Genomic DNA, 56,832 nt, shown 5'->3' with positions numbered 1-56,832 from the left:
AAGAACAAACCGGCCGCGCCCGAGTGCGGGGCGGACATGATCGTGCGCAACCTGGTCGCACATGGCACGACCCACGTATTCGGCATTCCGGGTGCGAAGGTGGACCGCCTGTTTGACGCGCTGGTGGACAGCCCGATCGAGACGGTGGTGACCCGGCACGAACAGAACGCCGCCTTCATCGCCGGTGGCATCGGCCGCCTGACCGGCAAGGCGGGCGTTGCCATCGCAACCTCCGGCCCCGGCGCGTCCAACTTCGTGACCGGCCTTGCAACCGCCAATTCCGAAGGCGACCCGGTGCTGGCCATTGGCGGCGCGGTGAAGCTGGCCGACCGGCTGAAGCTTACGCACCAGAGCATGGATACCGTCGCCCTGTTCCAGCCGATCACGAAATACAGCGCGGAAATCACATCCCCCGCCGCCGTGTCGGAATGCATTTCCAACGCCCTGCGCTTTGCCGAAAGCGGGCGTCCGGGTGCCGCCTTTGTCAGCACGCCCATGGATATCCTGTCCATGCCGGCCGAAGGCAAGGTGCTGTCGGGCCGCAAGGTGCCCGCCGCCGGGGCCGCCCCGGCCGAAGCGGTGAGCGAGGCGCTGGCGCTGGTGCGCAAGGCGCAGCGTCCCGTCATCCTGCTGGGCCTGCTGGCCAGCCGTCCCGATGTGGCCGACGCCGTGCGGGCGCTGGTCGCGACCACGGGCGTGCCGGTCATCGGCACCTACCAGGCGGCGGGCGCGGTGTCGGAAGACCTGTCGGACCGTTTTGGCGGTCGCGTCGGCCTGTTCCGCAACCAGCCGGGCGACCAGCTGCTGCATGAGGCGGACCTGGTGATCTCGATCGGCTACAACCCGATCGAATATGACCCGTGGCTGTGGAATGTCGATAACGGCCGCAAGATCGTCCATATCGACGTCGTCCCCGCCGAACTGGACACGCATTACGACCCGGCGGTGGAACTGGTCGGTGACATTGCCGCCTCCGTGCGCGCCCTTGCGGCACAGGCGGGCAGGCTGCCGCGCGCGCCGCAGCTGGAGGAAATCCTGTCGCAGTACCACGCGACCCGCCTGGCCGCGCTGTCGGGCGCGCGCAGCACCTCCAACACGGCGGTGCATCCGTTGCAGATCGTGCGGGAGCTTGAGCCGTTCGTGACCCCCGATGTCACGATGTGCCTGGACATGGGCACCTTCCACATCTGGCTGGCGCGTTACCTGCTGTCCTTCCGTGCGCGCCAGATGCTGATCAGCAACGGCCAGCAGACCATGGGCGTCGGCCTGCCCTGGGGCATCGCCGCAAGCCTGGTCAACCCGGCGCAGAAGGTGATCTCCATTTCCGGTGACGGCGGCTTCATGATGTCGTGCATGGAACTGGAAACGGCGGTGCGGCTGAAGTGCAACCTGATCCACATGGTCTGGGTCGATCAGGCCTACAACATGGTCGAGATGCAGGAAAAGAAGAAGTACGGCCGTGGTTCGGGCGTGGAATTCGGGCCGATCGACTTCGCCATGTTCGCGCGTTCGTGCGGGGCGCACGGCATTTCGGTGCGGTCCGCCGACGGGATCGCCAGCGCAATGCGCGAAGCCATGGACATCGAAGGCCCGGTCGTGATTTCGGTGCCGGTTGACTATTCCCAGAATCACCTGCTGATGAAGCCGCTGGCGACACTGGGTGAGACATCGGCCGCCGCATAAACCGGCCGCATGCGTGATGCGAACGGCCCGCCACGCCCTGACCGGCGGGCGGGCCGTTCTGTTTGGACATGTGACATCGGCATTTTATGCGCACGTCGTCCGATGCGGAACATGCCAGACTGTGAAACGCCATTTTGGAAATGCGGCATGGCCCGGCCATGGGCTGCCGGCAGGTTCCGGAATGGGATTGAGGAACGAATAAAATGCTGAAAGCGGCACAGGACATGTCATCTACTGCGGGCGCGCAACTGGTTACGGAACTCCAGCAGGTCGTGGGACACCACCATGTGCTGACCGAGGACGGGGCAACCCTGCCGTACCGCCGCGGGTTCCGTTTTGGCGAGGGCCGCGCGCTGGCTGTGGTCATGCCCGGTTCGCTGGTGGAACAGTGGCGTGTGCTTCAGGCCTGCGTGAAGGCGGGTGTGATCGTGATCATGCAGGCGGCCAATACCGGGCTGACCGGCGGCTCCACGCCCGATGGCGATACCTATGACCGCGACGTGGTGATCGTGCACAGCATGCGCATGCGCGCGATCCACCTGATTGGTGGAGGAAAGCAGGTCGTGTGCCTGCCCGGCGCCACGCTGGACCAGCTTGAAAACATGCTCAGGCCCATCGGGCGTGAACCGCATTCGGTCATCGGCTCGTCGTGCATCGGCGCGTCGGTGTTTGGCGGTGTCAGCAACAATTCCGGTGGCGCGCTGGTGCGCCGTGGCCCGGCCTATACCGACATGGCGCTGTTCGCGCAGGTGTCGGACAAGGGCGAACTGCAACTGGTCAACCATCTTGGCATCGAGCTGGGCCGCGACCCGGAGGAAATCCTGAAGCGCGCGGAAGAAGGCAACTTCCCCGAAGCCAGCATCAACTGGAACGCAGGTCGCGGGCATGATGACGATTACGCCACCCATGTGCGTGACGTGAACGCCGACACCCCGGCCCGCTACAATGCCGACCTGCGCCGCCTGCACGAAGGGGCTGGCTGTGCCGGCAAGCTGGGGCTGTTCGCCGTCCGCCTTGATACGTTCGAGGCGGAAAAGGACCCCGTCGTCTTCTATATCGGCACCAACCAGACCGATGTGCTGGAAGACGTGCGCCGCCACATCCTGTCGTCCTTTGCCGAACTGCCGATCGCGGGCGAATACCTGCATCGTGATGCGTTCAATATCGCCGAAAAATACGGCAAGGACACCTTTGTCATCATCCGCATGATCGGCACGAAGCGCCTGCCGGCCCTGTTTGCGATGAAGAACGCGTTTGACCGCCTGGCGGACAGGATCGGGTTCCTGCCCAAGCATTTCAGCGACCGCTTCATGCAGTTCATGAGCCATTTCTTCCCCCAGCACCTGCCCGCGCGCATGCGTGACTACCGTGACCGCTTCGAGCACCACTTGATGCTCAAGGTCAGCGCGTCGGGCGCGCAGGAAGCGCGGGATTTCCTGAAAAGCCATTTCGCGACGCATGAGGGCGATTTCTTCGAATGTACGCCCGATGAGGGATCGAAGGCGTTCCTGCACCGCTTTGCCGCGGCGGGTGCCGCCGTGCGCTACCGCAACGTCCATACCGACACGACCGAGAACATCGTGGCGCTGGACGTGGCCCTGCGCCGCAACGACCGCGACTGGTTCGAGGTGCTGCCCAAGGACATCAATGACGAGATCATCGTCAAGCTGTACTACGGCCATTTCCTGTGCCACGTGATGCATCAGGATTATGTGGTCCACAAAGGCTATGACTGCATGGCGCTGGAACACCGCATGCTGCCGCTGCTGGACAAACGTGGCGCGCGGTACCCGGCGGAACATAATTTCGGGCACCTGTATGCGGCGCCCGATGACGTGCTGGCGCATTACCGCCAGCTCGATCCATGCAACTGTTTCAATCCGGGCATTGGTCAGGCCACCAAGCGCCGGAACTGGGTTGCCGAAAGTGTAGGGTGAGAAGCAGGCCGCGCACGCGGCCGCCCTTGCTGTCCTTTCGGCATGATGGCCCGGTTGCGGGCCATCCATGTGGTTCCCCCATGATGGGGAAAGGGCGCGGCCTGCCGCGCCCCCACACAAGGGAAGGAAAGTCTGAATAATGACGTATACAGTTGGCCATTACCTTGGTGAACGCCTGGCGCAGATCGGGCTCAAGGATCATTTCGCGGTTGCGGGCGACTACAATCTTGTCCTGCTTGACCAGCTTCTTGAAATTGACGGCCTGCGACAGGTTTATTGCTGCAATGAACTGAACTGCGGTTTCAGCGCGGAAGGCTATGCCCGCGCGAACGGGGCGGCGGCCGCCGTCGTCACCTTCAGCGTGGGCGCGCTGTCGGCGCTGAACGCCATTGGCGGCGCGTATGCCGAAAACCTGCCGGTCATCCTGATTTCGGGTGCGCCCAACTCCAACGATCATGGCAGCGGGCATGTCCTGCACCATACCATTGGCACGCCGGATTACGGCTACCAGCTTGAAATCGCCAGGCGGCTGACCTGTGCCGCGGTCTCGATCACCTCGGCCGGGGATGCGCCGGTGCTGATCGACCATGCCATCCGCACCGCACTGCGTGAAAAGAAGCCGGCCTATATCGAAATTGCGTGCAACATCTCATCCCAGCCATGCCCGCGCCCCGGTCCGGTGGGCGCGATCCTGACGGATGCGCCGTCCGACCCGGAAACGCTGAAACTGGCGATTGATGAACTGGCCGACTTCATTGCCGCGCGCAAGAAGCCGGTCATGCTGGTGGGCAGCCGCCTGCGTGCCGCAGGCTGCGAGGACGCGGCCATCCGCCTGGCTGATGCGCTGGGCTGCGTCGTGACCACCATGGCCGCCGCCAAGAGCTTCTTCCCCGAAGACCACCCGGCCTATGCCGGGACGTACTGGGGGGATGTCAGCAGCCCCGGCGCGCAGCAGATCTTTGACTGGGCGGATGGCGTGCTGTGCCTGACCCCGGTATTCAACGATTATTCCACCGTTGGCTGGACCGCGTGGCCCAGGGGCGACAACGTGGCGCTGATGGATACGCGGCATATCGCGGCCGGAGGCAAGGCGTTTGACGGCGTGCACCTGCGTGACGTGATCGAAGGCCTGATCGGGCGGCTGAAAGGCCAGCCGAAAAAGGATGCGACGCTGGTTGAATACCGCCGCATCAAATCTCTCGACGCGCCGGTGGTGGCCGCCGACCCCAAGGCACCGCTGGTACGCGCTGAAATGGCCCGCCAGATCCAGGGGCTGCTGACGTCCGATACGTCTGTCATCGCCGAGACCGGGGATTCCTGGTTCAACGTCATGCAGATGAAGCTGCCGCGCGGCGCGCGCGTGGAACTGGAAATGCAGTGGGGCCATATCGGCTGGTCCGTGCCCGCTACCTTCGGTTATGCCGTGGGGGCGCCGGAACGCCGGATCATCGCCATGATCGGCGACGGGTCGTTCCAGCTTACGGCGCAGGAAGTGGCCCAGATGGTGCGTCTGAAGCTGCCCGTGATCATTTTCCTGGTCAATAACCGTGGCTACACCATCGAAGTCGAGATTCACGATGGCCCGTACAACAACATCAAGAACTGGGATTATGCGGGTCTCATGAGCGTGTTCAACGCGGAAGACGGCCACGGCAAGGGTTTCCGCGCGACAACCGGCGCTGAAATGGAAAAGGCCATTGCCGCCGCCGTCGCGAACAGGGAAGGCCCGACCCTGATCGAATGCGTGATCGACCGCGACGATTGCACCAGCGACCTGATTTCGTGGGGCCGCCGTGTTGCAACCGCCAACGCCCGGCCGCCCGCCGCGCGCTGATCACAAACGGCCGTACTGCTGTAACGGGATCATATGGGGGGTGCCTTCGGGTGCCCCCTTGTCGTATGGGGTGCGTTTTTCAGCGGCCGTTTTAAGGGCCTGCGAATGACAAAAGACTGCATAAAAAATGATAAAAGTTTTTGGGTACTGCCTTTTTTAAAAAGCTTCACCAAAAATTTCTTTATGATTTCAAGGACATCTCATAGGCAGATTTTTGGAACAGTCACCTGAAGGGGAAAAGGTAGGAATATGACAACCATGACCGGCCCGCGCGTGGGATGTGGTGCAGCCATTGTGGATGAAGGGGGCCGTATCCTGCTGCTGCGACGCCTGAAACAGCCGGAGGCCGGATGCTGGGGCCTGCCCGGTGGCAAGGTAGACCCCTATGAGACCACGGCCCAGGCGGCGGAACGTGAAATTGCGGAGGAACTGGGCATCACCATCCAGGCGCGCGACCTGCTATGCCTTGTGGAGCAGATGGATGCCGGTGCCGGGTATCACTGGATTTCGCCCGTCTATCTGGTCACGTCATGGCAGGGCGTGCCGGCGCTTATGGAACCGGACAAGCATGAAGGCCCGTGCTGGTACGCGCCTGATGCATTGCCCATGGATCTGACCGAACCAACCCGCCACGCCCTGGCGGCCCTGAGGATGCGATCAGGAAAATAATGTCAAAGTTTGACTTTTATCGTGGTCGGTCTACGGCCCATGCGGTCAACTGGCCCCATGGCGCAGGCAGGTCAGGCATTGTCGGTGTTGGTCGCCAGCGTGCGGGCGTAATCGCGCAGGGCGCGACGGTGGCGGGAATAGATCATCCGCGTGGTCTGGGACCGGGTCGGGACTTCATCGGGTGCCACGGACAGGCCAGCGACGACGGGGGGAACTGCCGGGGCCGAGGCGATCGTGTCAACTGCAGGGGTCATTGCTGTTTTTCCGTTATGTGCCAAGGACGGGACGGGCTCCGGTGAATCGGGTTGTTAACCGAACGACACATTACCTAACGTCCATACATGTCAGGAATGAGGCATAAAAGACATACCACGTGGGAAATGCGATTCTGTAAGTCACATTTAATTGATCTCATGCAACCAGATGGCATTCTGTCCCGCGCATTACAAAAGTTTCCAAAAAGTAATGTGGCCGCTTTTATCGTATGGATGAATTAAAAAAATATCTAATTATCCCGCTTTCAGCCGATATCGCGCAGCAGTTGCCCCCGTGCCCACGCATGGCATAACCCCAGCGTGCGGTCGAACCAGTCGGGGCCAAGGCTGTGGACCTGCCGTGTATCGCGATGCGTGCCGGTCCATGCCAGAAGCTGGATGCGGCGCTGGATAACAAGGGCGGGCAGGATGTCCAGGTCCGCCTGCGTGATGGCGCCCGCCGTGCTGTAGCCGCGCAGCCAGTGGTCGACCCAGCGCGGGGCATGCGGGTGGTCTTCATGGAAACTCAGCGCCGCCGCAAGGTCCTGCATGAACCAGCTTATGCCGCAGTCATCAAAATCGATCAGGCGTGTATGCGTGCCGCTGACCAGCAGGTTGGCCAGCCGCAGGTCGGCATGGATCAGCCCGAATCGGTGGGATTGCGTGCCATAACCGGCCAGTTGCGCATCAACCTGCCGCACGCACCGCGCAATCAGGCCGCATGCGGGTGCGGTCATGCCCGGCGCCCTGTCCCATCGTCCCCACAGGGCGCGGGGGCCGGTCATGGTGTCGGGTGTCCAGGCCTTGCGGATGAACCCCACAGGGCGCACCCAGTGGCGGCTATGACCATGCAGGCGTGCGGTAATGCGGCCCAGCCGGTCAAAGGCCGCGGGATCAATGTCCGGCGTGGGTTCGGTGCCATCCATCCATGCAAACAGGACCGCATGGCGCGTTACCCCGTCATCACACCGCACGCTACGCAGGGTCAGGCCGTCATCGGCGGGGATGGGGAGGGGAACTTCCAGCCCCGCCGCGTGCAGGGCGTCAAGCCATGCCAGTTCGCTGCGGATTTCGGGCGCGCTGTGATAGCCGGGTCGGTGCAGGCGCAGCGCATAACGTCGCCCATCGCCCGCGTCGATCCGGAAAATGACATTTTCCGAAATGGAGAGCAGCGTCGCCCGCGCACGCGGCAGGTGGTAATCGACCAGCGCCGCACGGGCCTGTCGGTAAAGGAGGGCTGGATCGGTCATGATCCGCCCCCCATACCGTGGGAAGCCCCGTTGATGAAGGGTGCGTTACAGGATGCAGTTGAACTGCAGCCCCATCACCGCCGCGTCATGATAGGTCGTGGTGCCGCCGGGGCGGTTGATGTACTGGAAGTCCGGCTGGAAGCTCATGCCGCGCGCGGTGTGGATGTTGTAGAACACTTCGTACACATCCTCATGCGTCTGGATGCCCCATGCCTTGCCCCACTGGTTGGTCAGGAACGGCGTGCCCGCCAGGACCGAGGATTCCTGCTGCAGGACGGATGCGCGGCTCATTTCGAAATAATGGAACATCGCCCCCACCGTATCGAGTGGTCGGCCCCATCGTGCGCCGGTTTCCACGATGCCGGCCCATGCGTGGTACTTCATCGCCGAGACCTTGCCCGACGTATACATGATGCCCGTCAGCGCAATCAGGCCGTTGGTCGGGCCTGCGCCGTTGCGCATGAACATCTGGTCCGCCTGGAACCATGCGGTGCTGACGCCCGACTGCTTGCGGAACGGCAGGTGCGTCAGCACGGCGGAATTGCCGTTGATGTCCTGGTACAGGTCGCTGTACTGCGAATTGTCGTAGCCGTAGCCCGCCTTGTAGTGACCGGCCAGATGATGACGACCGAATTCCGGCAGCCAGCCGAATTCCACCGGGGTGGAGAATTTGCCAAGGCCGCTCTGCGCCCAGGCCCAGCCCGAAATGCCACCGTTATAGGAATGCGGCGATACCGCGAACATGCTGGCCATGATGTAGGTATCGACCGTCGGCATGACGCGGGCCACCACCCCTAGGTTGCCCGAAGGCCAGTCACGGCCACCCGGCACGTATTTGCCCGGCGCGGGGTTGCCGCATATCGACACGTTCATGAAGTCACAGAACAGTGGGGACGCGGCGAAGAAGCTGCCCACAGGAATCCAGCCCGCGCTGATATCCAGCCGGTTATGGAACAGCGACTGTTCGGCATACATGTACACCAGATGGGCGACCACGTTGCCACGCGCGCCGTAGATCTGCTGCACGCCGCCGAGGGAATCGTGGATGTTGTCCGTGCTCTCGTTACGGCCATGGCCGTTCACGATCATGGTATGTGTCCAGAAATTCTTCGGCGCGCCGGCCAGCTTGTGCCAGTCGATATCGATTTCCACGCCGACCTGCCCCGCATCGGTCACGCCCTGCTGGGCGCCGCCGCGGAAGTTGCCTGCCAGTTCCTCATGCACGTCGGCCTCGATATGCACGCCATGTTTCAGCAGGAACGGCTGTATCCCGGCCCAGTCCCCGAAAAAATGCTGGTTTCCGTAGGGCGCGCTGAAAAACGATCCCGGATCGTTCACATGGACATTACGTCGCGAATTGACATTAAGGCTGGGCTGTGAGCCGATCACGCCCTGTCCTTCGCCGGGTATGGCCTGTGCCGATGCGGTTTCACCCTGGGCAAAAAACGCAAGAAGAACCAGGGACAGCGGTGCAAAAAATCGGGAGAATGTTCTGATCATCCGCGTATCGATAGCATATTTCATGCCGAATATAAACCTTGGCAGGGGAATTATGTAAAAACTAATGTTTTGTAAAATAACGGTAAAGGATTTTTTTTTGTTATATCAATAGATTTATATAAAATGTTATTATTCATATGTATGTTTTTTTGTGCAATGCACAAATACATCAGATTTTTGTGTTTGTTCTCACATATTACTCATTATTTCCCTGTCGGAATGACGGCGCATGCCCCTGCCGCGATGCCCGTTGACGGCATGGCGCGGGAATGGTGAACATGGTCCCATGTCGCGACTTGATATGAAAAAACCCTTCCTGCCCGTCCGCATCGCGGTGCTGACGGTATCCGACACCCGCACGCCGGAAACGGACAGATCCGGCGATATACTGGCCGCGCGCGTCACCGCCGCGGGCCATGTGGTGGCCGCGCGCGCCATCGTGCCCGATGATGCCGGCCGCCTTGCCGCCACCCTGTCGGGATGGATCGCGGACAGCCAGGTGGATGTCGTCATCTCGACCGGCGGCACGGGGGTGACGGGCCGCGATGTCACGCCGGAAGCTTTCGATAAAGTGATCGAAAAACGGATCGAGGGATTCGGTGAACTGTTCCGCATGCTGTCCTACCAGAAAATCGGCACGTCCACGATCCAGTCACGCGCGCTGGCGGGGGTCGCGAACGGGACCTACCTGTTCGCGCTGCCCGGGTCATCGGGCGCGGTGAAGGACGGGTGGGACGACATACTGGTCTGGCAGCTCGACAGCCGCCATGTGCCCTGCAACTTTGTCGAACTCATGCCCCGGCTGCGTGAACACCTGTCCCCGGACGGCCATCACGACTGACCGGATAACGGGAAGGAAACGGATAATGAGCGCACCAAGGCTTCTGCTGCTGGCTGGCGATTATGTCGAGGATTATGAGGTCATGGTGCCCTATCAGGCCCTGACCATGCTGGGCTACCGGGTTGATGCGGTCTGCCCCGGCCGCAGGAAGGGCGAGCATGTCCTGACCGCCATCCATGATTTTGAGGGCGCGCAGACCTACAGCGAAAAGCCGGGCCACCGCTTTGCGCTGAACGCGACCTTTGATGACATCCGTCACGCCGACTATGCCGGCCTTGTCCTGCCCGGTGGGCGCGCGCCGGAATACCTGCGGCTGGACCCGCGGGTGATCGAACTGGTCCGCGCCTTCGCCGACCGGCCCATTGCCGCGATCTGCCACGCGGGCCAGCTTCTGGCCGCCGCCCGTATCATTGCCGGGCGCAAGGTTTCAGCCTATCCCGCCTGCCGTCCGGAAGTGGAACTGGCGGATGGCATCTATGCCGATATCGCGCTGGATGCGGCCGTGACCGATGGCAGGCTGGTCACGGCCCCGGCATGGCCCGCCCACCCGGCATGGCTGGCGCAGTTCATCGCCGTGCTGGGGGCGAAAGTCAGTCTTGAATAAAGAGGTTTTTGGTGAAGCTTTTTTAAGAAGCCTCAAAAGAACGCCGCCTTTTTGAAAAAAGGCGGCACCCAGAAACGTCTGTTTCTTATCAATCAGATACCGCTGCTGTTCATGGCCGGGCGGTTGAGGATGGACAGGAATTCGCGCCGCGTGTCCGAATTGGTGCGGAAGGTGCCCAGCATGCGGCTGGTGACCATCGATACACCGGGGCGATGCACGCCGCGCGTGGTCATGCACTGGTGTGACGCCTCGATCACCACGCCCACGCCATAGGGCTGGAGTTCCTCGTTGATGGTGTTGGCGATCTGGGCCGTCAGCCGTTCCTGGATCTGGAAACGCCTTGCATAGGCGTCCACCACGCGGGCCAGCTTGGAAATCCCCACCACCCGCTTGCGCGGCAGGTAGGCCACGTGGGCCACGCCAATGATGGGCACCATGTGGTGTTCGCAATGGCTCTCCACGCGGATATCGCGCAGCAGCACCATCTCGTCGTAATCGTCGACTTCGGAAAAGGTGCGGCGCAGCAGGTCGACCGGGTCTTCGGCATAGCCGCAGAAGAATTCGTCATAGGATTTGATGACGCGCTGGGGCGTGTCACGCAGTCCCTCGCGGTCGGGATCTTCACCCGCCCAGCGCAGCAGGGTGCGGACGGCCTCCTCTGCTTCCGTGCGGGAGGGGCGGGAATCGATGGAAGTCATGCTGTCGGTTCTTGTTGCATGGGCGTATCCGGCACGGACACGCCGCAGAGGGAAAATTCAGTGAAGGACAGTGGGGTGATGCGGGCTGTCCAGGCTGAATACGGGAATGCTGACATCGAAATGCTGCCGGCTGGCGGGGCGGATCATGTGGTACATGCCCCCCATGAAGCCGGTTGGCGTTTCAAGGGCGGCCCCGGACATGTATTCGAAACTGGCGGCGGCGTCGATAAGGGGTTGTTCCCCCACCACGCCGTCGCCTTCCACGTGGTCGATCCGCCCCTTCCCGTCCACGATGCGCCAGCTGCGGCGTAGCAGCTGGATCGGGTCCGTGCCGTGGTTTTCGATACGGACCCGGTATGCCCATACATAACGGTGTTCATCCGGTTCCGACTGGTCATCCAGCCAGAAGGTCTGGACAACCACGCGCACATTGTCGGTCGTCGCCTCGAAACAGGGGGTGTTGTCCAGTGTCTCGCCCAGCGGGGAGTCCGCTCCTTCCCCGCCGGGGGGAGGGAAAGGCCTGTCCTTGCTCATGGAGGGAAGCTCCTTGCTTACCGGTTGCCCAGCGCCGCGATGCCGCGCTTGAGGTCATCAATCAGGTCGTCGGCATCTTCCAGCCCGACGGAAAAGCGGATCGCCCCGTCGGTAATGCCAAGGCGGGCGCGTTCCTCGGGGGCGAGCTTCATGTGCGTGGTCGTGGCCGGATGCGTGACAAGCGAGCGCGCGTCACCCAGGTTGTTGGAAATCGAGATCAGGCGCAGCGCGTTCATGAAGGCGAATGCCCCTTCCTTGCCGCCCTCGACCTCGAACGCCACCAGCGTGGAGCCGGCTGACATCTGCTTTTTCGCCAGTTCATACTGCGGGTGGTCCTTGCGGCCGGGATAGAAGACGCGGGCAATGCCGGGCGCTTCCGCCAGGAAATCCGCCACCTTCGCCGCATTCTGCGTCATGGCGTTCACGCGCAGGGCCAGTGTCTCGATGCTTTTCAGCATGACCCATGCATTGAAGGGGGAAAGGCTGTTGCCGGTATTGCGGGTGAAGGGGCGCAGCACCTCGTCAATCCACTTGGCATTGCCCAGCACCGCGCCCCCCAGCACGCGGCCCTGCCCGTCGATATGCTTGGTGCATGAATACACCACCACGTCAGCGCCCAGTTCCAGCGGTTTCTGGTACAGCGGGGTGGCGAACACGTTATCGACCACCACCGTCGCCCCGGCCTTGTGCGCCAGGTCGCAGATCATGCGGATGTCCAGCACATCCAGCATCGGGTTGGACGGGCTTTCCAGCAGCACGGCGCGCGTGGGCTTGCCCAGCGCGTCCTTCCACGCGGCCATGTCGCCGCCATCAACGAATATGGTTTCCACGCCGTAGCGCGGCAGCAGCTCGGCCACGATCCAGTGGCATGACCCGAACAGCGCGCGCGACGCCACCACCCGGTCGCCCGCGCGCACCTGCGCCAGCAGGGCGGAGGAGACGGCGCCCATGCCCGTGGCGGTCAGCACGCAGGCTTCCGCGCCCTCAAGGTCGCACAGGCGGCGTTCAAGGTTGGATGTCGTCGGGTTGCCAAAGCGTGAATACTGGTAATGCGAGACATCGCCCGTAAACGTACCCTCGGCCTGTTCCGCGCTGTCATAGACAAAGCCGGAGGTCAGGAACATCGCCTCGCTGGTTTCGCCATAGGGGGTACGTTCAAGGCCCGCGTTGATCAGGCGGGTGGCGGGGCGGAAAGATTTGGGATCAGGCTGGTCAGTCATGGCGGATGGTAATTCCTGTGAACGGGGATGGGCGTGAAGACGGGCAGGGGCCTGCGCCGGTCCGATCCGGCAGCCCATTTCCCCAAAGGGCGGTTCACGACCGTGGAAACCATGATGCCCGCGCCCTTGCGGGCGGGATCAGGCCTCTTTAGCGCGTATGTTTTACCTCGCCGCAAGCCGGCCGCATCAAATCACGAGGGCCTGGCGGGCACGCCCGCCAGACATCAATGCTTATTGCGGATCAGGGCAGGGCACGTCAACTGCCGCCCATATGGCGGGGTGATTGCATCCGTCGGGCTTGTGCAGTATAGAGGGGCGAAGATGCGGGTGTAGTTCAATGGTAGAACGGCAGCTTCCCAAGCTGCATACGAGGGTTCGATTCCCTTCACCCGCTCCATCCATTCCCAAGAAGCATCATATCCAGCCGGTCCGGCCTGCAATATCCGCACCATAAGGCAGCGGTGGCTACCGGCCTGCCGGCGCGGGGGATGGCCCGGCCGCCGCCTGCGTATCGATATAGGTCGCGCCATTCCAGATCCAGCGATCCATGTCATCAACCAGCAGGTCATGCATGCCGCCATGCATCTGCGGGGTAATGGTGATCGGCCCGCTGACGGAATCCAGCACCAGTGTCCATTTGCGCCCATCAGGCAGGTACACGGAGGTGGAACACCCCGCCGACCCGCACAGGCTGGCGGATTGCAGTTGTACAAACAGCGCCATGCGGCGCGGGTTGTCCGATAGCTGGCCTGATCCGGTCAGCAGGACGGGCTGTTCATGCTGGTTCGCGGCGTCATGCAGGTCCTGCGTCACTAGCCTGCGCGCCTGCCGGTCCAGTTCGGTGCCGGGATGCTGCGCCAGGATGACCGGCCCGCTTTCCGCCCACGCCGCACCCATGCCCGCCAGAAATGCCACAGACAGGCCGGCGATGGCGACCGCCCTGCGAAGAAAAGGGAAAAAGCGGGGCATGGCGGATACTCCGGCCGGGGAACAGGGTTGCGCACCCAATGCCTTTCATGCCGAAAGGTTCCCCATCCATGCGCGCCGGGGCAGGACCGCCCCCTGTCCCGCTACAGGGTCAGTTTCTTGTGTGGCGGTGGAATGTCATGGCGGTCTGTGGCGTTGTGCTGGCCGTGCCGCCCGTGCTGGGCCAGCTTGCCTCGATCCGGTCGCTCAGCTCATTCAGCAGGTTTTCGGTCACCTTGGCGATGTTGGCGTTGCTGCCCGTATTGCCCTGCGTGACGATGGTGGCGCGGTTACGCAGGATGGAGGCGCGCGAATCCTGCGGAATGATGGCCCAGTCCGCATTCAGGGCGGACTGGCCATCGCGGCTGACATCAAGGCGGCTGATATTGAGCTGCAGCCGCCATGTCGGCCGGTCAGGCTGGGGCAGGTCGGTTACGAACAGGTTCGGCCATTTCTGCGCCAGCCGCGCCGTGATCAGGTCGGTGGCCCCTACCGACAGGCGGCTGGCCCAGCGGCCCAGCCCGCTGCGTTCGATCTCGTGGCCATTGCGCACCATGATGTCCTGGCTGTCCAGGTAGTCGGGCATGCGCGCGCGTTCGACCTCGATTACGGGCGTGCTGTCCGTGATGGGCTGTGTGGCGGTGCTTTCAGCACCCACGGCAACGGCGGGCGCGCCAAGGGTATAGAAACGTACCGGGGCCGAGGAACACGCCGACAGCATGACTGCCGACAGCAGTAACCCGCCACTTGCCCGCAGGGCCGGATACAGACGTGAAAGGGAGACGGCGGGCTGGCGCGTTTTCATTTATTGCGTCCCATCAGCAGAAGTTGCGGATTACTTTCGACTTCATTGGCGAATCCGCGCAGCCCGTAGCCTGCTTCCATAATATCACGCATCGTATCGTCCAGACTGAGCCTGTCACGTGATTGCGGGTCGGTCAGCGTACGCAGGCTGGCCAGGGTTTCATGCGCCTGCGTCATGGTCTGGCGGGTATTGGCGATCAGTGCCAGAAGCTCCGTCCGCCGTGCGGCGAACTGCTGGCTGTTGGCGGCGATCAGCCGGTCCAGCTTGTTGATGGTCACGCTGGCGCGGTTTTCCACATCCGCGATGGCGGCGCGGATATGGGTGACCGCGTCCTCGCTATGCGCGGATGTCGCGCGGATGCTGGCGATCATGCCCGGCAGGTCACGGTTCATGTCTTCCGCCAGCTTGTGGATGCTGGCCATCGCGGTCTGCAGGTCATGGTGCAACTGCTGGACCGAGATTGCGACCAGCGTGTTTTCCATCTGCTGCAGCGCCGTCTGCCCCATCGGTATTTCCGTCAGGTCCGTGTTCACCAGCCCGGGATGCAGCAGGGCTGGTACCCTGGGGGCAAGGTCGAGGTCAAGTTCGGTCTGCCCGGTGACAAGGCTGTGCAGCGTCATTTCCGCCCGCAGCCCGTTGGCGATCAGTTCGGGCAATGGCGGCAGGTCGCTGTGGCCGGGCGCATGGTCGGGATCAAACAGGATATAGACCGGCATATAGGTATGGTGGCTGGCCGGATCGACCTTGACCGTAATGCGTTCGACGGCCCCCACCGGCACGCCCCGGAAATTGACGGGCGAGCCGACATCCAGCCCGTTGGTCGGGCTTTCAAAGATCACCAGCGCCTCGGTGGTGCGGCCGGGCAGGGGGAGCGACCCTTTCACGCCCAGTATGACGAGCGCAATGGCCGCAACCCCCAGCACGGCTGAACCGATCAGCGTCTGCCTGCCGGGCATGGGCATTACCCGTTTCCGGCGGAGCTGGAGCTGTCCAGCTGTTCACGGTGCATGAAGGCATGGACCATCGGGTCGGTGCAATGGTCGCGCAGCCAGCGCGGCGACCCGTGGGCGATGGCGGTCTTCTGGTCGGCGTCAAGGAAGATGCCGTCATCGGCGATGTGGAACAGGCTGGACAGTTCATGGCTGACGATGATGATTGTCGCCCCCAGCCCGTCGCGCAGGTTCAGGATCAGTTCATCCAGCCGGGCGGATGTGATCGGGTCAAGCCCGGCGGAGGGTTCATCGAAAAACAGGATGTCGGGGTCCAGCGACATGGCGCGCGCAAGGCCCGCGCGCTTGCGCATGCCGCCACTCAGCTCGGAGGGGTACTGGTCAATGGCGTGCAGCATGCCCACCAGCCCCAACTTGAGTTCCACAAGCTGGCGGATCACGTCCGGTTTCAGCTTGGTGAACATCTGCATGGGCAGGGCGACGTTCTCGCCCACAGTCATGGAACTCCATAGCGCGCCGCTCTGGAACAGGACGCCGAAACGCCGTCCGATGCGCACGCGGCTGGCGTCGTCGCCGGCCCAGTAATTGTCCTTTCCCACCAGGTAGGTGCCATGGGTGGGGCGCAGCAGGCCGATCATGCTCTTGAGCAGGGTGCTCTTGCCGCAGCCCGACCCGCCCATGACCGCAAAGATGCTGCCACGCTTCACGCGAAAGGACACGTTGTGCTGGATCACCTTGGGGCCGAAGGCCAGCGTCACGTCATCGACGGAAATCATCACCGGGCGGTTATCGGTGGCGGCCATCTGGGTGTTCGTATCATTCATGGCGGTCAGATCCCGATGACATTGGCGATAACCGCGAAGACCGCATCAAGGGCGATCACGCCCACAATGCCCACGACCACGGCCTTGGTCGCGGCAATGCCCACGTCGGCGGCGCTGCGCCCGGCCTTCAGCCCGATGCGGCAGCTTGTCAGGCCGACAAAGGTGCCGAACACGAAGCTCTTGATGAAGCCGAAGGTGAACTGGTCCAGTTGCAGCGCCTGCACCGTTTCGTGGAAATAGCCCAGCGGCGAGACATCCAGCATGATGTAGGATACGAAAAACCCGCCCAGCATGCCGATCAGGCAGCCGTAAAGGTAAAGCAGCGGCATGGTGAAGGCGAGCGCCAGCACCGAAGGCAGGATCAGGTAACTGGAAACCGGGATGCCGAATACCTGCAGCGCGTCGATTTCTTCATTGGCCTGCATGGTGGAAATGCGCGCGGCATAGCTGCCGCCGGTGCGCCCGGCCATGATGATGGCGGTCATGACGGCGGACATCTCGCGCACCATGGCAATGGCCACAAGGCTTGCCACATAGATGTCGGCCGCGAATTTATGCAGTTCCACCGAACCGACAAAGGCAAGGATCGCGCCGACCAGGAAGTTCACCACGCCCACGATCAGCAGCGCCGCAGGCCCCGCCGCATTCAGGTCGGACATGAGGTCGATGGTGCGCATCATCCCGCGCCCGACCAGGGAGGCCAGGCCCCCACGGGCCGCGGCAGCCCCCATTTCGCTGACGCAGCCGATTTCGTTCAGGGTATCGAGCGTGAACTGTCCCACCGCCGCCACCGGCGCGAAATGGTGCGGCGGCGGGGGCTTGGGTTCGGGCGGGATTTCGGGCAGCAGGTCCAGCAGCTTGTGCGCGGATTCCGGCAGGGTGTTGGTATCGACGTCCACATGGGCTTCACGCGCGCTGCGCTTGAGTTCCCACAGGAAGCTGATGAGCGAGGTATCCCACCTGCCAAGCTGGTCGGTGCGGAATTCAACCGGCTCCCCGTGGGGCACATCCTTCAGCGCCCCGGTGGGAAAGGCGGGGGTTCGTCCTTCCTGTGCAATCCAGTCCCCTGACAGCGTGATAAGGGTCCGGTTCGCCTCGGGCTGAAGATGCCATTGCGGCGCACCATTGACGGACGTATTCACCAGCCTCTCCAACCTCAGTGCCGCAACCCATGCCTGCCCGGTCACGGGGCGGCATGCATAAAACGATCCCCGTCCATGTTACTTGGCTGCGTCGCGCATGTGCATGGCGGGCATCCCATGGCATTCTGTTTTCCATACCAGATGACCCGCCCGGCACAAGCCCCGCCGGTGTGGAGGTTCCGCGATGGCAGCGCATGGCTTTGGCTTACCGCCGGTGCGTATCGGGCGCGCCGCGTGGGTCATGCAGCCTGTCCAGCGCGGGGTCCGCAACCGGCCTGCCCTGCACGACAGCCGTGATATCCGCCATCAACCGCCGGGCCACGGGCAGCCGGTAATGCAGCGGATCCCAGAAATTGTCGCGGTTTTCCGTCAACGGGCTGTCATGGTTGAAATCAAGGGCGATCACGTTGGACCTGCGGGCCGCGATCCTTTCCACCCCCAGCCTGCATGCCTGCAACCGGGCCGCGGCGACACCGCCCGCCGTCCCGTGCAGGAAGGCGGATGCGGGCGCAAACCACAGGACGGCGATGGTGGAGGCAGGCATGCGCCCGACCATTGAATCCAGCAGCGCCATGGTGGCTGGGGGGGTAGTGGCCATGCCGGGCGGGGCGGGGGTGTTGTCGGGCGGCGCCCAGTGGTCGAACGCGGCCTGCACCCGGGGGCGCAGCCGGTCATACTGGTCATCGGGCGGCACAAAGCTGGTGTAGCCATCCAGGCCGAAGCGCCGGGCTTTCAACCCCGCCAGCCACAGGAACTGGTTGGCGGCTTCCTGCAGGGCATACAGGCTGGCCATGTGCAGGTAGCCGGTCCATGCGGGGTGGCCGTACATCCATTCCGGCCATGGGCGGTTGGGGGATGTCAGGCTGCCGGGGCGTTCATGGCACCAGGCGGCGTCCACGTCGATCATGGCAATGCGCGGGGCGGGATGGGCACGCAGGAAGGCGTCGAGTTCGCGCGCCTGTTCCCACGGGCTGGCGCTGTTCATGGCCATGTTCAGGAAATGCGTGCCCAGTGCGCGGTCCATCGCGGCGGGCTGGATCAGCCGGCTGGTGGATGTGCCCAGCATGACGGAATCAAAGCGCGGGTTCCGCGCCAGCGCGGGCATGGTGTAGCGGGCGTTGGAGGTGATGGGAATGCGGGGCAGGCGGGGGGAGATGGGCAGCCCATCCCACGGGTCAACCGTTACGATGAACAGGTACAGCCCGCCGCCCAGCGCCAGCATGGTCCCCAGCGCCAGCATGCAGAAATGCTTCCACGCCCCGGGCCGCGCCCGGGTCATTGATGGCGAAACGTCACGACCAGTACGTCACGATAGGCCGGTCGCGTGGGATCAAGGGGCCTGACCGCCGTTACCCCGTGATAGACGCGGTTGTCATTGACCACCGCCGTATCCAGCGGCTGATCCAGCATGAAGCTGCCCACCATGGTGCGCTGCAGGTCATGGATCGCGGTTTCGCCCGACATGACGTTCTCGCGCCGGATCATCACGACCATGACCCAGTCCACGCCATCACGGTGCAGCCCTTCCGGCGTGGGCTGGCCGGGGCTGTCATCCAGCGCCTCGATCCGGAACTGGTGGATTTCGGTATGCCATGTATCGGGCATGCTGGCCGGATCGGTCAGGTCGGCCACGATCCGGTGCATGAGCCGCAGGATGGCGACCAGCGCGGGGTGCGCGCCCACGTCCGGTTCCACCGCGCGGAACCAGCGTTCGATCCCGCCATTGAGTTCGTTGTAATCGCGGCTCTGGTAATGGGGCTGGTGTTTCTTGCGCTGGATGCCGCTGTCGCTGATGGCGAAGGTGGCATGGCGGCGGCGGCGATAACGCCCGCCATCCGCCATGTAGCGGTCCAGCCCCAGCCGGTTCCAGCTGGCGGCGAAGTTGGCCCAGTCCCGCAGGCCATACTGCTCCAGCAGGGGCCGCATCTCCCCCGCAGGCACGAAGGCGTAGCCATCCGTGCGCAGGGGGGATTCCAGCCGCGCCAGCAGCGTGGGCATGCCGTCAGCCATGGGTGGGTTCATTTCCCTTGGGGCTGGCCTGCTGCCCGTCGCCATCGGCCTGCGCCTTCGGGGCCGCCGGTTCTGGCGCATCGGGCTGTGCCGTGCGCGCGGCCAGCAGCGTGGCCGGGTCTTCCTCCATGTTCATGCGCAGCGTGCCGCCCGGGCCATTGGCCAGCAGGTTGAGCGATGTCGGGATCGGGAACGCGACCTTTTCCTTCACCATGCGCGCGCCCAGGCGGGCATAGTATTCACGATAGACCTTCCATTTGGCACCGGGCGCCGTGCGGATGGACCCAAGGAACTTGGCCCCGTTCCCGTCAGCCTGCTCGACGCCCAGGAACGAGAAGTCGGACTTGATCAGCGGGCCGTAGACGGGGTCCTTGCGCATGAGCGACAGCTCATCCTTCAGGATCGCCGCGACCCGGTGCGGGTCTTCCGTCAGGTCCAGCATGAAACTGACCACCACAAGGTTGTAATCGCGTGAGGTATTGGCGATCGACGTGACGGATGAGAACGGGATGATGTGCAGGTCCCCGTTGATCGCGCGCAGCCGCAGGGTGCGGATCGACAGGTGTTCGACCGTACCCGCGACACTGCCCGCGGTGACCCAGTCACCCACCTGCATCGCATTTTCCACCAGCATGAAGAAGCCGGTGATGAAGTCCTTGACCAGGCTCTGCGAACCAAACGCGATGGCCGCACCCATGATGCCCGCGCCGGTCAGCAGCGGGGCGACGTTGATGCCGATCTGCGACAGCGTGGTCACGGTCACGATGATGATGATGAAGGTCAGCAGCACCGTGCGGATGATCGGCAGCACCGTGCGCAGCCGGGTGGCGCGGGATGCCTGGTCCGATGTCTCGAACCGGGTGATCTGGTTCTGCAGCGTGGCGTTGGCCACTTCCCACACCACGATGGCGATGGTGTAGGCGATCATGATCGTCAGCATGGCGCCCACGATCTTGGTGCCCAGCGAGCCATGCACGAAGAAGCGGATGGCGGGCAGGCCCCATGACTGGAGCAGCAGCACGATGGTCACGAATGTCAGCAGCACCGACAGCGCGCGCCGCGCGATGGGATAGTAGTAGTCCACGCGGGCCTGGAGGCCGGGATAGCGTTTTTCGGTCGCCTCGGGCACATGGAAAAGCTTGTTCTGCACGCTGAAGGCCAGCACGGACAGCAGCCGCGCGCCAAGGATGACCACGATGGTCAGCGACAGCGTGCGCAGGATCCACGCATAGCCGCCACGGATCTGGGTGGCCCAGACCAGCCACAGCGCGAAGTCGAAGAACATGGCCGGGATCCACCAGAAGCGGACCATCCTGCCCACGAAGATCCAGAACGGCTTTTCACGCAGGCGGCCCGAGGGCTGCAGCGCCGCGCCCACATGGTGGCGGATGCGCCAGATGAAGATCGCGATCAGGATATGTTCGATCAGCACCACGGCGCGGATGATGGCTTCCGTGCCGCGCGCGGGCATGTGGAACACGCCGCCCAGCGTGGACAGGCAGACCACGATGGACGGGGCCGCGACAAGGAAGTTCCACCACCGCGTGACCATGCGCGCCGTCGAGTCCGATGCGCTGCACAGGCGGATGGTGGGGGAATGCGGCACGAATATCGTCTCAAGCAGCAGGTAGATCACGCGCGCGATCACGTAGGCGTTGGTCAGCGTGAGGGTGACCATCGCGGCCTGGTGGGTGGTAGTGAACAGCGCGGACGCGCCATAACCCAGCCCGCAGAACAGGGCGACCGGCAGCAGTTTTATCAGCAGGTGCAGCAGTGAATAGGGAATGCGCGTGATGATGCGCAGCGTTTCATGCTGGTGGCGGTCATCGCTCTGGCGGGCCTGTTCGGTCTGCTGTTCGGCCTGTGCGTCGGCGGTGGAGGCGGGTGGCGGGGCGGGCTGGTCCTGGTCCGCCTGGTCCTCGCGCTTCAGGCGCTGGTTCAGGCGCTGCTCGGTCGCCACGGCGCGCGCCGTGACACCGGCCAGCGGCTTGCGCATGGCGATGGACAGCGCGCGTTCGGCAACAAGGGCAAGGATGAAGATGATGCTGGCCCGACCCATCGCATCCAGCAGGATCCGCCGCGAATCGGCATTGGACAGGATGGAGTGGACCCACCGGCCCACGAAGGCCAGGTCCTTGAACAGCCCTATGAAGTTCTGGCCCTGCTGCAACGCGACGTCGCGTATGTGGGTCAGCTCGCTCATGGTTTCGCTGCTGATGCTGTCGGGTTCAAGCGACACGTCGGCGGGGGCGGCCTTTTTCGCGGGGGCGGCGGGCGCCGGGGTCGGCTTGGGCGCGGGCAGCCCCTTGGCTATGGCGTCAAGGGTGCGGGTGAATTCCTCGCGCTTCTGCGGGTCGTTCATGACCGACAGGACCTGCTGCGCCTGCTGGCTGGTTATGCCCTGCGGGGCGGCGTCGGTGTCTGCCGCGCGGGCCTGCATGGCCCAGGGCAGCAGCGCCAGCATGAAGGCCGCCAGCAATGTCAGGATACCGCCCCGTCTGGACCGGGCTGGGGCGGGATGGACCGTTGTCGCGTAATGGGCCGACATGCCGATTGTTCACCTCCTTGGAAAATCGGGGAACCCGGCACAGCCTCAGGTTCCCCGCCGTAACACCAAAACGCCCGCGCGCATTCCTGCGCGGGGCGGACCGTCATGCTGCGGGAAAAACATTCAATATCAGAATAGAAGGCCGGCAGAGGCGGGAAGGTTGCATTTTTGTCATGTTTTTTTGTGTCAGCCGCCCCATTGCGGCGATGGCGGGGCGGCGGCGCGGGCTTCGCGGCGGATCACGCAGGTGCCCGCCAGGATGTCATGCAGGCCCTGCTTGCGCTGCGTCCACATGACCATGAGGAAGCCCACCCCGCAGATCAGCGCCGAAAGGTATTTGCCGAAATACCGCCCCGTCGCGCGCAGCAGCGTGATGCGGTTACCATACAGGTCGGTCACGCGCATCCGGCACATGATCTTGCCCGGCGTGGCCTGCAGGGACGAGGCCTCGAACAGGATGTAATACGCGGCGGACACCAGCAGGCTGATCTGTTCAAACCGTCCGTTACCGTTCCAGTGCAGGTGCGGCGTGGTGGAAAGGATGGTGTAGTCGGCAGGCTGGATATAGGAGATGCGGTAATCCCCCCCGCTGCCCCCCGTCGATTGCGGGTCGAAGATCGAGATCGAAAGGCTGGGCGCTACTAGTAGCATGCCCAGCAGGCCAAGGGCCGCCCACAGCACGATCGAATCGATCACATAGGCCACGACCCGGATCCAGAACCCCCCATAGGTCCAGACATCCTGCGGGGAAGAGGCGGGGCGGAAAAACGGGTTTGTCATGCAGGTTGTTCCTGTCTGGCAGACGTGATGGATATACCCTGACAGCAATGCCATCGCTGCGTGCGCAACGGAACAGGAAAAAACGGGCGCCCGCAAACAGCCGCCCGTGATGGCCTAGCTGCGGTAGGAGCCGTTGATGTCGATATAGCCATGCGTCAGGTCGCAGCCCCATGCCTGCGCCGTGCCATTGCCCAGCCCCAGGTCGATGGCGATCTCGATTTCCTGCCCGCGCATGTGCGCGACAACGGGGGTTTCGTCATAATCGGACACGACGGTGCCGTTCCGGGCAATCCATGTCCCGCCAATGCCGACCGACAGCGTATCGCGGTTGGCGGGTTCGCCACATTTGCCAACCGCCATGACGACGCGGCCCCAGTTGGCGTCTTCCCCCGCTACGGCCGTCTTGACCAGCGGGGAATTGGCCACGGCCATGGCCACGCGGTGGGCCGATTCATCGGATACCGCGCCCGTGACGGTGATGTGCATCATCTTCGTCACGCCTTCCCCGTCGCGGATCACCAGCAGCGCCAGTTCCAGCAGCAGGGAATCGAGCGCGTCACGGAAATCCGCCAGATGCGGCGAGTGCGCATCCCCGATTTCCACATTGCCCGCCTGTCCGGTGGCGAACAGCAGGATCATGTCGGAGGTGGAGGTATCCGAATCCACCGTGATGCAGTTGAAGCTGCGGCCGACGCCATCGGCCAGCAGGGACTGGATCACGCTGGCGGGCAGTTTCGCATCGGTCGCGATGAAGCCCAGCAGGGTCGCCATGTCCGGCGCCACCATGCCGCTGCCCTTGACGATGCCCTGGATGCGCACCGTCGTATCGCCAATGCGCGCGGTGCGGGTCGCGGCCTTGGGGAATGTGTCGGTGGTCATGATGCCACGGGCGGCGTCCGCCCACCCGTTATCAGACAGGGTGGCGTACAGGCCGGGCAGGGCCGCCGAAATCTTCTGGTAGGGCAGGATCTCACCGATCACGCCGGTTGAGGCGAGGAAGACCTCGCTCGCGGCACAGTTGACCAGCCGCGCCGCGTCCGCCGCGTTGGCCTGTGTCGCCTCGAAGCCCGCGCGGCCGGTAAAGACATTGGCGTTCCCGGCATTGACCACCAGCGCGCGCGCGCGGCCATCGGCCATCGCGGCGCGGCACCAGTCCACCGGCGCGCCGGGGCACTTGCTGCGGGTATAGACACCCGCCACCGTCGTGCCCGGCGCGAATTCCGCCATCACCAGGTCGGTGCGCCCCTTGTAGCGGATGCCCGCCGCTGTTGCGCCAAAACGCACGCCCGCCACGGGCGGAAGTTCAGGCATTGGCCGGGCAAGGGGGGAGACGGGCAGGGCATTGGCCATGGTCGGTCAGGATCCTGGGATGACAGCGGGAAACGGGAAATGGATAGGACACCGGCGCGGGTGGACATACGGCTGCATGCCCGCCCGCGCCACAGCCCGGTCAGTGGGCCGCGGGCTGTTCAGGCAGCGGCTTGCCGTCGGGGCCGAAGCGCACGACCTTGACCTGCGACAGGGCGTTGCTCACGGCCTTCTGCACACCTTCCTGGATCAGCTTCTGGCGGATCTGGTCGCGGGTTGCCTCCAGCGTGGGCGTCGGCGCGGTGCGCTTGCCCAGCACCTGGATCACGTGCCAGCCATACTGGGTATGGACCGGGGTCTGGCTGAAGGTGTTGGGCTGCATGGCTGATGCGGCGTCCCAGAAGGTCGGCAGCATGTCGCCCTTCTTGAACCAGCCAAGGTCGCCGCCATTCTGCTTGGCCGATCCGGGGTCCTTGGACAGCTTGGTGGCCAGTTGGCCGAAATCGGCCCCGGCCTTGAGCTGCTTGATGACGTCGTTGGCCTCGGCCTCGGTCTGCACCAGGATGTGGCGGGCGTGGATTTCCTCCGCACCCGGCTTGTTGGCGTAATTCTTGTCGTAATACGCCTTGACCGCGTCATCGGTCAGCGTGGGGGCGACCTGTGCCGACAGATAGGCATTCTGCAGCGCATTCTGTGCCGCCTGCTGCATCTGCTGCTGGACGTCGGGCTGCTTGTCCAGCCCGGCCTTGGCGGCCGCGACCTGGATGGCGCGCTGGTCCACAAGCTGGTTGAGCAGGATCGGCACGATGATGTTGTCGGGCAGCTTGCGCAGCTGCTCGGGCATCGTGGCCATGGCCTGCCGCACGTCATTGAGGCGGATGTCCTGCCCGTTGACCGTGGCGAGGAGCGGATTCTGGTCCGCCGTGGCCGGTGCGCCCGGCTTCGCCGCCGGGGCGGCGGGTGCCGGGGCGGGCGTCGCCGCGAATGCAGGAGGGATGATGAAAGAGGAAGCAAGCAGGGCCATCGTTGCGACAGCCTTTGCCGGACTGATAGTCCGCATGTGCAAAAAACCCTAGTTATGAACGCGTTCGGCGGGCATCATGGCGAAGGGCGGCCCGGCCTGCAAGGGCCGGATGCGATATGGCCGTTTTCCCCCGCTTTTGCCACGGCGCTGCGGTCCATCGGTTGACCGCTGGCGGCGTGGGTCCTATCTCATGTCTCCGCGCGAGAATTTTATCCGCCAAGCCTGCCCCCGCCGGTCGTCCGTCGCGGGCGTGCGGGAATGCCATTCCGGGAAGGTCTTCATGTTCGCCAGTATTGCCCGCGCCCTGTTCGGAACCGCCAATGACCGGGCGCTGAAATCGTACCAGCGGCGCGTGCCCGCGATCAACGCGCTGGAAGGCACGGTCCAGGCGCTGGACGATGCGACCCTTGCCGCCAAGACGCCCGAATTCCGCGAACGCCTCGCCAGGGGCGAAACGCTGGATGACCTGCTGCCCGAAGCCTTCGCCGTCTGCCGCGAGGCCTCGAAGCGCGTGCTGGGCATGCGGCATTTCGACGTGCAGCTGATTGGTGGCATGGTCCTTCATGATGGCAAGATTGCGGAAATGCGCACCGGGGAGGGCAAGACCCTTGTCGCGACGCTTGCCGTCTATCTCAGCGCGCTGGCGGGCAAGGGCGTGCATGTCGTGACCGTCAACGACTACCTGGCCAGCCGCGATGCCGACCAGATGGGCAGGCTGTACGAATTCCTGGGGCTGAGCGTGGGCGTGGTCGTGCCCAACATGCCGGAGGACGAACGCCGCGCCGCCTACCGTGCCGACATAACCTACGGCACCAACAACGAATTCGGCTTCGATTACCTGCGCGACAACATGAAGTACCGCGTCGAGGACATGGTCCAGCGGCCCTTCCACCACGCCATTGTCGATGAAGTCGACTCGATCCTGATCGATGAGGCGCGCACCCCGCTCATCATTTCCGGCCCCGCCGAGGACAGTTCCGACCTGTACCGCGCGGTGGATGAGGTAATGGTCGCCCTGGTGGCCGATCCGGAGGCGTATGAGAAGGATGAGAAATTCCGCTCCGTCATCCTGACGGAAAAAGGCGCGGAACAGGTGGAGGACCTGCTGCGCACCGCCGGCGTACTGCATGAAGGCGGCCTGTATGACAGCCACAACGTGGCGGTCATCCACCACGTGCAGCAGTCGCTGCGCGCGCATACGCTGTTCACCCGCGATGTCGATTACATCGTGCGCGGCGGCAAGGTGGTCATCATTGACGAGTTCACCGGCCGCATGATGGAAGGCCGCCGGTATTCGGACGGCCTGCACCAGGCGCTGGAAGCCAAGGAACATGTCGAGGTCCAGCAGGAAAACCAGACCCTGGCCTCGATCACGTTCCAGAATTACTTCCGCATGTATCCCCGCCTGTCCGGCATGACCGGCACGGCCATGACGGAAGCCGATGAATTCGCGGATATCTACAAGCTCGACGTGATCGAGATCCCGACCAACCTGCCCGTCGCACGCAAGGACGACGATGACGAGGTCTACCTGACCGCGCGGGAGAAATATGAGGCGGTCGCGGGCCTGATCAAGGATATCAGCAAGACATCCGGCCAGCCGGTGCTGGTGGGCACCACCTCGATCGAGAAGAGCGAGTACCTCTCCTCCCTGCTGCGCCAGCACGGCATCCGGCACAACGTGCTCAACGCCCGTTTCCATGAACTCGAGGCGGAGATCGTGGCGCAGGCGGGCGCACCCGGCGCGATCACGATTGCGACCAACATGGCCGGGCGTGGCACGGACATAAAGCTGGGCGGCAACGTGGACATGCTGATCCACCAGCGCCTTGCCGGGATCGAGGACCCGGACGAACGCGCGCGGCGCGAGCAGGAACTGCGCGAGACGGTGACCCGTGATCACGATATCGTGCGCAAGGCGGGTGGCCTGTATGTCATTGGTACCGAACGCCACGAAAGCCGCCGTATCGACAACCAGCTGCGCGGCCGCGCCGGCCGTCAGGGCGACCCGGGCAATTCACGCTTCTTCATCTCGCTTGAAGATGACCTCATGCGCATCTTCGGCACCGACCGCATGGGCAACATGTTGCAGAAGCTGGGGCTGAAGGAAGGGGAGGCCATCGTCCATCCCTGGATCAACAAGGCCCTTGAGCGCGCGCAGAAGAAGGTCGAGGCCCGCAACTTCGACATGCGCAAGAACACGCTCAAATATGATGACGTGATGAATGACCAGCGCAAGGAAGTCTATGCCCAGCGCCGGGAATACATGGGGGCGGAGGATGTCTCCCCCATCATCACCGAAATGCGTGAAGACGTGATCCACGACATGGTGGCCCGGCGCATCCCCGAAAAGTCCTTTGCCGAACAGTGGCTCAAGGACGAACTGGCGCAGGATGTGCAGACCACGCTGAACCTGAGCCTGCCGATCGCGGAATGGGCGAAGGAAGACGGCGTGGACGCCACGGTCGTCGCTGAACGGATCGAGCAGGCGGCGGCGCAGTCCCAGGCCAGCCGGGCAGCCAATTTCGGCCCCTCCGTCATGCGCTATGTGGAAAAGCAGGTGCTGCTGACCACGTTCGACGCGGTATGGAAAGAACATCTCCTTGCGCTGGACCAGCTGCGCCAGGGCATCGGCCTGCGCGCCTATGGCCAGAAGGACCCGCTGAACGAGTTCAAGCACGAGGCGTTCGAGCTGTTCCACGCCATGCTCGATCACCTGCGGGTGCGCGTGACATCCACCATGGCACGGGTGGAAATGGCGCCGCCGCCGATCGACAACCCCTTTGCCGGTGTGGCCGAAATCCATTCCGACCCCGAGGTGCCGGGGCTGGAGAACGAACCGGGGCCGGGTCTCATGCCCGATGCGACGGGCCGCCAGCCCGATCCGTCCATGGCGACGCCCATCGGCGGGGCGGCGGTCATGCCCGATGACCCGTCCAGCTGGGGCGAGGTCTCGCGCAATTCGCCCTGCCCCTGCGGGTCGGGCAAGAAATACAAGCACTGCCACGGGCGGCTGGTCTGACCAGTCGCTTCCGGGCAGGCCGGAAACGATAGACGAAACAGGATCAGGGACGAACGATGGCGGGTCATTCCCAATTCAAGAACATCATGCACCGCAAGGGCGCGCAGGACGCCAAGCGGGCCAAGCAGTTTGCCAAGGTCATCCGTGAAATCACCGTGGCCACGCGCGAAGGCATGCCCGACCCGGCCATGAACCCGCGCCTGCGGGCCGCGATTTCGGCCGCGCGTGAAGTCAACATGCCCAAGGATACGGTGGAACGCGCGATCAAGAAGGCATCGGGTGCCGGCGGTGGTGATGACTACACCGAAGTCCGTTACGAGGGCTACGGCCCGGCCGGTGTCGCCGTGATCGTGGAAGGGCTGACGGATAACCGCAACCGCACGGCGTCCGATGTCCGGGCCGCGTTTTCCAAGCATGGCGGATCGCTGGGGGAGACGAACTCGGTATCCTTCATGTTCACCCGCCTTGGCGTGATCACCTATCCGCTGGATGCCGCGAGCGAGGACGACCTGATCGAGGCCGGCCTTGAAGCCGGGGCCGAGAATGTCGAGACCGTGGACGGCATGCATGAAGTGACCTGCCCGGTCGAATCCTTCTTTGCCGTGCGTGACGCGCTGGAAACCCGTTTTGGCGAACCCGCTTCGGCCAAGCTGGACTGGCGGCCTGGCAACACGGTCGAACTGGATGAAGACAAGGCGCGCAGCGTGTTCAAGCTGATCGACACGCTGGAAGACCATGACGACGTGCAGGCGGTGTACGCCAATTTCGACGTGCCGGACGACGTGGCCGAAAAGCTGTCGGCCTGACCCGGCCGGTGGTCCGCATCCTTGGCATTGACCCCGGCCTGCGGTTTACCGGCTGGGGGGTCGTGACGGCGCAGGGCAACCGGCTGAGCCACGTGGCCGATGGTGTGATCGCCACCGATTCGGCGCTCAGCGTGCCCGAACGCCTGCGCCACCTGCATGATGCGCTGCTGGACCTGGCCCGCAACTTCGCCCCCGATGAGGCGGCGGTCGAGGAAACCTACGTCAACCGCAACGGGGCTGCCACGCTGAAGCTGGGCTATGCCCGCGGCGTGGGGCTGCTGGTGCCGATGCTGCTGGATATTCCCGTATCGGAATACGGGGCCAAGACGGTCAAGCGCGCGGTGGTCGGCACCGGGGCCGCGACAAAGGAACAGGTCAGCATGATGGTCCGCCGTATCCTGCCCACGGCCCTGCTGAAGCGCGCGGATGCGGCGGATGCGCTGGCGGTGGCCATCTGCCACGCCCATCATCGCGCCAGCGCCATGCATATCGCCAATGCGACGAGGATGGCATGATCGCGCAGTTGCGTGGCCTGCTGGCGCAGGTGGAGGCGGATCGCTGCGTGATTGACGTAAGCGGCGTCGGTTATCTGGTGCAGGCATCCTCGCGCACGCTGGCCGTCCTGCCGCAGCCGCCGGAACTGGCGTGCGTGCTGGTGGAAACCGTGGTGCGCGAGGACGCCATCCTGCTGTATGGCTTCGCCGAGGCGTCGGAGCGGTCATGGTTCCGCCTGCTGACCACCGTGCAGGGGGTGGGGGCCAAGGTGGCGCTGGCCATCCTGTCCATCCTGCCGCCATCTGACCTGATGGTGGCCATCGGCGGCGGCGACAAGGCCATGCTGACCCGCGCCGGCGGCGTGGGTGCGCGCCTGGCCCAGCGCATCGTGACCGAATTGCGTGACAAATGCGAAGGCATGCCCACGGGCGCCCCCGCAGGCGGTGGGGTGCCGGGCGTGACCATTACCGCGCCGACGCAGCGCAGCATCGCGGCGGATGCGCTGCTGGCGCTGTCCGGGCTTGGCTTCCGCCGGGCGGAGGCGCAGCCGGTGGTGGAACGGGTGATTGACCGGCTGGACGGCAGGGCTGATCTGGATATCGTGATCCGTGACGCGCTGAAGGAACTGGCCCGATGAGCGAGCAGCCCGAGCGCGAGATCGACGCCCGCCGGGGTGAGGAGGACGGCAGCGAAGGCTCGCTGCGCCCCCAGACGCTGGATGACTTTACCGGCCAGAAGGCCAGCCGCGAAAACCTTGCCATTTTCATCGCCGCAGCCCGGCAGCGTGGCGATGCGCTGGACCATGTGCTGCTGCACGGGCCGCCGGGGCTGGGCAAGACCACGCTGGCGCAGATCGTGGCGCGCGAACTGGGTGTCGGCTTTCGCGCCACGTCGGGGCCGGTGATCCAGCGCGCAGGCGATCTTGCGGCCATCCTGACCAACCTCCAGCCGCGCGACGTGCTGTTCATTGACGAAATCCACCGCCTGCACCCCTCCATCGAGGAGGTGCTGTACCCGGCGATGGAGGATTTCCAGCTTGACCTGATCATTGGCGAGGGACCGGCCGCGCGCTCGGTGCGGATCGACCTCGCTCCCTTTACGCTGGTGGCCGCCACCACGCGCGCGGGGCTGCTGGCGACCCCGCTGCGCGACCGCTTCGGCATTCCGCTGCGGCTGGTGTTCTACACGCCTGAAGAACTGCGCCAGATCGTGACCCGTGGCGCGCGCAAGCTGGAATTCGACCTGACCCCGGAAGGGGCGGAGGAAATCGCCCGCCGTTCGCGTGGGACGCCGCGTATCGCAGGCAGGCTCCTGCGCCGGGTGCGTGATTTCGCCGCCGTGGCGCGCGCGGGCAGCGGGCCGGTCGACCGGGCGCTGGCCGATGCCGCGCTGTCGCGGCTGGAAGTCGATTCGATGGGGCTGGACGGCATGGACCGCCGCTACCTGCGCCGCATTGCCGAATATCACCATGGCGGCCCGGTGGGGGTGGAAACGCTGGCGGCCGCCCTGGCCGAAGCGCGCGATACGCTCGAGGACGTGATCGAGCCTTACCTGATCCAGGAAGGTCTTGTGCTACGGACAAGCCGCGGGCGCATGCTGGGCGAACGGGGCTGGCGGCATCTCGGGTTGCCGCCCCCCGCCCGCACGCCCGGACAGGGCGACCTGCTGGGGGATGACTGATGGTGGAACATAATATCGATTTCCGTATCTATTACGAGGATACGGACGCGGGTGGCGTGGTCTATCACGCCCGCTACCTTGCGCTGGCCGAACGCGCCCGCACGGAAGCCATCCGCGCGCAGGGGCTGGCGGCGTCCGACCTGCTGGCCGATTACGGGCTGGCCTTCGTGGTGCGGCACGCGGCCATCGACTACCGCGCCCCGCTGCGGCTGGATGACATCGTGCGCATCACGACTCGGCTGACGGAACTCGGGGCGGCAAGCTGCCGGCTCATGCAGGATTTTTACCGTGCGGACGGGGAGGGGGACCTGGGGTGCGGGTCGCTGGATGTCCGCCTGGCCTGCGTGCGCGCGCAGGACGGGCGCGCTGCCCGATTTCCGCCGCGATGGCGTGATCTTTTGCGCGGACTCGTGGCCTGAGCCTGACGAAGGCATGCAGTATGCATGTGCTTTTCGTGCCATGGGTTGACCGGGACGCAAGGCTGTGCGGAAAGCGGGTTGGCCGCGACTTGCTAAAGGGGCAAGTTTCGTGTTTGTGCGAACGGTCAAGGTGGGCAGGAGGTATATTTGGACCAAGCGGTTAACGCGGCGAATCTGGGCGCTGCAGCAGGTGATCTGTCGATGTGGGCGCTGTTCATGCACGCATCGATTGTCGTCAAGCTGGTAATGATTGGCCTGGTGACCTGCAGTGTGATTGTGTGGGCAATCATCTTCGACAAATTCACGACCATCCGCCGGGTCAACCGGCAGGCGAATGATTTTGAGGAACGCTTCTGGGCCGGTGGCAGCCTTGATGACCTGTACGAATCCGATGGCGCGAAGCCCGTCCACCCTATGGCCGCCGTATTTGGCGCCGCGATGGGGGAATGGCGGCGTTCGTCGCGCATTACCGGCATCGACCTGGTGCATGGCGGGGTGCAGGATCGTGTCAACCGCGCTATGGCCATCACCATCACGCGGGAAATGGACCGCCTGAACCGGTGGATCATCTTCCTTGCCACCATCGGGCCGGTGGCGCCGTTCATCGGCCTGTTCGGTACGGTATGGGGCATCATGCATGCCTTCGGGTCGATCGCGGCGATGCACAACACCAACCTGTCCGTCGTGGCCCCCGGTATTTCCGAAGCCCTGTTCGCGACCGCCATCGGCCTTGTCACGGCCATCCCGGCGGTGATCGCCTATAACGTGATCAGCAACAGCATGAGCGTGTTCGAGGACCGGCTGGACGCCTTCGGCACCGAATTCGCCGCCATCCTGTCGCGCCAGTCCGAAGAAAGGGGTGCGTGAGCATGGGGGCAAGCCTGAGCGACCTGCGCGGACGCCGGCGCAAGCGGCGGCCCATGGCGGATATCAACGTCACCCCCTTGGTTGACGTGATGCTGGTGCTGCTCATCATCTTCATGGTGACGGCGCCCATGATGACCAGCGGCGTGAACGTGGACCTGCCCAAGACGGACGCGGCCCCGGTCAATACCGACACCAAGCCGATTACCGTCTCGATCCGGTCCAATGGCGACCTGTACCTGGGCGATGATCCCGTCTCGCCCGACCAGCTGGTGGACCAGCTCAAGGCGGCGGCCCAGAATGACCGTGAACACCGCATTTTCGTGCGCGGGGACTCCCATATCGACTATGGCCGGGTGATGCAGGTCATGGGCCAGATCACGGCAGGTGGCTTTACGCATGTGGCGCTGCTGGCGCAGCAGCCGCCCGGCGGCCATTAAGCTGAACCTGATACCGGGAGCCGTCTGATCGTGGTGCCACCGCGTCGTTCCGAACGTATCCTCATGCGGCGTTCCGTCATTGTGTCGGGCGGGCTGCATGTCGCGCTGCTGCTGGCCGTGCTGCTGCGGATGCCGGTGCCGGTACCCAAGGAACCGCCGCCGCCCCCCACGATCGAGATGGAATTCGCGGCCGATACCGGCACGTCCACCCCGCACAAGGGGGACAAGCCGGCGCCCAGGCCCGCCCCGGCGCCAGCGCCGGTCCGGCAGGAGGCGCCGCCCGCGCCCACCCCGCCGGAAAAGGCTCCCAACGAGGAAGCCGCACCCCCGCCCCCGCCGCCACCCCCCATGCCGCCGCCGCAGCAGGTGTCCAGGCCGGTGCCCGACGCGCCAACGCCCCCGCGTGAGGAGCAGCCTTCGCCCGATGCGGTGAAGCTGCCGCCCACGCCAGCCAAGGCCGCCCCGGCACAGGCCCATGCCCCGGTGCCCCCTTCGGCCCAGCCGGACCCGACGGCGGCACCCAAGGTGCAGGAGCGTTCAAGCACGACGCAGCCCAACGAGGCGAAGAAGCACGTGCCCGATACGCATTCCCTGCTGGCGACGCTGGATTCCTTCCGCGCGGACCAGAAGCAGACCCACCCGCCCAAGGCGCGGCCCAACCCGCAGCAGGGCGGCGCGCCCGATGGCGGCGGGACGCCGGACGGGGACATCACCAGCGCGCTGACCGCAACGCAGCAGAAGGCGATCGGCAATTCCGTGCGCCGCTGCTATTCGGAAGATACGGCCGCGCGTAATTATGCCCAGTTCGTGGCGCATCTGGTCGTGACGGTGGATGAGACGGGCACGGCGCGCCTGGTGGACTTTGCCCCCCAGACACAGGCACAGATGGCGTCGGACCCGTCCTACCGCGCGCTGGCGGAACGTGCGCGTGATGCGGTGCTCAGCCCCACCTGTGCCAAACTGCCCATTCCGCAGAACCTTCTGGGCCAGACCCGGCAACTGAAATTCGTATTCCGTCCCTGAACAACAGTGGACGAAGGCGAGGAGAGGAAAATGACGTCAAGCGTAAAGCCTTTGATTCCCGATGATGATGCCGACCGGCTGGCCGCGGCCTTTCTGGGCCGTCGCGGTTTCATGGGGGCGGGTGTGGCCGGTGGCCTTATGGCCACGCCGCTGTTTGCCGCGGGTGCCGCCCACGCGCAGGCGGGCGATGCCGAAATCACGGTAGACCAGGCCCGCACCGCGCCCATTCCCATTGTCCTGCCTTCGCTGGGCGGTGGCGTTGCGCAGCAGATCACGGATGTCATTTCCGCCGATCTGGGCAATTGCGGCCTGTTCCGTCCCATCAGCGCCAGCATGCCGCAGGGCACGCCTGACTTTGGCAGCTACAAGTCCATGGGCGCGCGCGCGGCCGTGACGGGCAAGGTCGTGGACCAGGGCAGCAGCCTGCGTGTGGAATTCCGCCTGTGGGATGTCATGACCGGCAAGCAGATCCAGGGCACGGCCTATACCGCCGCGGCCCAGGACTGGCGGCGCATCGCGCATGTGATCGCCGATGTGATCTATGGCCGCCTGCTGGGCGAGCAGGGATATTTCAATTCCCGCATTGCCTATATCGCCCGTTCCGGCCCGCGCGCGCACCAGACCACCCGGCTGGCCATCATGGATCAGGACGGGGCGGACAGCCGTTACCTGACCAACGGGCAGTGGCTGACGCTGACGCCGCGTTTCAATCCGGCAAATAGTGAACTGGCATTCATGTCGTATGCCAACTACAGGCCGCGTGTTTACCTGTTCAACCTGAATACCGGGCAGCAGAGACTGCTGGGTGATTTTTCGGGTATTTCCTTCGCGCCCCATTTCTCCCCCGACGGGCGCTCCGTGGTCCTGTCGGTTACACGCGGTGGCGGGTCGGACATCTATACGGTTGATCTGGCCACGATGGCGCGGCGGCAGATCACGTCCACCGGCGCGATTGACACCAGCCCGTCCTACAGCCCCGACGGGTCGCAGATCGTCTTCAACTCCGACCGTGGCGGTTCACCGCAGCTTTATATCATGAGTGCCGCAGGCGGCGACGCGAAGCGGATTTCCTATGGCCATGGCAATTACGGGTCGCCCGTCTGGTCCCCGCGTGGCGACCTGATCGCGTTTTCGCGCATTGCCAATGGCAGCTTCTCGCTGGGGGTCATGGCGCCTGACGGAACGGGGGAGCGGATCCTGACGCAGGGCTTTACGGTGGAAAGCCCGACCTTCTGCCCCAATGGCCGCGTGCTGGCCTTCTGCCGCCAGAGTGCGGCGGGCCATAATGGTGCCGGATTTGCAACAGGTATCAGCACAATTGACATTACCGGCTTCCACGAACGTGCCCTGCCGGCGGGCAGCGCGTCCGACCCGACATGGTCGCCGCTAAACAAATAATGCTTTCAATATGTTGGACAGATAATATTCCGCCACCTAATCATTTAGCAAATGGCGGGTATGTGTTTGTCCAACATTGACTATGGCCGGATTTTACCTCTATGGTAGTGGTGGTTTCCAGCGATCGCGAGTTTCTGTTGGACAGTTTGTTTGGCAGGGCGCAACGAGACTCGGGACCGTTCTATATTTAAATCCGGAAATTCAACAAATGGTTTCAAGCAATGAAACCGATCCAGGATCAAAAGTAATGAAACTGAAGCTTCTTGGTGCGGCCGGTATGGCCCTTTTTCTCGCTGCCTGTTCCGATCATGCGAACAAGAACGTGAACACGGGCGCCGCAACGCAGCAGGTCGGTCCGGCCCCGGGCAGCGAAGCTGACCTGGTCGCAACCGCTGGTGATCGCGTCCTGTTCGCGTTCAACCAGAACACGCTGTCGAGCGATGCGAAGGCCACGCTGGACAAGCAGGCTGCATGGCTGGCCAAGTACCCGCAGGTGCACGTGCAGATCGCTGGCAACTGCGATGATCGTGGCACGGAAGAATACAACATCGCGCTGGGTGAGCGTCGTGCCAACGCGGCGCATGACTACCTGGTGGCAAAGGGTGTCGATGCATCGCGCATCACCACCATTTCCTATGGTAAGGACCGTCCGACCGCTGTTGGTGATGACGAAGCGTCCTGGGCCCAGAACCGTAACGCCATCACGGCGGTACAGTAAGTTTCTGCCCACGCTTCTGATGGCGTGACAGTGATGGAACCGGCCGGGCGCTTATCGCTCGGCCGGTTTTGTTTTAGGTATGCATGTCTTGTGTTTCAAAGGGTTTGGTCCATGCAGTCTGTGATGTCATGTTTCCTTTCGCTCCCGTTCCTGTGCCGGCGGTGGGGCAGGGTGGGCGTGCTGGCCGGCGGGGTCTCGCTGGCGGGCATGGGGCTGGCGCAGGCTGCTGGTGACAATACCCTGACCCTGCAACTGCTTGACCGTGTAAACGCGCTGGAGGACCAGACGCGGGAAATGCGTGGCCAGATCGACCAGTTGACCAATCAGGTGCAGCAGCAGAATGCCGCCCTGAGCAAGCAGATCGGTGACATGGATTTCGCCATGCAGCATGGCCATGGCGGCACGGGTTCCGGCACCCTTGCCCCGCCAGCGGCGGCCACTGCCGCCCCTGCTGCCCCGGCGGCCGCCAAGCGATCGCCTGATGACGTGCTGAAGGCCGGCAATGATGCGCTGCTGAAACAGGATTACGCCACGGCGCAGGCTGACGCGCAGCAGGTGCTGTCCGGTCCGAAATCGCCGCGACTGGTGGATGCCCAGTACCTGCTGGCCCAGTCGCTGGCGGGGCAGAAACAGTACCGTCAGTCGGCGCTGGCCTATTATGACGCCTATAATCGCGCCCCGCATGGGCCGCGCGCGCCCAGCGCCCTGCTGGGGGTGGCGGCAACGCTTGTGGCGTTGAATGACAGGGCATCGGCCTGTCAGGCGCTGGACAAGCTGTCCAGCGAGTTTCCCGAACCTGCCGCCCGCATCAAGTCGGCCGAGCAGGTCTACCGCAAACGCGCCAAGTGTAGCTGACCGGCGAAAGGGCGCTGGTGCTTTCGGCTGAACCGGTCAGTCCGTCACGTTTTGCCGCCATGATGGCGTCCCTTGGGCCGTGGCCGGGCCAGGGCGTGCCGGTGGCGGTTGCCGTATCGGGTGGGGCGGACAGCATGGCGCTGGCCATCCTTGCGCGGCAATGGCGGCATGACGTGGTCGCTCTGGTGGTCGATCATGGGCTGCGTGCCGAATCCCGGTCCGAAGCCGAGCAGACCCTGACCCGGCTGTCCATGCTTGGCATTCCCGCGCACTTGCTGGCCCTGACCGGGCTGGCGCGCGGGCCGCGCATGGCGGAACGTGCCCGGCGCATGCGCTACCAGGCCCTGTTTGCGGCGTGTCGGGAAATCGGGGCGCTGGACCTGCTGGTGGCGCATCATGCGGGGGATCAGGCCGAAACGGTCATGATGCGCAGGCGCGCCGCCAGTGGCGATGACGGGCTGGCGGCCATGGCTGCTGCGATTCCTGTGGCCGATGTGCGCATTGTCCGGCCCCTGCTGGGCATTGCCAAGGCTGCCCTGTATGCCACGGTCCGCGCGGCGGGGGTGGCATGGGTGGAAGACCCGTCGAACCATGACCTGCGTACGGAACGCGCGCGGGCGCGCTTGGCGCTGGCGCATGACGGGGGGCGTGGCGCGCGGTTGCTGGCCACGGCGTGGCACGCGGGGGCCGGGCGCATGGCGCGCGACGGGGCGGATGCGCGGTGGCTTGCAGCCCATGCACGCTTCCATTGCGGGGGCTGGGTGGTGCTGCCGACGGCGCTGGCGCCTGCACGACTGCTTTCCGCCCTGATCGGCGTGGTCGGGGGGCGGGATTACCCGCCGGGGCGCGAGGCTGTCGAAAGGCTGGCCCATGCGCCCCGGCCCGCAACCCTAGCGGGTGCGGCCATCATCCCGTGGCGCGACGGGCAGTGGATCATCGCGCGTGAGGAATCGGCACTTGCCCCCCCCATGCCCGCCCGCGCGGGCGATGCATGGGACCGGCGCTTCGTGCTGCGGGCGCGGTCCCTGCCATCAGGGTGGACCATGGGGGCAGCGGGGGCCGTGGCGTCGTGGTGGCCGCCCGGCCGGTCGCGTTCCATCTGGCCCGCGCGCGTGTTGCGCACGCTGCCCGCGCTGTGGCATGATGGACGGGTCATGGCCGTTCCGCATATGGGGCTGCGCATGCTGGATTGCGTGGCCGATGCGGTTTTTGTGAACCAGCCACCCCATCCCGTGCTGCCCGGAGCCATGTTTTATGCTGCCGATGACGGGCCTTCTGATCCATTGTCATAAAAGGTGGTGGATTGGGGGTGTGAATGTCCCTTGATCGTCCTATGTATGATAGGACGTAGTGAACGTGGCGTCTGTTCGTCTGCCCGCGTGGGGTGATGGCGAAGGGGCCAGCGCATGGAACAGTAGGCAAGATGAACAATTTCGGCCGTAACCTGGCCCTGTGGGTTATCATCATCGTCCTGTTGCTGCTGCTGTTTAACGTTTTCCAGCCGGGAAGCGTGCAGCACGCATCGCAGCAACTCGCATATTCCGATTTCATCGGGGATGTGAACAGCGGGCATGTCCGGTCCGTCGTGGTGCAGGAACATAACATTACCGGCACATTGACGGATGGCACCTCGTTCGACACGTATGCGCCGCAGGACCCGACCCTGATTTCCCGCCTGACGGACAAGGGGGTGGAGGTCGCGGCCAAGCCACTGGAAAGCGACACCAATCCCTTCCTGCGTTACCTCATCAACTATGCGCCGCTGCTGCTTATGGTGGGTGCGTGGATCTTCATCATGCGCCAGATGCAGTCCGGTGGCGGGCGCGCCATGGGCTTTGGCAAGTCGCGTGCGCGGATGCTGACCGAAAAACAGGGCCGCGTGACCTTTGATGACGTGGCGGGCATTGATGAAGCCAAGGGCGAACTGCAGGAAATCGTCGACTTCCTGCGTGACCCGCAGAAATTTACCCGCCTGGGCGGCAAGATCCCCAAGGGCGTGCTGCTGGTCGGCCCCCCCGGCACCGGCAAGACGCTGCTGGCGCGCGCCATCGCGGGTGAGGCGAACGTGCCGTTCTTCACCATTTCCGGTTCCGATTTCGTGGAAATGTTCGTGGGTGTGGGCGCCTCGCGTGTCCGTGACATGTTCGAACAGGGCAAGAAGGCCGCGCCCTGCATCATCTTCATTGACGAAATCGATGCCGTTGGCCGCCACCGTGGCGCGGGGCTTGGCGGCGGGAATGACGAGCGCGAGCAGACCCTGAACCAGATGCTGGTCGAGATGGACGGGTTTGACAGCAATGAGGGCGTGATCCTGATTGCCGCCACCAACCGCCCCGACGTGCTTGACCCCGCCCTGCTGCGTCCCGGCCGCTTCGACCGTCAGGTCGTGGTGCCCAACCCGGATGTGGCCGGTCGCGAGAAGATCCTGCGTGTCCATATGCGCAAGGTGCCGCTGGCATCCGACGTGGACCCCAAGGTGATTGCCCGTGGCACGCCCGGTTTCTCGGGTGCGGATCTGGCCAACCTTGTCAACGAAGCGGCCCTTATGGCCGCCAGGCTGGGCAAGCGCACCGTCGCCATGCTGGAATTCGAGAATGCCAAGGACAAGGTGATGATGGGGGCCGAGCGCCGGTCCCTCGTCATGACCGAGGACGAGAAGAAGATGACCGCCTATCACGAAGGTGGCCATGCCCTTGTCGGTATCCTCACGCCCGGTTCCGATCCGGTGCACAAGGCGACCATCATCCCGCGCGGCCGTGCGCTGGGCATGGTGATGAGCCTGCCGGAAAAGGACCGTTATTCCGAAAGCCGGTCGTGGTGCATTGGCAAGCTGACGCTGGCCATGGGCGGGCGCGCGGCGGAGGAGATTATCTTTGGCCCGGACAACGTCTCCACCGGGGCCTCGGGCGACATCAAGATGGCGACCGATGTGGCCCGCCGCATGGTGACCGAATGGGGCATGAGCGAAAAGCTGGGCATGGTGGCCTATGGCGGCAACGGGCAGGAAGTGTTCCTTGGCCACAGCGTGACCCAGAACAAGAACGTATCCGAGGAAACGGCCCGCGAGATCGATAACGAGGTCCGCAAGCTGATCGACGCGGCCTATGACCGTGCCCGCAGCCTGCTGCTGGAACATATTGACCAGTTGCATCGTCTGGGTAGCGCCCTGCTGGAATATGAAACCCTGACGGGTGAGGAAATCCGGCAGGTGCTGCGAGGCGAGAAGATCGAGCGCGTGGTGGTTGATGACCCGATGCCCGAAAACCGGCGCCCGTCCGTGCCGCCTTCGGCGCCTTCCGCCCCGGTGGCGCCCCTGCCCGCACCGGAAGGTGGTGGTGGCGTTGGTACGGCACCGGCTGGCTAGGACGTTTGATCCGGATGGAAAGGAATATGGCGGGGTAGCTTATGGCTGCCCCGCCATGTTTGTATCTGCGGCATGTAGGATTGTTTTGAAACAATCCCTTGATAGGGAAGTAGTACAGGTTTTTTGGTGCCGCTTTTTTTTCAAAAAGGCGGTGTTGTCTGAAGCTGTAGGAACCATCCTTGGGATAGACAGGTTTCCGAAATGCTTTTCCGGATACCTGCTGACAGGATGACGATGAACGACTGGCTGATTGAACCCCTTGCCCTGCTGCATGGGCCAGCCGCCCGGCAGGCCGTGGCGGCCGGTCTGGCCCGCTGGCTGGCGGGGGGGCCGTCCGCCTATACGCTGGCGCGCTTGTGGGGCGGGGAGAAAGACGGGCATATCCTGCCTGCCGGCGCCATTCCCGCGCAATGGGCACGGGTCGCGGACCGGATCAGCGCGCCATTTCCCGATGCCGGCCTGCCGCCCGGCCCGCAGGTAATGGGAATCATCAATGTCACGCCTGACAGTTTCAGCGATGGGGGGCGGCATTACCATGCGGTCACCGCACTGGAGGCCATACGGGCGATGTATGCGGCCGGATGCCGGGTTGTCGATATTGGCGGTGAAAGTACCCGTCCCGGCGCGCCGCCGGTAACGGCGGAAGAGGAATGGCGGCGTATCGGTCCCGTTATCAGTGCGGTGCGGGAATGTACTGGCCTTGATGACCTGCTTCTGTCCATTGATACGCGACAGGGCATGGTGATGGACCGCGCATTGGGGGCGGGGGCCAATATCATCAATGATGTCTCGGCCCTGACATATGATCCGGCGGCCCGTGCGGTGGTGGCGCGGCATGGCTGCCCGGTCATGCTCATGCATATGCGCGGCACGCCTGCCACCATGCGCGACCATACGGCCTATGATGATGTTGCGGTGGACGTGGTGCGTGAACTGGCGCGCAGGGTGGGGGAAGCAGTGGCCGCCGGTATCGACAGGGCGCGCATACTTGTTGATCCCGGCATTGGCTTTGCCAAGACGGTGGAAGGCAACCTGGACCTGCTGGCCCGCCTGCCGATACTGGCCAATCTGGGCTGCCGGGTGGTGCTGGGTGTATCGCGCAAGCGCATGCTGGGGGAACTCTGCGGGCAACCGGATGCGGGCCATCGCGACCCGGCCACCATCGCCGCCAGCCTGCCGGGACTGGTTTTCGCCAGTACCGTGCTGCGTGTCCACAACGTTCCGGCCATGATGCAGGCCGTGCGGGTCTGCCAAGGGCTGGATCGTCACTGACAGGTAAGGTAGGTCGGTGTACGACCTGAATGCATCCGGAGATTCCCAGTCATGGTAAAAACAAGAAAGCTGTTCGGCACTGATGGTATCCGGGGAACCGCCAACCGTTTTCCCATGACGGTCGAAGTGGCGCAGAAGCTGGGACAGGCCGCCGGCCTTCGCTTCATTCAGGGAACGCACCGCCACAGCGTGCTGCTGGGCAAGGATACGCGCCTGTCGGGGTACATGATCGAATGCGCGCTGGTGTCGGGTTTCCTGTCGGCCGGCATGGATGTGACGCTGGTGGGACCGATGCCGACACCCGCCATTGCCATGCTGACCCGTTCACTGCGCGCGGATCTGGGGGTCATGATCTCGGCATCGCATAATCCGTATGGGGATAATGGCATCAAGCTGTTCGGTCCGGACGGATTCAAGCTGTCGGACGAGACGGAAGCCGGGATCGAGGCGGCGATGAATTCCGACCTGACCCACATGCTGGCGGCGCCGGACCAGATTGGCCGCGCGTCCCGCCTGAATGACGCGGCGGGACGGTATGTGGAAAACGCCAAGTCGTCGTTCCCGCGCGGGCTGCGGCTGGATGGGCTGCGTATCGTGATCGACTGCGCCAATGGCGCGGCCTACCGTGTTGCGCCCACGGCATTGTGGGAACTGGGGGCGGAAGTCGTGCGGATCGGGTGCGACCCCGATGGCATCAACATCAACGAAGGCTGCGGGTCCACCCGGCCTGAGGCCCTGTGCGCCGCCGTGCTGCGCCACCGGGCGGATATCGGCATCGCGCTGGACGGGGATGCCGACCGGGTACTGATTTCCGATGAAAAGGGCCGCCTGATCGATGGCGACCAGATCCTTGCCCTGATTTCCAAGTCATGGGCGCGGCAGGGGCGGCTGTCCAGCCGGTATATCGTGGCGACCGTCATGTCCAATATGGGGCTGGAGCGCTATCTGGAAACACAGGGGCTGGAACTGGTTCGCACGGCGGTGGGCGACCGTTACGTGGTTGAAAGGATGCGTGAACTGGGTGCGAATATCGGTGGCGAGCAGTCAGGGCACATGGTCCTGTCCGATTTCGCCACGACCGGCGACGGCCTGATCGCCGCCCTGCAGGTGTTGGCGGAAGTGGTGGAATCCGGCCGTCCCGCCAGTGAGGTCTGCCGCATGTTCAAGCCCTATCCCCAGCTTTTGCAGAATGTCCGCTTTGCCGGGAAAAGCCCGTTGCAGGACCCGCAGGTGCATGAAGCGCGCAAGGCCGCGGAAAAACGGCTGGGGGAACGCGGGCGGCTGCTGCTGCGTGAAAGCGGGACGGAACCGCTGGTGCGCGTTATGGCGGAAGCGGAAGATGAGGTGCTGGTAAAGGAAGTGGTCGAGGACATGTGCGACGCGATCAACGCGATCCAGATGGCGGGCTGACCGATGCGTGGGCGTATCCTTATCATGGCGGGCAGCGATAGCGGGGGCGGGGCCGGTATCCAGGCGGATATCAAGACCGTCACCATGCTGGGTGGTTTCGCCATGACCGCCGTGACGGCGCTGACCGCGCAGAATACGCTGGGCGTGCAGGACGTGATGCCGGTACCGCCCGCCTTTGTCATTGCCCAGATGCGCTGTGTCATGGATGACCTTGGCGTGGATGCGTTCAAGAGCGGCATGCTGGACCGTCCCGAAGTGATCGGGGCCGTCGCCAGCGTGCTGATGACGGCCACCGGCATTCCCTATGTCCTTGACCCGGTCATGGTGGCGAAGGGGGGGGCGGCGTTATTGCAGGACAGTGCGCTGTCCACCCTGAAATCCCGGCTGCTGCCGCTTGCGTCCGTCCTGACCCCCAACCTGCCGGAAGCCGCGGCCCTGCTGGGGCGGCGCATCGATGGCCGGGCGGACATGATTGCCGCCGCACACGACCTGCTGGCGCTGGGGCCGCGTGCCGTGTTGCTCAAGGGTGGGCATATGGAAGGGGATGAACTGGTGGATGTGCTGCTGGAACGTGGCGGCGTGGCGGAAGAATTCGTGACCCGGCGCATCCATACCCGTCACACGCATGGAACGGGCTGCACGCTGGCCAGCGCGATTGCAACCGGGCTGGGGCAGGGCATGCCGCTGCGCGATGCGGTGGTACGGGCACGCGCCTATGTGCATGAAGCGATTGCAGGAGCGCCCGGTTATGGGGCGGGGGCCGGGCCACTGGACCATACGGCCGGAATGCCGATGTGGGGATCTTAATAGTTAATTAATAAAATGAATGGCATTAATTCATAAATATCGCAACAGCAGAGTAATATATTATCAACTTTAGGTTGTCCTGAAATTACAATGCACCTATAGGTGGTTGTGTTGTAAAATATCTACTGGATGGTTGATATGCGGATCCTGCTTGTTGAGCCTGTTGCACGAAAAGCCGAAGAGACCACCCTGCATATGCAAAAAGGTGGATTTATAGTAGATCATGTCAATACAGGGCATGATGCACTGGGCATGCTGAAATCTTATAATTATGACCTGGCCGTCATTGATGTCAGGCTGCCTGATATGGATGGGTATGAAGTCCTGCGCATCAGCCGGGCTGCGCGTGTACCCACCCCGGTCGTGGTCCTGTCGGAAGAACGGGCCCCGATGGCCAAGGTGAAGGCATTTTCCAGCGGTGCGGACGATTATGTGACGCGTCCCTACGAATCCATGGAACTCACCGCACGGATGCAGGCGGTCATACGGCGTTCAAAAGGGTATAGCGAACCGACGCTGCGCGCGGGGGAGCTTGAACTGAGCCTGGACAGCCGGGAAGTCACGGTCCATGGCCAGAATGTACACCTGACCGGCAAGGAATACATGATCCTGGAGCTGTTGCTGCTGCGCAAGGGCATGGTGCTGACCAAGGATGCCTTCCTGAACCACCTGTATGGCGGCATGGATGAACCGGAAATGAAGATTATCGACGTCTTCATCTGCAAGCTGCGCAAGAAACTGCAGATGGCTGGGGCAGGGCAGCTGATCTCCACCGTATGGGGGCAGGGATATGTCCTGCGTGATGAGGGCAGCCCGCTTGCGGCACCCCCCGAACGGGCCAGGACGCATGCCACGGTTTTCTGAACGCCCACCTGTCGCTGGTTGAAATTACGGATACCCCGTGCCTTTGAAAAGCCATGGATGCCATTGTAATATCTGGTAACAATAAAAAAAGGCAGGCCCCCTATGGTGGGCCTGCCTGAGTTTTAAAGTGATGATTCGATATGCGATGCCCCCATCGCCCTGTTGTTATTGCATTGGTGTTGCACCCCCGGACATGAGATAAATCAAAGTCGGTCGGAATAATGCATATGTTTTTTCTGTCGCATCTTTATTCCGTTCCGCGCATGGGACAGGATGCGGGGATTAACAGGATGGAATCAGGCAGAATGTCGATGGGACACAGGAAAAGGTTCAGGAACCTGTACACTGGCGGCGCATTGCTGGTCGCGGTGGCAGGGGGCCTGACTGCGTGCGAAAGCGTGCATGACCAGATTGTGGACAAGGAAAACAGCCTGGCCGCGGCAGGGTTCGTTGCCCGTCCCGCCAATACGCCGGAACGTCAGGAAATGCTGCAGAAACTTCCCCCCAACCGGTTTCTCCAGAAATCGTTCGGGGATCACATGCTGTATGTCTATTCCGACCCCAAGGTATGCAATTGCCTGTATGTTGGCAACCAGGCGGCCTATGGACGGTACATGTCCTATGTACAGGCCCAGAACCTGGCGGACCAGCAGCAGATGACCGCCGATATGTACCAGGATGCTTCATGGAACTGGGGCATGTGGGGCTGGGGTGGTGGCTGGGGCGGCCCATGGGGCGGCGGCTGGTGGTAAAGGGGGACGGTACATCCGTGTACCGCGCCTGTTCAGTGATATTTCACATCACTTTGGGGCGGTGGTCGGCATAGACCACCATCTGCCACGCCTCGCGCGTGCCCAGCCGGTGTGGGTGGGCATGGGCGGGGGGCAGGAGATGCCCCTCGCTTGCGGCAATTTCAACACCGCAGCCAACGCAGCGATAAATGCCGGAATGGGGGGCTACGGTACGGGGGGGATGGATCTTGTCGAATTCAGGATCGGTCCACGTATCAACAAACTGTGCGGACTGGTAAAGGGCCATCCCGTTCTCCATGGTTTCCCGTCGGCTGGCAGGGTTGTCCAGCCTGCCAGTGGGGCTGTTAAAATAACCTTTAACATGCATGTTATATTACGCCATCATCTCCGGTCATTCACCTTTCCGGTAACTTAATGCAATACCCCGGATGGGGTATGGGGCGCAGTTTATGGAACGGTTCGGGATGGCCGGAGTATAAGGCAGTATATTATTTAAATTCGTGTAATACTAACCCCCGGAATGCAGGGTCAGTGACTGGTCAATGGTCTGGGTAACGATGGCGTTCAGGCCGCCATGGGCGGCGGTCCACTGGAACGGGTCGGCATCATTGTTGAATGTCGGGTCAAGCTGGTCGTTGGCGACCGTGCCATAGACCTGGAAATACATGTCGGGACGGGCGGGGATGGTATCCATTGTCCATGTCCAGTCATCGGACAGTAGCGCCGTCGCGCCAAGGCGCGCGCAGGGATGGGCATGCGACAGGGTCGTGGCCGTCGTGGTCATGAGGGCCGCCTGCGGGCGGTGATAATCGCCATCACCCCCGATATCTTCCATCTGCAACTGGCGGCGGCGCGCTTCTTCGGCAGGCGGGATACCCCGCCACCCGTCCCCGTCCGGGGCGGCGTGGGCACGGTCCAGCGGGTCGGACGCCGGCCCGAAGGCATGCCCGGCATAGCTGAGCGCCGTGCCCGCGGGCACATGGACCGGCCCCCGGGCCGGGGCATCCTGCACAAAGGCGTTTTCCACCGCGTGCTGTTCCAGGCACAGTTCGATTTCGCCGCCTGCCCATGCGGGCCGGGCCGACAGGACGGCGCAGGCTAGACCGGCAGATGCGGCGATGCGGCAGGCCGCGCGCAGCCGGTCAGGCAGGCGATGCCGCTTTCCCGATGACCGGGAAGCGGCATGTGACGTCAGCATGCACTGCATGAAAACGGCCGGAAGGGGCTTGCGTATCAGTGGCTGGCGGACTTCTTGCCGCTACCCTGGCCCGCAGGCGAGCCGACCATGTCCTCGGATACGAAGCGGATGCTGTTCTGGGCTTCCTGCAATGCGCTGTCAGCGCCCTTGGTGTCCTTGCCCGCTAGCAGGTTGGATGCGCGGTAGACGTCGCCCGCGCTGGCATCCAGCGGGGCGATGGCCAGGACGAAGTCAACATCAACGGCCGCGACCTGCAGGTTCTGCGCCGCCTGTGCGGTCTGGCCCTTGTTCAGGCTGGTATTGGCGGATGCCACGGCCGAACCCTTGGCGGATGTAGGCTCAAGGTCCTCGGTCACGATATATTCGCCATCAACCGGCAGCCATGCGACAGGCTGGGTGGAAGCCGAGGCGGAGGGAGCGGGCGCGCCGGCCGGGGCCTTCTTGGGCGGGGTCAGCTGGGCTTCCGCCTTCATGAACACCTTGTTGTCGCTCTTGGCGCGGGTCAGGGCGTTGTTGGCGTCGGTCAGTAGCTTGGCCGCGCCGGCGGGGTCGTTATTGGCCAGCGCGGTGCGGGCCATGGCGATGTCGTCAAACGCGCGGCTGCCATCAGCCGACAGCTTGGCGAAGTCACGGTTGACGGCACGGCTGCTGGAAGGGGCGGCATGGGCAAAACCCAGCGCGGTTCCCATCATCAGGGCTGCGGCGGGCAGTAGGGCGAATTTCTTCATGGTTCATACTCCGGGTCTCTGTCATTGCATCATCGCGCGGTGCCAGATGTAACAAAAGATGTGGCAACGCAATGCGGCTGCCCTGTCTTCGCATGTCAGGCCTGACCGGGCGCACGCGTGTAAAAATGCGGTATGGTCATGTTTCCGCCATGCGCTAGTATCAAACAGTGCCGTTCCCGTCTGGAACGGACCTGTCTATCAAGGAATGAACCATGTCTGAATGTACAACCAAGTGCCCTTCCAAGTCCCCTTGCCTCAAGGGCATCCTGGTTCTTGGCGCGATCGCCGGCGTCATCGCGTATTTCCTTAAGAAGAAGAAGTGCAACGGCTGATCCGCCGTAATGCCGTGTCGGCCATGCCCCATCGGGGCGTGGCCGCGCGCGGCACGCCATGCCACCGGGCGCATGGTGCGCCGTGACGCGGCAGCCTGCGCACCGTCGTATCATCCATGTGGACATGGATGCATTCTATGCCTCGGTTGAACAGCGTGACGATCCGGCCCTGCGGGGCAGGCCCCTTGCGGTAGGGGGCGTGGGCCGCCGTGGCGTGGTGGCCGCCGCCAGTTACGAAGCCCGCCGCTTCGGTGTCCGTTCGGCCATGCCGTCCGTGACCGCGCAGCGTAAATGCCCCGACCTGCTGTTCGTGCCGCCGCGCTTTGATGTCTATCGTGCCGTCTCGGCACAGGTTCATGATATCTTTTCGCGTTTTACCCCGCTGATCCAGCCGCTTTCGCTTGATGAAGCCTATCTGGACGTCACGCACCCCCTGCTGCCCTACCCATCCGCCACGGCGATCGCGCAGGCCATTCGTGACCTTATCCGCGAAGAGACGGGACTGACCGCATCCGCGGGCGTATCCTACAATAAATTCCTGGCCAAGCTGGCGTCGGATTACCGCAAGCCGGACGGGCAGTTTGTCATAACGCCGCGCATGGGCGCCGATTTTGTGGCGGCCCTGCCGGTGGAGGAATTCCACGGCATCGGTCCGGCCACGGCGGCGCGGATGCATGCGCTGGGCATCCGCACGGGGCTTGACCTGCGTCGGCAGCCGCTGTCCCGCCTGCTGCGCCATTTTGGCAAGGCGGCGGATTTCTATTATGGCATCGCGCGCGGGATTGATGAACGCCCCGTCGAGGTCAATCGCCCGCGCCGTTCGGTGGGGGCTGAAAAAACCTTCGAAGCCGATATCCATGACTGGCCCGCCGCGCGCGATATCGTGGGGGACCTGTCGGCACGGGTATGGGATCGCTGCACGACCCGCGGCCTGACGGGTGTTACCGTGACCATAAAGGTGAAATACAACGATTTCCGCCAGATCGTGCGCGGGCGCACGGCGGTGGAACCGGTGCGTGACACAACCGATCTTGCGGATCGGGCGCAGGCGCTGCTGGCCCCGTGCTTTCCCCCGCCACGGGGCATAAGGCTGCTGGGCATTACCGTATCGGGACTGCGCGCGCGCGATACGCAGCCCGCGCCCCGGCAACTGGCGCTGTTCGGATAATAAAGAAGTTTCCGGTGCGGCTTTTTGCAAAAAGCTTCAGGGAACGTCGCCTTTTTGAAAAAAGGCGACACCCGGAAACTTTTATCTGTTCAAGGAATGATGGTGTCCCTTTTCATTCCGGCGTGCATATGAATTCGTCAGATCGTTCGCCATGTGAAAGGATGGTACCTGTATCGACAACAAACAGGATGCAGGAAAAGCCTAAATGGTAGAGTCCGGACGGGTCATTATGGTTTCAGGTGCCGCGCGCGGCATGGGGGCCGCCATCGCCCGCAAATTTCATGACGAGGGCTGGTGCGTCAGCCTTGGCATGCGTACCCCCCACATGCCCGCATGGGCGGATGGGGCGCGCGTGCTGGTTTCCCGCTATGACGCCCTTGATGGCAAAAGTGAAGCCACATGGGTGGCCGAGACACAGGCCCGCTTCGGGCGGATCGACGCCATTGTGGCCAATGCGGGCATTGGCACATGGAAGAGCGTCATCGACATTTCCGAACGTGACATGGATGATATGCTGGAAGTCCATATCAAAAGTCCCCGCAGGCTTGTGGCCGCCGCATGGGACCAGCTGGTGGCCTGTGGGCAGGGGCGGGTGATCGTGATCGGCTCACTGTCCAGCAAGCGGGTTTATGACGCGGATTCGGGGGCCTATGCCGTGTCCAAATTCGGATCGCTGGCGCTGGCGCATGCCATCCGCCATGCAGGCTTTGACCATGGCATCCGTTCCACTGTCATCTGCCCCGGATTCGTCAAGACGGACATGGTGGCCGGCATGATGCCGGACCTGAAGATGACCCCGCCGGAGGAAATCGGCCGCATTGCCCATTTCCTTGTCACGTCCCCCAATGAGGTCAGCATTTCCGAAGTGCCGGTCAACTGCCGGGCAGAGGAAAGCTTCTGACCAGCCTGCCGGCCAATGTCCGCCGCGTTCCGTCGCAGCCGTTCAGGCAGGCGGATAGGCGGGCAGGGGTTCGGGGCGCATGTCGGCGGGCAGGTAGAGCGGGTGTTCCGGCCGGCCTGAACGGCGGCTCAGGCGCATGGCGCTGACGGTAATGCCGTGCTGCTGCAGCATCCGCACCACGTCCGGCCCGCGCGGCAGCAGGCTCTTGATCTGGGGCGAGCCATAGGCGGCGATCACCAGGTCGGCCCGGCGCGCCATGGCCAGCAGGTGACGGTCATTATCGGGGCCAACGGGGTCGGGCACTTCCGTCAGGCGTTTCTGGTCGGTGCAGCGATAGGCGAACGTGTTGCCGACCAGCAGCGTGCCGTAGCCCCATGCGCGGGCATAACGCTGGCACTTGGCCACGGTGCGGTCATCCCCGTCCTCGGTCGCGACCGACGGGTTCATCATCAGCCACATGACGGCGGGGCGGCCCGCATCCCACGTGCGGGTCAACTCGTAGCGGTAGCATTTGTCCGGGCCGCCATAGACGGCATGGCTGACCACGTCATCGGCCAGGCGCAGCGGACGCGAGGACCCCACATGGTGGGTGGAGGGCTGCTTGGTATCCATGGCCGTATTCATACGCATGGCCGCGTGAAGGTCCACCCCACGCGGCCATGCATTATCAGTAATTTAGCGTGGCGTGCCGATCTTGTGGGGGGCGACCATGATTTCGCGGCCCTTGAGCATGCCATCCCAGTACAGCACCGGCATGACCCATTCCTTCAGCAGCCATGCCAGGTGCGTGGGCTTCTGGCCATTGAGCAGCCATGTCGGCAGGGTCGGTTCCAGCTTGCCGCCATAACCGAATTCCGCCAGCACGATCTTGCCGCGCTCGACCGTCAGCGGGCAGGCGCCGTAACCGTCGTAATCGGCGACGGCGGGCTTGTGGTCCAGCGTGGCCAGCACGTTGACCGCAACCACTGGGGCCTGCACGCGCACGGCCGCCGCCGTCTTGGCGTTGGACGTGCCGGCCACGTCACCCAGGGCGAACACGTTTTCATATTTCGTGTGTCGCAGGGTGGCGGGGTCAACCGATACCCAGCCGCCTTCACCCGCCAGCGGGCTGTTGCGGATCACGTCCGGCGCGCGCTGGGGCGGGACGACATGCAGCATGTCGAATTCCGTCTCGGTCGTGGTCTTGGCGCCGTCTTCGGCCACGTTGGTGAAGGTGGCGACCCGGTTCCTGCCATCCACCTTCGTCAGGTTGGATTTCAGGCACAGGTCGATGTGGTAGCGCTGGATGTATTCCATAAGCGCCGGCACGAATTCCTTCACCCCGAACAGGCCGGGCGTCGCGGTGTGGAAGGAGACGTTGATATTGTCGGCCAGCCCCCGCCTGCGCCATGCGTCGCAGGCCAGGTACATGGCCTTCTGCGGCGCGCCCGCGCATTTGATCGGCATGGGCGGCTGGGTGAACACGGCATTGCCCCGGCCCAGCGTCTGCACCAGTTGCCATGTATAGGGGGCAAGGTCGTAACGGTAGTTGGAGGTCACGCCATTGCGGCCCAGCGTTTCGCTCAGCCCCTCGATCGCGTCCCAGTCCAGCGTCAGGCCGGTCGCGACAACCAGCACGTCATAACGGATGGACGACCCGTTCGACAGGTGGACCAGGTTGGATTCGGGTTCGAACCCGGTCGCCGCCGCCTGCACCCAGTCGGCGCCCGCGGGGATCAGCCGCTTTTCCGAACGCCGCGTCTGGGACTGCTTGAACACGCCGCCACCCACCAGCGTCCAGCCCGGCTGGTAGAAATGCGATCCCGACGGTTCGATGATCGCGACCGTGATACCGCCCCGGCGCTTGAGGATGCTGGCCGCCGTGGACAGGCCGGCCGCCCCGCCGCCTACCACGACAACATCATAGGTCAGCCCGTGCGCGGGGCTGGACAGGTTCGGGGTGGCTGGGTCGGTATCTGTCATGAAAGGGTCTCCGTAACTCAGAATGAATAACCGGCTGTCATCGGCTGTAGCAGGGATGTCATGAACCGCTGACCGGAATCTTGATATAACTTACACCATTGTCTTCCGGTTCAGGCAGGTGCCCGCCACGCATGTTGACCTGCACCGAAGGCATGATCAGGTTTGGCAGCGACAGTGTCGCGTCGCGCGCGGTGCGCATTTTGACGAATGCATCTTCGTCCACGCCGTCATGAACGTGGATATTGTCGCGCCGTTCCGCGCCGATTGTGGTTTCCCACGCATATTCATCGCGTCCCGGCGCCTTGTAGTCATGGCACAGGAATACACGTGTTTCGTCAGGCAGCGACAGCAACCGCCGGATGGAATGGTACAGCGTGCGGGCGTCGCCACCGGGAAAATCGGCGCGCGCGGTGCCGTAATCGGGCATGAACAGCGTATCGCCGATAAAGGCCGCGTCCCCGATCACATACGCCATGTCCGCCGGCGTGTGGCCGGGCACATGCATGGCGATGGCGGGCAGTGACCCCAGCATGAACCGCGTCCCGTCGCTGAACAGGCGGTCGAACTGCGACCCGTCGCGCGCGAAGCGCGTGCCCGCGTTGAACATTTTGCCAAAGATATCCTGCACGCGGATGATGGATTCCCCGATGCCCAGCTTCCCGCCCAGCCGTTCCTGCAGCCAGGGGGCGGCGGAAAGGTGGTCGGCATGGACATGGGTTTCCAGCAGCCATTCCACCTTCAGCTTTTCCGCCGTCACGTAATCCACGATTTCCTGCGCCATGGCGTGATCGGTGCGGCCCGATGCGGGGTCGTAGTCCATCACGCTGTCCACAATGGCGCAGGCCATGGTGGCGGGATCATGGACGACATGGGTGGCGGTGAAGGTCGGATCGTCAAAAAACGTCCTGACAACAGGCACATTGCCCATGTCGCGGCATGTCATGATCTGTTTTGTGGCAGCCGCGATGACAGGGTCGGTCATGGAATGCTTTCCATACTTTATGAATTACATAATAAATGTATGTTATAAGATGCCTTGCGTCAAGGCGCGACAGATGCAAAAGGGCAGGGTATGAATAACGAGGGCAGCATTCCCGCAACCGGCGGCGTGACCGAACCACGCCCGTTGCGTATTGGCGACGTGGCGCCGGACTTTCAGGCCCGCACCACGAAAGGCGAGATACGCCTGTCGGATTTCCGCGGGCGCTGGCTCCTGTTCTTCTCGCACCCGGCGGATTTCACGCCGGTCTGCACCAGCGAATTCATGGCGCTGGCCAGGGCGCAGGACCGTTTCGACGCGCTGGACTGCGCCCTGCTGGGGCTGTCGGTTGACAGCCTGTACGCCCATCTTGCGTGGGTGGAGGCGATATACGAACGCTTCGGGGTCGAAATTCCCTTTCCCTTGGTCGAAGACCCTTCCATGGCGGTCTGCCGGGCCTATGGCATGCTGGACCAGACCGCGCAGAACAGTGCGACCGTGCGCGCGTGCTACGTGATTGACCCCGATGGCGTCATCCGCGCCGTGATATGGTATCCCATGTCCGTTGGCCGCTCGGTGGAGGAACTGCTCCGCCTTGTCGAGGCCCTGCGCCGCAGCGCGGGCAATACCGTCATGACGCCCGAAGGCTGGGTGCCGGGTGGTGACGTGGTCAGGCCCGTGCCCACCACGCAGGCCGGCGTGCGCAAGGCTGCGGGTGAATGCTGGTTCTACAACACCGTGCCCGATACGGGCCGCACGCGCTAGCGCGCCATGTCCGGCAATGGGGAAATGATGCCCGACCGCAAGAACAGTGACCGCCGTTCCTATATCCTGACCCTGTCATGCCCGAACCGCCCGGGCATTGTCGCCGCGATCAGCCAGACACTGTTCGAACTGGGCGGGGACATCGCGGGTGCCCAGCAGTTTGATGAACGCGAAAGCCGCATCTTCTTCATGCGCGTCGTGTTCAGCGTGCCGGCCGACGGCATCGTGCGCGGGGGGCTTGACGTAGCCCTGGCGGAGATCGCCGCCCGCTTCGGCATGAAATGGTCACTGCGTGAAAGCCCGCGCCCCACCCGCACCGTCATCATGGTCTCGCGCTTTGACCACTGCCTTGTGGACCTGCTGTACCGCTGGCGCATTGGCGAACTGGCCATCGAACCCGTGGCCATCATCGCCAACCACCCCCGGCAGACCTATGCCCATATCGATCTGGACGGCATTGCGTTCCACTACCTACCGGTCACCGCCGCCACGAGCGGCGAACAGGAAGCCCGCATCGCGGATATCGTGCGCGAGACGGAGGCCGAACTGGTGGTGCTGGCGCGGTACATGCAGATCCTGTCCGATGGCATGAGCGAATGGCTCGCCGGGCGCTGCATCAACATCCATCATTCCTTCCTGCCCGGATTCAAGGGGGCGCGGCCCTATCACCAGGCCTTTGCGCGTGGCGTGAAGCTGATCGGGGCCACGGCCCATTTCGTCACGCCCGACCTGGATGAAGGCCCGATCATCGAGCAGGATGTCGAACGCATCACCCATGCCGACAGCCCCGATGACCTGATCCGCAAGGGGCGCGACATCGAACGCCGGGTGCTGGCCCGCGCCGTGCGGTATTTCACCGAATGCCGCGTCATTCCCAACGGGCACAAGACGATCGTGTTCAACCCATGACGCCAGCGGGCCACGGCGGCGGGCCACGGCGCGGCCGGCACCCGCATCCCATGCCGGACGCCGACATGCAGTCCGCCGGTTTCCGTCAGGCGCGGCTGGCGCGCAAGACCGCCCTGGTCGAGGATTATGTCGAACTGATCGACGACCTGCTCAATAACGGGCAGGAAGCGCGGCAGGTGGATATCGCGGCGCGGCTGGGGGTATCACAGCCCACGGTGGCCAAGATGCTGGTGCGGCTGGAGGCGGACGGGCTGGTGACGCGCCGCCCGTATCGCGGCATTTTCCTGACCGAGGCCGGGCATGACATGGCGGCGCTGAGCCGCGCGCGGCACCATACGGTTGAATGCTTCCTGCGCGCGCTGGGCATCAGTGAAGCCAATGCCCGTATTGATGCCGAGGGCATGGAGCATTATGTGGGCGCTGAAACGCTGGATGCTTTCCGCCACGCGCTGGATGCGGGCCTTGCCGCATTCATGGAAACCGCCCGGAAGCACCGCCACGACTGACCCCCGGCGGGGGCAGGCCACAGGGGGAACGCCCGCAAGGGAAACGCCCACAGGGAAAATGCCCACGGGGGGAACACCATGACCAGACGCGCGGGTTCCGCCGATCTGCCGCTGCATACCGGGCGCGTGCCTGCGTGGCTGGGCCAGCGCATGGCGCGCCTTGGCGCGGTCATCACGCAGGCGGTCATCCATCATTACGGGCGCGATGAATTCCTGCGCCGCCTTGCCCATCCCTTCTGGTTCCAGTCCTTTGGCGCGGTCATGGGCATGGACTGGCATTCATCGGGCATGACCACCAGCGTGATCGGGGCGCTCAAGCGCGGGCTGGCCCCGCTGCAGGACGAACTGGGCCTGTATGTATGCGGCGGCCGGGGCCGCCATTCGCGCCGCACGCCCGATGAACTGCTGGATGTAGGGCAGGCGACCGGCCTTGACGCCACCGCGCTGGTGGCGACCAGCCGCATGGTGGCCAAGGTGGACAGCGCCGCCGTGCAGGACGGTTTCGACCTGTACCTGCATGGCTTCGTGGTGGCGGCGGATGGACGGTGGTGCGTGGTCCAGCAGGGCATGCATACGGGACGGCGCATGGCGCGGCGCTATCATTGGCTGTCGGAGGGGCTGGAGGACTTTGTCGAGGCCCCGCACGCGGCCATTGATGGCCGGGCCACGGATTGCGCGATCATGAACCTGACCGACCGGCGGGCCGACGCCGCGCGCCGGGGGCAGGTGGGGTTGCTGCACGACATGGGGCCGGACAGGCTGACACGCGAACTCATGCGCATCGAGGGGCGGCCACCCCCGCCCGTGCCCGCGCAGGGGGAACTGCCGCACCTGTCCATGCCCGGCCACCATGATGTCCAGCCGCAGGATGTGAACATGCGCCGCCTGCATGGCGCGCTGGCGGCGGCGGCGGAAGCGGGACCGCGCGATTTCGCGGGCCTGCTGCGCGTGCCCGGCGTGGGCGCGCGGACGGTGCGCGCGCTGGCGCTGGTGGCCGAGGTCGTGCATGGCGCGCCGTGCCGTTTTTCCGATCCCGCGCGGTTTTCGCTGGCCCATGGCGGCAAGGACCGCCATCCCTATCCCGTGCCGGTGGCGGTTTATGACCGCACGCTGTCGGTCATGAAGGCGGCGGTGACGGCAGCGAAGCTGGGACGCGAGGAGCGGCTGGACGCCATCCGCAGGCTGGATGCGGCGGCGCGCCGTCTGGAGCGCGATGCGACCGGCCCCACCTTTTCCGCCATCATGGCGGAGGAATGCAACCGTTCACACGAATATGGCGGCCGGTCGGTGTTCGGATATGAACCACCGCCGCCCCGGCGGGTTTCAGAAGAAGGGGAGGGGAACCGGGTCATGCGCCATGATGGCCAGCCACAGGACCAGCAGGGACACGAACGTGATACGTCCCGCCACGCGGGATAGGGATGTGCCTGTCATGCAGCCATGATACCGGGCCGAATACGGCAGAAATACGGACCAACCCGTTCGCCATGCCTGGAGGGCAGCATCACATCCATGACCGTAATTGATCCCCGTCCGCCCCACCCGGCGGATACCGATCCCGCGCCCGGCAGGGCGGGGATGGCCGACCTGCAGCCTTACCGGCATCATCCGCTTGCCTTCATTTTGTCAATCGGCACTCAAAAATAACCCCTGATCGGCATGCAATATTAACCCCCTGTTGAAGGCCCGGCCTGTCTCCTGAAGCCGTAGGCGTAAGGAGACAGGCCGGGGCAGGTATGGATCTGGAGAGAGGTTCAGTTACGGTTCCTGAACCGCCAGCTTTCGTTCCCTGTCTCGATGATGTCGCAGTGATG

54 protein-coding genes, 1 tRNA gene and 1 riboswitch (1 of these 56 only partly in view) are annotated in these 56,832 nt (G+C 63.9%); of the genes, 32 read left to right on the top strand and 23 right to left on the bottom strand.

Annotated elements, in window-relative coordinates; genetic code table 11:
• From alsS to CFR76_RS11565, 4 genes are all read left to right on the top strand, one after another.
• Window positions 1-1,683, top strand: partial view of an acetolactate synthase AlsS gene (alsS, locus tag CFR76_RS11580; protein ID WP_025439433.1) — the 3' portion only. Its footprint begins 9 nt before the window's first position; the window shows 1,683 of its 1,692 coding nt (coding positions 10-1,692); the start codon falls outside the window, past its left edge; its stop codon occupies window positions 1,681-1,683.
• A 203-nt stretch (window positions 1,684-1,886) separates the two neighbouring features.
• Window positions 1,887-3,620 (top strand): D-lactate dehydrogenase, encoded by a 1,734-nt coding sequence (gene dld, locus CFR76_RS11575; RefSeq protein WP_110557169.1) that lies wholly within the window; start codon window positions 1,887-1,889, stop codon window positions 3,618-3,620.
• Between the two features lie 139 nt (window positions 3,621-3,759).
• Window positions 3,760-5,454 (top strand): alpha-keto acid decarboxylase family protein, encoded by a 1,695-nt coding sequence (locus tag CFR76_RS11570; protein ID WP_110557168.1) that lies wholly within the window; start codon window positions 3,760-3,762, stop codon window positions 5,452-5,454.
• 249 nt (window positions 5,455-5,703) lie between these two features.
• Entirely contained in the window at window positions 5,704-6,123 is a 420-nt protein-coding gene (locus CFR76_RS11565) for an NUDIX hydrolase (protein WP_110557167.1), read from the top strand.
• Between the two features lie 71 nt (window positions 6,124-6,194).
• Here CFR76_RS11565 and CFR76_RS11560 read toward each other — a convergent pair whose 3' ends face one another.
• The 3 genes from CFR76_RS11560 to CFR76_RS11550 form a co-directional block, all read right to left on the bottom strand.
• On the bottom strand, window positions 6,195-6,377 hold the full coding sequence (locus CFR76_RS11560; RefSeq protein ID WP_110557166.1) for a hypothetical protein: 183 nt from the start codon (window positions 6,375-6,377) through the stop codon (window positions 6,195-6,197).
• A gap of 266 nt (window positions 6,378-6,643) precedes the next feature.
• Window positions 6,644-7,627 carry a phosphotransferase enzyme family protein gene (locus CFR76_RS11555; RefSeq protein WP_110557165.1) on the bottom strand — a complete coding sequence of 328 codons (984 nt, stop codon included), beginning with the start codon at window positions 7,625-7,627 and terminating at the stop codon, window positions 6,644-6,646.
• A gap of 45 nt (window positions 7,628-7,672) precedes the next feature.
• Window positions 7,673-9,151, bottom strand: coding sequence for a carbohydrate porin (locus CFR76_RS11550; protein ID WP_110557164.1), 1,479 nt, complete (start codon window positions 9,149-9,151; stop codon window positions 7,673-7,675).
• A 262-nt stretch (window positions 9,152-9,413) separates the two neighbouring features.
• Between CFR76_RS11550 and moaB the strand changes: the two genes are divergently transcribed.
• The gene (gene moaB / locus CFR76_RS11545) at window positions 9,414-9,968 is read left to right on the top strand and encodes a molybdenum cofactor biosynthesis protein B (RefSeq protein ID WP_110557163.1); all 555 of its coding nucleotides are present in this window, start codon (window positions 9,414-9,416) and stop codon (window positions 9,966-9,968) included.
• A gap of 25 nt (window positions 9,969-9,993) precedes the next feature.
• On the top strand, window positions 9,994-10,572 hold the full coding sequence (locus CFR76_RS11540; protein WP_110557162.1) for a DJ-1/PfpI family protein: 579 nt from the start codon (window positions 9,994-9,996) through the stop codon (window positions 10,570-10,572).
• A gap of 92 nt (window positions 10,573-10,664) precedes the next feature.
• On the opposite strand, the gene folE is transcribed toward CFR76_RS11540, so the two are convergent.
• The 3 genes from folE to metZ form a co-directional block, all read right to left on the bottom strand.
• Window positions 10,665-11,270, bottom strand: a complete 606-nt coding sequence (gene folE / locus CFR76_RS11535) for a GTP cyclohydrolase I FolE (RefSeq protein WP_025439424.1) — start codon at window positions 11,268-11,270, stop codon at window positions 10,665-10,667.
• Between the two features lie 57 nt (window positions 11,271-11,327).
• Window positions 11,328-11,738 carry a Co2+/Mg2+ efflux protein ApaG gene (gene apaG, locus CFR76_RS11530; RefSeq protein ID WP_110557188.1) on the bottom strand — a complete coding sequence of 137 codons (411 nt, stop codon included), beginning with the start codon at window positions 11,736-11,738 and terminating at the stop codon, window positions 11,328-11,330.
• Window positions 11,739-11,821: 83 nt separating this feature from the next.
• Complete coding sequence (metZ, locus tag CFR76_RS11525; RefSeq protein ID WP_110557187.1) at window positions 11,822-13,024, bottom strand: O-succinylhomoserine sulfhydrylase; 1,203 nt, start codon at window positions 13,022-13,024, stop codon at window positions 11,822-11,824.
• Window positions 13,025-13,151: 127 nt separating this feature from the next.
• Window positions 13,152-13,232, bottom strand: a riboswitch (SAM riboswitch).
• Window positions 13,233-13,347: 115 nt separating this feature from the next.
• On the opposite strand from metZ, the gene CFR76_RS11520 reads away from it, so the two are divergent.
• Window positions 13,348-13,421, top strand: a tRNA-Gly gene (locus CFR76_RS11520).
• A 68-nt stretch (window positions 13,422-13,489) separates the two neighbouring features.
• Here the strand turns inward: CFR76_RS11520 and CFR76_RS11515 are convergent.
• The 11 genes from CFR76_RS11515 to CFR76_RS11465 all read right to left on the bottom strand — a co-directional run bounded on the left by CFR76_RS11515 (window position 13,490) and on the right by CFR76_RS11465 (window position 25,381).
• Window positions 13,490-13,993 (bottom strand): hypothetical protein, encoded by a 504-nt coding sequence (locus CFR76_RS11515; RefSeq protein ID WP_244191903.1) that lies wholly within the window; start codon window positions 13,991-13,993, stop codon window positions 13,490-13,492.
• A 109-nt stretch (window positions 13,994-14,102) separates the two neighbouring features.
• A complete protein-coding gene (locus CFR76_RS11510) occupies window positions 14,103-14,795 on the bottom strand; it encodes a PqiC family protein (protein WP_110557161.1) in 693 nt (230 codons plus the stop codon).
• On the bottom strand, window positions 14,792-15,757 hold the full coding sequence (locus tag CFR76_RS11505) for an MlaD family protein (RefSeq protein ID WP_110557160.1): 966 nt from the start codon (window positions 15,755-15,757) through the stop codon (window positions 14,792-14,794). The genes CFR76_RS11510 and CFR76_RS11505 overlap by 4 nt, the downstream gene beginning before the upstream one ends.
• A complete protein-coding gene (locus tag CFR76_RS11500; RefSeq protein ID WP_110557159.1) occupies window positions 15,757-16,569 on the bottom strand; it encodes an ABC transporter ATP-binding protein in 813 nt (270 codons plus the stop codon). Before CFR76_RS11500 ends, CFR76_RS11505 begins: the two co-directional genes overlap by 1 nt.
• A gap of 5 nt (window positions 16,570-16,574) precedes the next feature.
• The gene (locus tag CFR76_RS11495) at window positions 16,575-17,711 is read right to left on the bottom strand and encodes an MlaE family ABC transporter permease (protein WP_110557185.1); all 1,137 of its coding nucleotides are present in this window, start codon (window positions 17,709-17,711) and stop codon (window positions 16,575-16,577) included.
• Window positions 17,712-17,916: 205 nt separating this feature from the next.
• Window positions 17,917-18,990, bottom strand: a complete 1,074-nt coding sequence (locus tag CFR76_RS11490; RefSeq protein WP_110557158.1) for a hypothetical protein — start codon at window positions 18,988-18,990, stop codon at window positions 17,917-17,919.
• Window positions 18,987-19,721, bottom strand: coding sequence for a 2OG-Fe dioxygenase family protein (locus tag CFR76_RS11485; protein ID WP_110557157.1), 735 nt, complete (start codon window positions 19,719-19,721; stop codon window positions 18,987-18,989). Before CFR76_RS11485 ends, CFR76_RS11490 begins: the two co-directional genes overlap by 4 nt.
• Entirely contained in the window at window positions 19,714-22,269 is a 2,556-nt protein-coding gene (locus tag CFR76_RS11480; RefSeq protein WP_244191902.1) for a mechanosensitive ion channel family protein, read from the bottom strand. Before CFR76_RS11480 ends, CFR76_RS11485 begins: the two co-directional genes overlap by 8 nt.
• Before the next feature lie 186 nt (window positions 22,270-22,455).
• A complete protein-coding gene (locus CFR76_RS11475; RefSeq protein ID WP_025439413.1) occupies window positions 22,456-23,049 on the bottom strand; it encodes an RDD family protein in 594 nt (197 codons plus the stop codon).
• A gap of 114 nt (window positions 23,050-23,163) precedes the next feature.
• A complete protein-coding gene (argJ, locus tag CFR76_RS11470) occupies window positions 23,164-24,399 on the bottom strand; it encodes a bifunctional glutamate N-acetyltransferase/amino-acid acetyltransferase ArgJ (protein ID WP_110557155.1) in 1,236 nt (411 codons plus the stop codon).
• A 100-nt stretch (window positions 24,400-24,499) separates the two neighbouring features.
• The gene (locus CFR76_RS11465; protein ID WP_110557154.1) at window positions 24,500-25,381 is read right to left on the bottom strand and encodes a peptidylprolyl isomerase; all 882 of its coding nucleotides are present in this window, start codon (window positions 25,379-25,381) and stop codon (window positions 24,500-24,502) included.
• Window positions 25,382-25,661: 280 nt separating this feature from the next.
• Here CFR76_RS11465 and secA point away from each other — a divergent pair, with 280 nt between their 5' ends.
• The 19 genes from secA (at window position 25,662) to CFR76_RS11370 (ending at window position 45,570) form a co-directional block, all read left to right on the top strand.
• Window positions 25,662-28,403, top strand: a complete 2,742-nt coding sequence (gene secA / locus CFR76_RS11460) for a preprotein translocase subunit SecA (protein ID WP_110557184.1) — start codon at window positions 25,662-25,664, stop codon at window positions 28,401-28,403.
• A 56-nt stretch (window positions 28,404-28,459) separates the two neighbouring features.
• On the top strand, window positions 28,460-29,209 hold the full coding sequence (locus CFR76_RS11455) for a YebC/PmpR family DNA-binding transcriptional regulator (RefSeq protein ID WP_025439409.1): 750 nt from the start codon (window positions 28,460-28,462) through the stop codon (window positions 29,207-29,209).
• Window positions 29,210-29,217: 8 nt separating this feature from the next.
• On the top strand, window positions 29,218-29,724 hold the full coding sequence (ruvC, locus tag CFR76_RS11450) for a crossover junction endodeoxyribonuclease RuvC (RefSeq protein WP_110557153.1): 507 nt from the start codon (window positions 29,218-29,220) through the stop codon (window positions 29,722-29,724).
• Entirely contained in the window at window positions 29,721-30,341 is a 621-nt protein-coding gene (gene ruvA / locus CFR76_RS11445) for a Holliday junction branch migration protein RuvA (RefSeq protein WP_110557152.1), read from the top strand. The genes ruvC and ruvA overlap by 4 nt, the downstream gene beginning before the upstream one ends.
• A complete protein-coding gene (gene ruvB / locus CFR76_RS11440) occupies window positions 30,338-31,384 on the top strand; it encodes a Holliday junction branch migration DNA helicase RuvB (protein ID WP_110557151.1) in 1,047 nt (348 codons plus the stop codon). Before ruvA ends, ruvB begins: the two co-directional genes overlap by 4 nt.
• Entirely contained in the window at window positions 31,384-31,803 is a 420-nt protein-coding gene (locus CFR76_RS11435; protein WP_025439405.1) for a YbgC/FadM family acyl-CoA thioesterase, read from the top strand. The genes ruvB and CFR76_RS11435 overlap by 1 nt, the downstream gene beginning before the upstream one ends.
• A gap of 201 nt (window positions 31,804-32,004) precedes the next feature.
• Window positions 32,005-32,670, top strand: coding sequence for a protein TolQ (gene tolQ, locus CFR76_RS11430; RefSeq protein ID WP_081749449.1), 666 nt, complete (start codon window positions 32,005-32,007; stop codon window positions 32,668-32,670).
• A gap of 2 nt (window positions 32,671-32,672) precedes the next feature.
• Window positions 32,673-33,107 carry a protein TolR gene (tolR, locus tag CFR76_RS11425; protein ID WP_025439403.1) on the top strand — a complete coding sequence of 145 codons (435 nt, stop codon included), beginning with the start codon at window positions 32,673-32,675 and terminating at the stop codon, window positions 33,105-33,107.
• 30 nt (window positions 33,108-33,137) lie between these two features.
• Window positions 33,138-34,130 carry an energy transducer TonB gene (locus CFR76_RS11420; RefSeq protein ID WP_110557150.1) on the top strand — a complete coding sequence of 331 codons (993 nt, stop codon included), beginning with the start codon at window positions 33,138-33,140 and terminating at the stop codon, window positions 34,128-34,130.
• Between the two features lie 30 nt (window positions 34,131-34,160).
• Window positions 34,161-35,528 carry a Tol-Pal system beta propeller repeat protein TolB gene (gene tolB / locus CFR76_RS11415; RefSeq protein WP_110557149.1) on the top strand — a complete coding sequence of 456 codons (1,368 nt, stop codon included), beginning with the start codon at window positions 34,161-34,163 and terminating at the stop codon, window positions 35,526-35,528.
• Window positions 35,529-35,775: 247 nt separating this feature from the next.
• Window positions 35,776-36,246 carry a peptidoglycan-associated lipoprotein Pal gene (gene pal, locus CFR76_RS11410; protein ID WP_025439400.1) on the top strand — a complete coding sequence of 157 codons (471 nt, stop codon included), beginning with the start codon at window positions 35,776-35,778 and terminating at the stop codon, window positions 36,244-36,246.
• 111 nt (window positions 36,247-36,357) lie between these two features.
• Window positions 36,358-37,101 carry a tol-pal system YbgF family protein gene (locus CFR76_RS11405; protein ID WP_110557148.1) on the top strand — a complete coding sequence of 248 codons (744 nt, stop codon included), beginning with the start codon at window positions 36,358-36,360 and terminating at the stop codon, window positions 37,099-37,101.
• 17 nt (window positions 37,102-37,118) lie between these two features.
• Entirely contained in the window at window positions 37,119-38,393 is a 1,275-nt protein-coding gene (tilS, locus tag CFR76_RS11400; RefSeq protein ID WP_110557147.1) for a tRNA lysidine(34) synthetase TilS, read from the top strand.
• Between the two features lie 131 nt (window positions 38,394-38,524).
• Window positions 38,525-40,465 carry an ATP-dependent zinc metalloprotease FtsH gene (gene ftsH / locus CFR76_RS11395; RefSeq protein ID WP_025439397.1) on the top strand — a complete coding sequence of 647 codons (1,941 nt, stop codon included), beginning with the start codon at window positions 38,525-38,527 and terminating at the stop codon, window positions 40,463-40,465.
• 234 nt (window positions 40,466-40,699) lie between these two features.
• The gene (folP, locus tag CFR76_RS11390; RefSeq protein WP_167402116.1) at window positions 40,700-41,737 is read left to right on the top strand and encodes a dihydropteroate synthase; all 1,038 of its coding nucleotides are present in this window, start codon (window positions 40,700-40,702) and stop codon (window positions 41,735-41,737) included.
• A 51-nt stretch (window positions 41,738-41,788) separates the two neighbouring features.
• A complete protein-coding gene (gene glmM, locus CFR76_RS11385; protein ID WP_025439394.1) occupies window positions 41,789-43,147 on the top strand; it encodes a phosphoglucosamine mutase in 1,359 nt (452 codons plus the stop codon).
• A 3-nt stretch (window positions 43,148-43,150) separates the two neighbouring features.
• Window positions 43,151-43,954, top strand: coding sequence for a bifunctional hydroxymethylpyrimidine kinase/phosphomethylpyrimidine kinase (gene thiD, locus CFR76_RS11380; RefSeq protein WP_110557145.1), 804 nt, complete (start codon window positions 43,151-43,153; stop codon window positions 43,952-43,954).
• A gap of 138 nt (window positions 43,955-44,092) precedes the next feature.
• Window positions 44,093-44,818, top strand: a complete 726-nt coding sequence (locus CFR76_RS11375) for a response regulator transcription factor (protein WP_110557183.1) — start codon at window positions 44,093-44,095, stop codon at window positions 44,816-44,818.
• 305 nt (window positions 44,819-45,123) lie between these two features.
• Complete coding sequence (locus tag CFR76_RS11370) at window positions 45,124-45,570, top strand: hypothetical protein (RefSeq protein ID WP_244191901.1); 447 nt, start codon at window positions 45,124-45,126, stop codon at window positions 45,568-45,570.
• A 43-nt stretch (window positions 45,571-45,613) separates the two neighbouring features.
• Here the strand turns inward: CFR76_RS11370 and CFR76_RS11365 are convergent, their stop codons facing one another.
• The 3 genes from CFR76_RS11365 to CFR76_RS11355 form a co-directional block, all read right to left on the bottom strand.
• Window positions 45,614-45,868: a hypothetical protein gene (locus CFR76_RS11365; protein ID WP_110557144.1), complete on the bottom strand. Its 255-nt coding sequence runs from the start codon at window positions 45,866-45,868 to the stop codon at window positions 45,614-45,616.
• Window positions 45,869-46,078: 210 nt separating this feature from the next.
• Window positions 46,079-46,690 carry a hypothetical protein gene (locus tag CFR76_RS11360; protein ID WP_110557182.1) on the bottom strand — a complete coding sequence of 204 codons (612 nt, stop codon included), beginning with the start codon at window positions 46,688-46,690 and terminating at the stop codon, window positions 46,079-46,081.
• Window positions 46,691-46,803: 113 nt separating this feature from the next.
• Window positions 46,804-47,496 (bottom strand): YfdX family protein, encoded by a 693-nt coding sequence (locus CFR76_RS11355; protein WP_110557143.1) that lies wholly within the window; start codon window positions 47,494-47,496, stop codon window positions 46,804-46,806.
• Window positions 47,497-47,886: 390 nt separating this feature from the next.
• On the opposite strand from CFR76_RS11355, the gene dinB reads away from it, so the two are divergent.
• Together dinB and CFR76_RS11340 are read left to right on the top strand one after the other, a co-directional pair.
• Window positions 47,887-48,996 (top strand): DNA polymerase IV, encoded by a 1,110-nt coding sequence (gene dinB, locus CFR76_RS11350; RefSeq protein ID WP_208623983.1) that lies wholly within the window; start codon window positions 47,887-47,889, stop codon window positions 48,994-48,996.
• Between the two features lie 229 nt (window positions 48,997-49,225).
• Window positions 49,226-49,897 carry an SDR family NAD(P)-dependent oxidoreductase gene (locus tag CFR76_RS11340; protein WP_244191900.1) on the top strand — a complete coding sequence of 224 codons (672 nt, stop codon included), beginning with the start codon at window positions 49,226-49,228 and terminating at the stop codon, window positions 49,895-49,897.
• Between the two features lie 42 nt (window positions 49,898-49,939).
• Here the strand turns inward: CFR76_RS11340 and CFR76_RS11335 are convergent, their stop codons facing one another.
• From CFR76_RS11335 to CFR76_RS11325, 3 genes are read right to left on the bottom strand one after another with little or no spacing between them, the layout of a single operon-like run.
• Entirely contained in the window at window positions 49,940-50,527 is a 588-nt protein-coding gene (locus CFR76_RS11335) for a DUF1643 domain-containing protein (protein ID WP_208623982.1), read from the bottom strand.
• A gap of 45 nt (window positions 50,528-50,572) precedes the next feature.
• Window positions 50,573-51,859, bottom strand: coding sequence for an NAD(P)/FAD-dependent oxidoreductase (locus CFR76_RS11330; protein WP_110557139.1), 1,287 nt, complete (start codon window positions 51,857-51,859; stop codon window positions 50,573-50,575).
• Window positions 51,860-51,917: 58 nt separating this feature from the next.
• Window positions 51,918-52,841, bottom strand: coding sequence for an MBL fold metallo-hydrolase (locus CFR76_RS11325; RefSeq protein ID WP_110557138.1), 924 nt, complete (start codon window positions 52,839-52,841; stop codon window positions 51,918-51,920).
• A 90-nt stretch (window positions 52,842-52,931) separates the two neighbouring features.
• Here CFR76_RS11325 and CFR76_RS11320 point away from each other — a divergent pair, with 90 nt between their 5' ends.
• The 4 genes from CFR76_RS11320 to CFR76_RS11305 all read left to right on the top strand — a co-directional run bounded on the left by CFR76_RS11320 (window position 52,932) and on the right by CFR76_RS11305 (window position 56,437).
• Window positions 52,932-53,603 (top strand): peroxiredoxin, encoded by a 672-nt coding sequence (locus CFR76_RS11320; protein WP_110557137.1) that lies wholly within the window; start codon window positions 52,932-52,934, stop codon window positions 53,601-53,603.
• Between the two features lie 6 nt (window positions 53,604-53,609).
• A complete protein-coding gene (gene purU, locus CFR76_RS11315) occupies window positions 53,610-54,512 on the top strand; it encodes a formyltetrahydrofolate deformylase (protein ID WP_110557136.1) in 903 nt (300 codons plus the stop codon).
• Between the two features lie 50 nt (window positions 54,513-54,562).
• On the top strand, window positions 54,563-55,018 hold the full coding sequence (gene mntR, locus CFR76_RS11310) for a manganese-binding transcriptional regulator MntR (protein ID WP_110557135.1): 456 nt from the start codon (window positions 54,563-54,565) through the stop codon (window positions 55,016-55,018).
• Between the two features lie 78 nt (window positions 55,019-55,096).
• Window positions 55,097-56,437, top strand: a complete 1,341-nt coding sequence (locus CFR76_RS11305) for a DUF763 domain-containing protein (RefSeq protein ID WP_110557134.1) — start codon at window positions 55,097-55,099, stop codon at window positions 56,435-56,437.
• Window positions 56,438-56,832: the final 395 nt, after the last annotated feature.

Source organism: Komagataeibacter swingsii (genome assembly GCF_003207895.1).
Lineage (GTDB): Bacteria > Pseudomonadota > Alphaproteobacteria > Acetobacterales > Acetobacteraceae > Komagataeibacter > Komagataeibacter swingsii.
The sequence above is the reverse complement of the archived record's forward strand: the minus strand, read 5'-3'. Positions and strand labels throughout refer to the sequence as shown.

Coding starts and splice junctions, on each gene's coding strand:
- tolR (WP_025439403.1), top strand. CDS start 32,673: ATGGGGGCAAGCCTGAGCGACCTGCGCGGACGCCGGCGCAAGCGGCGG.
- CFR76_RS11485 (WP_110557157.1), bottom strand. CDS start 19,721: ATGGCTGACGGCATGCCCACGCTGCTGGCGCGGCTGGAATCCCCCCTG.
- CFR76_RS11330 (WP_110557139.1), bottom strand. CDS start 51,859: ATGACAGATACCGACCCAGCCACCCCGAACCTGTCCAGCCCCGCGCAC.
- CFR76_RS11550 (WP_110557164.1), bottom strand. CDS start 9,151: ATGAAATATGCTATCGATACGCGGATGATCAGAACATTCTCCCGATTT.
- CFR76_RS11540 (WP_110557162.1), top strand. CDS start 9,994: ATGAGCGCACCAAGGCTTCTGCTGCTGGCTGGCGATTATGTCGAGGAT.
- CFR76_RS11570 (WP_110557168.1), top strand. CDS start 3,760: ATGACGTATACAGTTGGCCATTACCTTGGTGAACGCCTGGCGCAGATC.
- ruvA (WP_110557152.1), top strand. CDS start 29,721: ATGATCGCGCAGTTGCGTGGCCTGCTGGCGCAGGTGGAGGCGGATCGC.
- CFR76_RS11510 (WP_110557161.1), bottom strand. CDS start 14,795: ATGAAAACGCGCCAGCCCGCCGTCTCCCTTTCACGTCTGTATCCGGCC.
- tolQ (WP_081749449.1), top strand. CDS start 32,005: ATGTGGGCGCTGTTCATGCACGCATCGATTGTCGTCAAGCTGGTAATG.
- secA (WP_110557184.1), top strand. CDS start 25,662: ATGTTCGCCAGTATTGCCCGCGCCCTGTTCGGAACCGCCAATGACCGG.
- CFR76_RS11475 (WP_025439413.1), bottom strand. CDS start 23,049: ATGACAAACCCGTTTTTCCGCCCCGCCTCTTCCCCGCAGGATGTCTGG.
- tolB (WP_110557149.1), top strand. CDS start 34,161: ATGACGTCAAGCGTAAAGCCTTTGATTCCCGATGATGATGCCGACCGG.
- argJ (WP_110557155.1), bottom strand. CDS start 24,399: ATGGCCAATGCCCTGCCCGTCTCCCCCCTTGCCCGGCCAATGCCTGAA.
- mntR (WP_110557135.1), top strand. CDS start 54,563: ATGCCGGACGCCGACATGCAGTCCGCCGGTTTCCGTCAGGCGCGGCTG.
- CFR76_RS11370 (WP_244191901.1), top strand. CDS start 45,124: ATGTCGATGGGACACAGGAAAAGGTTCAGGAACCTGTACACTGGCGGC.
- folE (WP_025439424.1), bottom strand. CDS start 11,270: ATGACTTCCATCGATTCCCGCCCCTCCCGCACGGAAGCAGAGGAGGCC.
- CFR76_RS11355 (WP_110557143.1), bottom strand. CDS start 47,496: ATGAAGAAATTCGCCCTACTGCCCGCCGCAGCCCTGATGATGGGAACC.
- thiD (WP_110557145.1), top strand. CDS start 43,151: ATGCGTGGGCGTATCCTTATCATGGCGGGCAGCGATAGCGGGGGCGGG.
- CFR76_RS11560 (WP_110557166.1), bottom strand. CDS start 6,377: ATGACCCCTGCAGTTGACACGATCGCCTCGGCCCCGGCAGTTCCCCCC.
- CFR76_RS11365 (WP_110557144.1), bottom strand. CDS start 45,868: ATGGAGAACGGGATGGCCCTTTACCAGTCCGCACAGTTTGTTGATACG.
- CFR76_RS11325 (WP_110557138.1), bottom strand. CDS start 52,841: ATGACCGACCCTGTCATCGCGGCTGCCACAAAACAGATCATGACATGC.
- CFR76_RS11555 (WP_110557165.1), bottom strand. CDS start 7,627: ATGACCGATCCAGCCCTCCTTTACCGACAGGCCCGTGCGGCGCTGGTC.
- CFR76_RS11435 (WP_025439405.1), top strand. CDS start 31,384: ATGGTGGAACATAATATCGATTTCCGTATCTATTACGAGGATACGGAC.
- moaB (WP_110557163.1), top strand. CDS start 9,414: ATGTCGCGACTTGATATGAAAAAACCCTTCCTGCCCGTCCGCATCGCG.
- CFR76_RS11515 (WP_244191903.1), bottom strand. CDS start 13,993: ATGCCCCGCTTTTTCCCTTTTCTTCGCAGGGCGGTCGCCATCGCCGGC.
- ftsH (WP_025439397.1), top strand. CDS start 38,525: ATGAACAATTTCGGCCGTAACCTGGCCCTGTGGGTTATCATCATCGTC.
- CFR76_RS11455 (WP_025439409.1), top strand. CDS start 28,460: ATGGCGGGTCATTCCCAATTCAAGAACATCATGCACCGCAAGGGCGCG.
- CFR76_RS11490 (WP_110557158.1), bottom strand. CDS start 18,990: ATGACCCGGGCGCGGCCCGGGGCGTGGAAGCATTTCTGCATGCTGGCG.
- CFR76_RS11480 (WP_244191902.1), bottom strand. CDS start 22,269: ATGTCGGCCCATTACGCGACAACGGTCCATCCCGCCCCAGCCCGGTCC.
- CFR76_RS11340 (WP_244191900.1), top strand. CDS start 49,226: ATGGTTTCAGGTGCCGCGCGCGGCATGGGGGCCGCCATCGCCCGCAAA.
- glmM (WP_025439394.1), top strand. CDS start 41,789: ATGGTAAAAACAAGAAAGCTGTTCGGCACTGATGGTATCCGGGGAACC.
- purU (WP_110557136.1), top strand. CDS start 53,610: ATGTCCGGCAATGGGGAAATGATGCCCGACCGCAAGAACAGTGACCGC.
- CFR76_RS11465 (WP_110557154.1), bottom strand. CDS start 25,381: ATGGCCCTGCTTGCTTCCTCTTTCATCATCCCTCCTGCATTCGCGGCG.
- CFR76_RS11500 (WP_110557159.1), bottom strand. CDS start 16,569: ATGAATGATACGAACACCCAGATGGCCGCCACCGATAACCGCCCGGTG.
- ruvB (WP_110557151.1), top strand. CDS start 30,338: ATGAGCGAGCAGCCCGAGCGCGAGATCGACGCCCGCCGGGGTGAGGAG.
- folP (WP_167402116.1), top strand. CDS start 40,700: ATGAACGACTGGCTGATTGAACCCCTTGCCCTGCTGCATGGGCCAGCC.
- metZ (WP_110557187.1), bottom strand. CDS start 13,024: ATGACTGACCAGCCTGATCCCAAATCTTTCCGCCCCGCCACCCGCCTG.
- CFR76_RS11505 (WP_110557160.1), bottom strand. CDS start 15,757: ATGCCCATGCCCGGCAGGCAGACGCTGATCGGTTCAGCCGTGCTGGGG.
- dld (WP_110557169.1), top strand. CDS start 1,887: ATGCTGAAAGCGGCACAGGACATGTCATCTACTGCGGGCGCGCAACTG.
- CFR76_RS11305 (WP_110557134.1), top strand. CDS start 55,097: ATGACCAGACGCGCGGGTTCCGCCGATCTGCCGCTGCATACCGGGCGC.
- CFR76_RS11375 (WP_110557183.1), top strand. CDS start 44,093: ATGCGGATCCTGCTTGTTGAGCCTGTTGCACGAAAAGCCGAAGAGACC.
- CFR76_RS11565 (WP_110557167.1), top strand. CDS start 5,704: ATGACAACCATGACCGGCCCGCGCGTGGGATGTGGTGCAGCCATTGTG.
- dinB (WP_208623983.1), top strand. CDS start 47,887: ATGCCACCGGGCGCATGGTGCGCCGTGACGCGGCAGCCTGCGCACCGT.
- CFR76_RS11320 (WP_110557137.1), top strand. CDS start 52,932: ATGAATAACGAGGGCAGCATTCCCGCAACCGGCGGCGTGACCGAACCA.
- CFR76_RS11405 (WP_110557148.1), top strand. CDS start 36,358: ATGCAGTCTGTGATGTCATGTTTCCTTTCGCTCCCGTTCCTGTGCCGG.
- CFR76_RS11335 (WP_208623982.1), bottom strand. CDS start 50,527: ATGCGTATGAATACGGCCATGGATACCAAGCAGCCCTCCACCCACCAT.
- pal (WP_025439400.1), top strand. CDS start 35,776: ATGAAACTGAAGCTTCTTGGTGCGGCCGGTATGGCCCTTTTTCTCGCT.